At 72.0% G+C, this 56,093-nt stretch carries 55 protein-coding genes and 1 tRNA gene (1 of these 56 running past the window's edge); 39 read left to right on the forward strand and 17 right to left on the reverse strand.

What is annotated here, in order from left to right:
• Positions 1–32: 32 nt before the first annotated feature.
• Both ACWC2T_RS24100 and ACWC2T_RS24105 read left to right on the forward strand, forming a co-directional pair.
• On the forward strand, positions 33–632 hold the full coding sequence (locus ACWC2T_RS24100; RefSeq protein ID WP_450672412.1) for an HdeD family acid-resistance protein: 600 nt from the start codon (positions 33–35) through the stop codon (positions 630–632).
• Between the two features lie 175 nt (positions 633–807).
• Positions 808–1,302, forward strand: coding sequence for an ATP-binding protein (locus tag ACWC2T_RS24105; RefSeq protein WP_450672481.1), 495 nt, complete (start codon positions 808–810; stop codon positions 1,300–1,302).
• Positions 1,303–1,600: 298 nt separating this feature from the next.
• Here the strand turns inward: ACWC2T_RS24105 and idi are convergent, their stop codons facing one another.
• From idi to galE, 3 genes are all read right to left on the reverse strand, one after another.
• Positions 1,601–2,194, reverse strand: a complete 594-nt coding sequence (idi, locus tag ACWC2T_RS24110; RefSeq protein ID WP_450672413.1) for an isopentenyl-diphosphate Delta-isomerase — start codon at positions 2,192–2,194, stop codon at positions 1,601–1,603.
• Between the two features lie 177 nt (positions 2,195–2,371).
• Positions 2,372–3,313 carry a cation diffusion facilitator family transporter gene (locus ACWC2T_RS24115; RefSeq protein ID WP_450672414.1) on the reverse strand — a complete coding sequence of 314 codons (942 nt, stop codon included), beginning with the start codon at positions 3,311–3,313 and terminating at the stop codon, positions 2,372–2,374.
• A gap of 179 nt (positions 3,314–3,492) precedes the next feature.
• Positions 3,493–4,464 carry a UDP-glucose 4-epimerase GalE gene (gene galE / locus ACWC2T_RS24120; protein WP_450672415.1) on the reverse strand — a complete coding sequence of 324 codons (972 nt, stop codon included), beginning with the start codon at positions 4,462–4,464 and terminating at the stop codon, positions 3,493–3,495.
• Positions 4,465–4,727: 263 nt separating this feature from the next.
• Here galE and ACWC2T_RS24125 point away from each other — a divergent pair, with 263 nt between their 5' ends.
• From ACWC2T_RS24125 to ACWC2T_RS24210, 18 genes are all read left to right on the forward strand, one after another.
• Positions 4,728–6,515 (forward strand): DUF5941 domain-containing protein, encoded by a 1,788-nt coding sequence (locus ACWC2T_RS24125; RefSeq protein ID WP_450672416.1) that lies wholly within the window; start codon positions 4,728–4,730, stop codon positions 6,513–6,515.
• Positions 6,512–7,264: a phosphocholine cytidylyltransferase family protein gene (locus ACWC2T_RS24130; protein ID WP_450672417.1), complete on the forward strand. Its 753-nt coding sequence runs from the start codon at positions 6,512–6,514 to the stop codon at positions 7,262–7,264. The genes ACWC2T_RS24125 and ACWC2T_RS24130 overlap by 4 nt, the downstream gene beginning before the upstream one ends.
• On the forward strand, positions 7,252–8,313 hold the full coding sequence (locus ACWC2T_RS24135) for an iron-containing alcohol dehydrogenase family protein (protein ID WP_450672418.1): 1,062 nt from the start codon (positions 7,252–7,254) through the stop codon (positions 8,311–8,313). The genes ACWC2T_RS24130 and ACWC2T_RS24135 overlap by 13 nt, the downstream gene beginning before the upstream one ends.
• Positions 8,291–9,070, forward strand: coding sequence for a CDP-alcohol phosphatidyltransferase family protein (locus tag ACWC2T_RS24140; protein WP_450672419.1), 780 nt, complete (start codon positions 8,291–8,293; stop codon positions 9,068–9,070). The genes ACWC2T_RS24135 and ACWC2T_RS24140 overlap by 23 nt, the downstream gene beginning before the upstream one ends.
• An 8-nt stretch (positions 9,071–9,078) precedes the next feature.
• On the forward strand, positions 9,079–9,951 hold the full coding sequence (locus ACWC2T_RS24145) for a glycosyltransferase family 2 protein (protein ID WP_450672482.1): 873 nt from the start codon (positions 9,079–9,081) through the stop codon (positions 9,949–9,951).
• 61 nt (positions 9,952–10,012) lie between these two features.
• The gene (locus ACWC2T_RS24150) at positions 10,013–10,942 is read left to right on the forward strand and encodes an ABC transporter permease (protein ID WP_450672420.1); all 930 of its coding nucleotides are present in this window, start codon (positions 10,013–10,015) and stop codon (positions 10,940–10,942) included.
• Positions 10,935–11,723: an ABC transporter ATP-binding protein gene (locus ACWC2T_RS24155; protein ID WP_450672421.1), complete on the forward strand. Its 789-nt coding sequence runs from the start codon at positions 10,935–10,937 to the stop codon at positions 11,721–11,723. Before ACWC2T_RS24150 ends, ACWC2T_RS24155 begins: the two co-directional genes overlap by 8 nt.
• 359 nt (positions 11,724–12,082) lie before the next feature.
• Positions 12,083–12,979 (forward strand): squalene synthase HpnC, encoded by an 897-nt coding sequence (gene hpnC / locus ACWC2T_RS24160; RefSeq protein ID WP_450672422.1) that lies wholly within the window; start codon positions 12,083–12,085, stop codon positions 12,977–12,979.
• On the forward strand, positions 12,976–13,938 hold the full coding sequence (hpnD, locus tag ACWC2T_RS24165; protein WP_450672423.1) for a presqualene diphosphate synthase HpnD: 963 nt from the start codon (positions 12,976–12,978) through the stop codon (positions 13,936–13,938). Before hpnC ends, hpnD begins: the two co-directional genes overlap by 4 nt.
• The gene (locus ACWC2T_RS24170) at positions 13,938–14,066 is read left to right on the forward strand and encodes a DUF6380 family protein (protein WP_450672424.1); all 129 of its coding nucleotides are present in this window, start codon (positions 13,938–13,940) and stop codon (positions 14,064–14,066) included. Before hpnD ends, ACWC2T_RS24170 begins: the two co-directional genes overlap by 1 nt.
• Positions 14,063–15,496, forward strand: coding sequence for a hydroxysqualene dehydroxylase HpnE (gene hpnE, locus ACWC2T_RS24175; RefSeq protein WP_450672425.1), 1,434 nt, complete (start codon positions 14,063–14,065; stop codon positions 15,494–15,496). The genes ACWC2T_RS24170 and hpnE overlap by 4 nt, the downstream gene beginning before the upstream one ends.
• Positions 15,496–16,632, forward strand: coding sequence for a polyprenyl synthetase family protein (locus tag ACWC2T_RS24180; protein ID WP_450672426.1), 1,137 nt, complete (start codon positions 15,496–15,498; stop codon positions 16,630–16,632). Before hpnE ends, ACWC2T_RS24180 begins: the two co-directional genes overlap by 1 nt.
• A gap of 121 nt (positions 16,633–16,753) precedes the next feature.
• The gene (gene shc / locus ACWC2T_RS24185) at positions 16,754–18,781 is read left to right on the forward strand and encodes a squalene--hopene cyclase (protein WP_450672427.1); all 2,028 of its coding nucleotides are present in this window, start codon (positions 16,754–16,756) and stop codon (positions 18,779–18,781) included.
• 1 nt (position 18,782) lies between these two features.
• Positions 18,783–19,424, forward strand: coding sequence for a phosphorylase family protein (locus tag ACWC2T_RS24190; RefSeq protein ID WP_450672428.1), 642 nt, complete (start codon positions 18,783–18,785; stop codon positions 19,422–19,424).
• 5 nt (positions 19,425–19,429) lie between these two features.
• Entirely contained in the window at positions 19,430–20,455 is a 1,026-nt protein-coding gene (gene hpnH, locus ACWC2T_RS24195) for an adenosyl-hopene transferase HpnH (RefSeq protein ID WP_450672429.1), read from the forward strand.
• Between the two features lie 4 nt (positions 20,456–20,459).
• Positions 20,460–21,587: a flavodoxin-dependent (E)-4-hydroxy-3-methylbut-2-enyl-diphosphate synthase gene (gene ispG, locus ACWC2T_RS24200; protein WP_450672430.1), complete on the forward strand. Its 1,128-nt coding sequence runs from the start codon at positions 20,460–20,462 to the stop codon at positions 21,585–21,587.
• A 39-nt stretch (positions 21,588–21,626) separates the two neighbouring features.
• Entirely contained in the window at positions 21,627–23,525 is a 1,899-nt protein-coding gene (dxs, locus tag ACWC2T_RS24205) for a 1-deoxy-D-xylulose-5-phosphate synthase (protein WP_450672431.1), read from the forward strand.
• Positions 23,522–24,907, forward strand: coding sequence for an aspartate aminotransferase family protein (locus ACWC2T_RS24210; RefSeq protein ID WP_450672432.1), 1,386 nt, complete (start codon positions 23,522–23,524; stop codon positions 24,905–24,907). Before dxs ends, ACWC2T_RS24210 begins: the two co-directional genes overlap by 4 nt.
• A gap of 7 nt (positions 24,908–24,914) precedes the next feature.
• Here ACWC2T_RS24210 and ACWC2T_RS24215 read toward each other — a convergent pair whose 3' ends face one another.
• Positions 24,915–25,202 carry a hypothetical protein gene (locus ACWC2T_RS24215; RefSeq protein WP_450672433.1) on the reverse strand — a complete coding sequence of 96 codons (288 nt, stop codon included), beginning with the start codon at positions 25,200–25,202 and terminating at the stop codon, positions 24,915–24,917.
• 139 nt (positions 25,203–25,341) lie between these two features.
• Here ACWC2T_RS24215 and ACWC2T_RS24220 point away from each other — a divergent pair, with 139 nt between their 5' ends.
• Positions 25,342–25,965: a helix-turn-helix domain-containing protein gene (locus ACWC2T_RS24220; RefSeq protein WP_450672434.1), complete on the forward strand. Its 624-nt coding sequence runs from the start codon at positions 25,342–25,344 to the stop codon at positions 25,963–25,965.
• Positions 25,962–26,084: a DUF6126 family protein gene (locus ACWC2T_RS24225; protein ID WP_356311148.1), complete on the forward strand. Its 123-nt coding sequence runs from the start codon at positions 25,962–25,964 to the stop codon at positions 26,082–26,084. The genes ACWC2T_RS24220 and ACWC2T_RS24225 overlap by 4 nt, the downstream gene beginning before the upstream one ends.
• 40 nt (positions 26,085–26,124) lie before the next feature.
• Here ACWC2T_RS24225 and ACWC2T_RS24230 read toward each other — a convergent pair whose 3' ends face one another.
• Entirely contained in the window at positions 26,125–26,922 is a 798-nt protein-coding gene (locus ACWC2T_RS24230) for a tyrosine-protein phosphatase (protein WP_450672435.1), read from the reverse strand.
• 172 nt (positions 26,923–27,094) lie between these two features.
• On the opposite strand from ACWC2T_RS24230, the gene ACWC2T_RS24235 reads away from it, so the two are divergent.
• Entirely contained in the window at positions 27,095–29,167 is a 2,073-nt protein-coding gene (locus tag ACWC2T_RS24235; protein WP_450672436.1) for an alpha-galactosidase, read from the forward strand.
• A 177-nt stretch (positions 29,168–29,344) separates the two neighbouring features.
• On the forward strand, positions 29,345–30,130 hold the full coding sequence (locus ACWC2T_RS24240) for an SGNH/GDSL hydrolase family protein (RefSeq protein WP_450672483.1): 786 nt from the start codon (positions 29,345–29,347) through the stop codon (positions 30,128–30,130).
• 160 nt (positions 30,131–30,290) lie between these two features.
• Here ACWC2T_RS24240 and ACWC2T_RS24245 read toward each other — a convergent pair whose 3' ends face one another.
• Together ACWC2T_RS24245 and ACWC2T_RS24250 are read right to left on the reverse strand one after the other, a co-directional pair.
• Positions 30,291–30,905: a TetR/AcrR family transcriptional regulator gene (locus tag ACWC2T_RS24245; protein WP_450672437.1), complete on the reverse strand. Its 615-nt coding sequence runs from the start codon at positions 30,903–30,905 to the stop codon at positions 30,291–30,293.
• Between the two features lie 131 nt (positions 30,906–31,036).
• The gene (locus ACWC2T_RS24250; protein WP_450672438.1) at positions 31,037–32,221 is read right to left on the reverse strand and encodes a Glu/Leu/Phe/Val dehydrogenase dimerization domain-containing protein; all 1,185 of its coding nucleotides are present in this window, start codon (positions 32,219–32,221) and stop codon (positions 31,037–31,039) included.
• A 317-nt stretch (positions 32,222–32,538) separates the two neighbouring features.
• Here ACWC2T_RS24250 and ACWC2T_RS24255 point away from each other — a divergent pair, with 317 nt between their 5' ends.
• The 13 genes from ACWC2T_RS24255 (at position 32,539) to ACWC2T_RS24315 (ending at position 45,045) form a co-directional block, all read left to right on the forward strand.
• A complete protein-coding gene (locus ACWC2T_RS24255) occupies positions 32,539–33,705 on the forward strand; it encodes an MBL fold metallo-hydrolase (RefSeq protein ID WP_450672439.1) in 1,167 nt (388 codons plus the stop codon).
• A gap of 575 nt (positions 33,706–34,280) precedes the next feature.
• A complete protein-coding gene (locus ACWC2T_RS24260) occupies positions 34,281–36,566 on the forward strand; it encodes a sensor histidine kinase (protein WP_450672440.1) in 2,286 nt (761 codons plus the stop codon).
• Positions 36,567–36,669: 103 nt separating this feature from the next.
• A complete protein-coding gene (locus ACWC2T_RS24265) occupies positions 36,670–37,104 on the forward strand; it encodes a roadblock/LC7 domain-containing protein (protein WP_228619279.1) in 435 nt (144 codons plus the stop codon).
• Positions 37,105–37,106: 2 nt separating this feature from the next.
• Positions 37,107–37,478 carry a DUF742 domain-containing protein gene (locus ACWC2T_RS24270; RefSeq protein ID WP_450672441.1) on the forward strand — a complete coding sequence of 124 codons (372 nt, stop codon included), beginning with the start codon at positions 37,107–37,109 and terminating at the stop codon, positions 37,476–37,478.
• Positions 37,456–38,055, forward strand: a complete 600-nt coding sequence (locus ACWC2T_RS24275) for a GTP-binding protein (RefSeq protein ID WP_450672442.1) — start codon at positions 37,456–37,458, stop codon at positions 38,053–38,055. Before ACWC2T_RS24270 ends, ACWC2T_RS24275 begins: the two co-directional genes overlap by 23 nt.
• 73 nt (positions 38,056–38,128) lie before the next feature.
• The gene (locus ACWC2T_RS24280; protein WP_450672443.1) at positions 38,129–38,704 is read left to right on the forward strand and encodes a GAF domain-containing protein; all 576 of its coding nucleotides are present in this window, start codon (positions 38,129–38,131) and stop codon (positions 38,702–38,704) included.
• Between the two features lie 189 nt (positions 38,705–38,893).
• Positions 38,894–39,922, forward strand: a complete 1,029-nt coding sequence (gene tdh / locus ACWC2T_RS24285) for an L-threonine 3-dehydrogenase (protein WP_450672444.1) — start codon at positions 38,894–38,896, stop codon at positions 39,920–39,922.
• A gap of 53 nt (positions 39,923–39,975) precedes the next feature.
• Positions 39,976–41,169 (forward strand): glycine C-acetyltransferase, encoded by a 1,194-nt coding sequence (locus ACWC2T_RS24290; protein ID WP_450672445.1) that lies wholly within the window; start codon positions 39,976–39,978, stop codon positions 41,167–41,169.
• Between the two features lie 31 nt (positions 41,170–41,200).
• Positions 41,201–42,103 carry a LysR family transcriptional regulator gene (locus ACWC2T_RS24295; protein ID WP_450672446.1) on the forward strand — a complete coding sequence of 301 codons (903 nt, stop codon included), beginning with the start codon at positions 41,201–41,203 and terminating at the stop codon, positions 42,101–42,103.
• Between the two features lie 39 nt (positions 42,104–42,142).
• Complete coding sequence (locus ACWC2T_RS24300) at positions 42,143–42,745, forward strand: helix-turn-helix domain-containing protein (protein ID WP_450672447.1); 603 nt, start codon at positions 42,143–42,145, stop codon at positions 42,743–42,745.
• Positions 42,742–43,272, forward strand: coding sequence for an N-acetyltransferase family protein (locus tag ACWC2T_RS24305; RefSeq protein ID WP_450672448.1), 531 nt, complete (start codon positions 42,742–42,744; stop codon positions 43,270–43,272). Before ACWC2T_RS24300 ends, ACWC2T_RS24305 begins: the two co-directional genes overlap by 4 nt.
• Before the next feature lie 30 nt (positions 43,273–43,302).
• On the forward strand, positions 43,303–43,662 hold the full coding sequence (locus ACWC2T_RS24310) for an MmcQ/YjbR family DNA-binding protein (protein WP_450672449.1): 360 nt from the start codon (positions 43,303–43,305) through the stop codon (positions 43,660–43,662).
• Between the two features lie 93 nt (positions 43,663–43,755).
• The gene (locus ACWC2T_RS24315) at positions 43,756–45,045 is read left to right on the forward strand and encodes an MFS transporter (RefSeq protein ID WP_450672450.1); all 1,290 of its coding nucleotides are present in this window, start codon (positions 43,756–43,758) and stop codon (positions 45,043–45,045) included.
• Positions 45,046–45,235: 190 nt separating this feature from the next.
• Here ACWC2T_RS24315 and ACWC2T_RS24320 read toward each other — a convergent pair whose 3' ends face one another.
• Together ACWC2T_RS24320 and ACWC2T_RS24325 are read right to left on the reverse strand one after the other, a co-directional pair.
• Positions 45,236–46,150, reverse strand: a complete 915-nt coding sequence (locus ACWC2T_RS24320; protein WP_450672451.1) for a transketolase family protein — start codon at positions 46,148–46,150, stop codon at positions 45,236–45,238.
• Entirely contained in the window at positions 46,134–46,886 is a 753-nt protein-coding gene (locus tag ACWC2T_RS24325) for a transketolase (RefSeq protein ID WP_450672452.1), read from the reverse strand. Before ACWC2T_RS24325 ends, ACWC2T_RS24320 begins: the two co-directional genes overlap by 17 nt.
• 124 nt (positions 46,887–47,010) lie before the next feature.
• On the opposite strand from ACWC2T_RS24325, the gene ACWC2T_RS24330 reads away from it, so the two are divergent.
• Positions 47,011–47,087, forward strand: a tRNA-Pro gene (locus ACWC2T_RS24330).
• Positions 47,088–47,116: 29 nt separating this feature from the next.
• On the opposite strand, the gene ACWC2T_RS24335 is transcribed toward ACWC2T_RS24330, so the two are convergent.
• The 7 genes from ACWC2T_RS24335 to ACWC2T_RS24365 form a co-directional block, all read right to left on the reverse strand.
• A complete protein-coding gene (locus ACWC2T_RS24335; RefSeq protein WP_450672453.1) occupies positions 47,117–48,160 on the reverse strand; it encodes an MASE1 domain-containing protein in 1,044 nt (347 codons plus the stop codon).
• 115 nt (positions 48,161–48,275) lie between these two features.
• Positions 48,276–49,610, reverse strand: coding sequence for a PP2C family protein-serine/threonine phosphatase (locus ACWC2T_RS24340; RefSeq protein ID WP_450672454.1), 1,335 nt, complete (start codon positions 49,608–49,610; stop codon positions 48,276–48,278).
• 161 nt (positions 49,611–49,771) lie between these two features.
• Positions 49,772–50,560: a COG4705 family protein gene (locus ACWC2T_RS24345; RefSeq protein ID WP_450672455.1), complete on the reverse strand. Its 789-nt coding sequence runs from the start codon at positions 50,558–50,560 to the stop codon at positions 49,772–49,774.
• Between the two features lie 183 nt (positions 50,561–50,743).
• Complete coding sequence (locus ACWC2T_RS24350) at positions 50,744–51,280, reverse strand: NUDIX hydrolase family protein (RefSeq protein ID WP_450672456.1); 537 nt, start codon at positions 51,278–51,280, stop codon at positions 50,744–50,746.
• Positions 51,281–51,287: 7 nt separating this feature from the next.
• Positions 51,288–52,463, reverse strand: coding sequence for an amidohydrolase family protein (locus ACWC2T_RS24355; RefSeq protein WP_450672457.1), 1,176 nt, complete (start codon positions 52,461–52,463; stop codon positions 51,288–51,290).
• Between the two features lie 2 nt (positions 52,464–52,465).
• Positions 52,466–53,869 carry a glutamine synthetase gene (locus ACWC2T_RS24360; protein WP_450672458.1) on the reverse strand — a complete coding sequence of 468 codons (1,404 nt, stop codon included), beginning with the start codon at positions 53,867–53,869 and terminating at the stop codon, positions 52,466–52,468.
• Between the two features lie 90 nt (positions 53,870–53,959).
• Positions 53,960–54,769 carry an SAM-dependent methyltransferase gene (locus tag ACWC2T_RS24365; RefSeq protein WP_450672459.1) on the reverse strand — a complete coding sequence of 270 codons (810 nt, stop codon included), beginning with the start codon at positions 54,767–54,769 and terminating at the stop codon, positions 53,960–53,962.
• 197 nt (positions 54,770–54,966) lie between these two features.
• On the opposite strand from ACWC2T_RS24365, the gene ACWC2T_RS24370 reads away from it, so the two are divergent.
• Positions 54,967–55,821 (forward strand): Cof-type HAD-IIB family hydrolase, encoded by an 855-nt coding sequence (locus ACWC2T_RS24370; protein ID WP_450672460.1) that lies wholly within the window; start codon positions 54,967–54,969, stop codon positions 55,819–55,821.
• A 15-nt stretch (positions 55,822–55,836) separates the two neighbouring features.
• On the opposite strand, the gene ACWC2T_RS24375 is transcribed toward ACWC2T_RS24370, so the two are convergent.
• Positions 55,837–56,093: the final stretch of an SAM-dependent methyltransferase gene (locus tag ACWC2T_RS24375; RefSeq protein WP_450672461.1), read on the reverse strand. 553 nt of this gene lie beyond the right edge of the window; only the last 257 of its 810 coding nucleotides appear in the window; its start codon lies off the right edge, out of view; the stop codon is at positions 55,837–55,839.

Raw genomic sequence — 56,093 nt, forward strand, 5'->3', positions numbered from 1 at the left:
GGTGGCGAACGGCGTGGACCGAGGAGGTGGCCATGGCCAGGGCCGGCACACGCAGGGACAGCGCGACGAGACTCCACCGCGGCTTCAGCTGGCTCACCGCGCTCGGTGTGCTCCTCGTGCTCGCCGGGATCGTCGGACTCGTCTACACCGCGGCCGCCACGCTCACCTCGATGCTGCTGTTCGGCTGGCTGCTGCTGATCGGCGGCATCGTGGGGCTGCTGCACGCCGTCCAGGCCCGCGGCACCAGCTTCTTCTGGCTCGGTGTCATCGTCGCCGCCCTGAACATCGCGGCCGGCGTCGTCGTCATCCGCCTGCCGCACGCCGCGGCCGCCGCGCTCACCATGTTCGCCGCGCTGCTGTTCCTCTCCGCGGGCTTGTTCCGGCTGGTCGGCGGCCTGGTCGTGCGCGGACCGCAGCTGGGCTGGACCCTGCTGCTCGGCGCCTTCGACCTGCTGCTCGGGATCCTGGTCCTCGGCTCCTGGCCGAGCAGCAGTCAGTACGTCATCGGGGCGTTCTTCTCGCTCGCCCTCCTCTTCGACGGCCTCGGCCTCGTGGCCACCGGCTACGGCGGGCGCCGTATCGTCGGTCTCGTCTCCGAAGAGGGGCAGCCCAAACCCGTACCACCCGACTAGTTCGCGAACCGGCGTCCGGGCGACAGGAACAGTCCCCACACGTGACCGTGTCATACGCACTCGGTCAGAAACCGTTCGATACCCGCTGACTTGTGTTCAGGCCTTCGGGCCGGAGCGGTTCGTTACCAACACTCGACGTGTGGTGACAATCGAGCGCGAGGGTGGCGACCGGACGATGGACAACCACGGGCGCGGTGACGGGCCGCGCCCAGCGGGGGGCGCCGAACGGCCGCCCGATCCACTGCCGTACGAAGGCGTCTGGCGGTTCACCGCCGCCGCGGTGGACGCCTCGGTCCCGCAGGCCCGGCACGCCGTACGGGACCTGCTGCTGCGCCAGGGCGTGCCGGTCTCCGACGAGCTGGTGTACGGCCTGCTGCTGATCGTCTCCGAGCTGGTCACCAACGCGGTACGGCACGCGGCGCTGCTGTCGCCGATGCTGGCCGTGGAGGTCGCGGTCGGAGCCGAGTGGGTGCGGGTGTCCGTGGAGGACAACCACCCCTACCGTCCGACCGCCCTGGAGGCCGACCACGGTCAGACCGGCGGCCGGGGCTTGCTCCTGGTCCGCGAGGTGGCGCGGGAGGCGGGTGGGACGGTCGACGTCGAGCACACCGCGAGCGGCGGCAAGGTGATCTGGGCCGCCCTCCCGCTCAAGCCCGCGACGCTGCCGTAGAGCCGGCTCAGAAGGCCGCGATGTTGCCGTAGAGCCGGCTCAGAAGCCTGCGATGTTGCCACAGAGGCGCCGCTGAAGCCCGTGGCGTTGTCGCGAGCCGCCTCGGAGTCGCAGGCCCGCGAGACTGTCGAACCGCGCGGGCACGCGAGACTGCCCAACCGCCCAGGCCGGCCGGCGCTGTCGTAGCACGGCAGGCCCGCGGAGCTGCTGCGGGCGCGCAGCCCGATGCGACCGCTGAACCGCGCAGGCCCGCCGACGCCGTGGCGGCGCCCCGGACCCGCATGCTGTCGTGGACGGCTCACCAGCCCGCGGCCGGGCCCGTCAGCTCTCTGATCGCCGGACGGGCCGCGTCCAGGACGGTCATGAACCAGGCCGAGAAGGGGTCGCGGGCGTGCCGCTCGGCGAGCTCGGCGGCCGTCACGAACGCGGTTTGGCCGACCTCCTCCGGGTCCGGCGCGAGCCGCGCCTGCACCAGACCGACGAACAGGTGGTTGTACTCCTGCTCGACCAGGCCCGAGGCCGGGTCCGGGTGGTTGTAGCGGACCGTGCCCGCCTCCGCCAGCAGCGAGGGCGACACGCCGAGCTCCTCGAACGTGCGCCGGGCCGCGGCGGCGAACGGCGCCTCGCCCGGGTACGGGTGGCCGCAGCAGGTGTTGGACCACACGCCGGGGGAGTGGTACTTGCCGAGCGCCCGCTGCTGGAGCAGCAGCCGGCCCTGCTCGTCGAAGAGGAACACCGAGAACGCGCGGTGCAGCTGCCCGGGCGGCTGGTGGGCGGCGAGCTTCTCCGCCGTGCCGATCGTCACACCCTTCTCGTCGACCAGTTCCAGCAAAATCGCCTCTGCGGTGCCATTCGACGGGCTGTGCGTCGCGGTGGCAGGTGTGATCGGCATACCCATCCTTCGCCTCGGTCTTCGCACCCCAAGTCTGCCGTACGAATCCGGCACTCCCGGCACTTCCCCGCACGTCGCGCGCGGCGCGGCGCCGGAAGGCGGACCCGGTAGATCATCGTGCCCGATCCGGAGATCACGGAACCGTCCACGACGGGTGTCGAACACCAGTGCGCATTGTCAGTGGCACAGCCGGGCCTCGTGCTCGGCGTGCCCGCTCGGCTCCAGCTGGAAGGTGCAGTGCTCCACGTCGAAGTGGTCGCCGAGGCAGCCCTGCAGTTCGTGCAGCAGCTTCTCGTGGCCGACGGCGCTGAGCACGTCCGAGCTGACCACCACATGCGCCGAGAGCACCGGCATCCCGGAGGTGATCGTCCACGCGTGCAGGTCGTGTACGTCCTCCACGCCGTCCAGCGCCAGGATGTGTGCCCGCACCTCGTCCATGTCGACGTTCTTCGGGGCCGCCTCCAGCAGCACGTCCAGCGTCTCGCGCAGCAGCTTCAGCGTCCTCGGCACGATCATCACGCCGATGACCAGCGAGGCGACCGGGTCGGCGCGCTGCCAGCCGGTGGTCAGGATGACCGCCGCCGAGACCAGCACCGCGAACGAGCCCAGCGCGTCGGCGGCGACCTCCAGGAAGGCGCCGCGCACGTTCAGGCTCTCCTTCTGCCCGCGCATCAGCAGGGTCAGCGAGATCGAGTTCGCGACCAGGCCGATCAGGCCGAACACGATCATCAGGCCGCCGCGGGTCTCCGCGGGCGTCACGAACCGCTGGAGGGCCTCGTACAGGACGTATCCGCCGACCCCGAGCAGCAGCACACAGTTGGCCAGGGCGGCGAGGATCTCGGCGCGGGCGTAGCCGAAGGTGCGGTTCGTGCTCGGCGGGCGGTTGGCGAAGTGGATCGCCAGCAGGGCCATGCCGAGGCCCACCCCGTCGGTCGCCATGTGCGCCGCGTCCGCGATCAGCGCCAGCGAGTCCGCGGCCAGGCCGCCGACGATCTCCACCACCATGATCGTGAGCGTGATGCCCAGGGCGATCCGCAGCCTGCCCCGGAACGCTGCCGCGGCCGTACCCGTCGGCGGCGCATGGTTGTGCGCGTGCCCGTGGTCGTGCCCTGCCCCCATGACATCCGCCCTTTCCGTTTCCGTTCGGCAGGGCCCAGTGAACTACGGGTGGGGGGTATGGGGCAACGCGGCACTGAACACCGTTGTCATGTGCCCTGACCTGCGGAAACGTTCCGCAGGTCAGGGGCGGGTACGGCTCGTCCGTATGAGCTCTCGGGCAACGGCCCTTCGGGCGCGGCTCACCCGCCGTGGTGCAGCTGCCAGCCCTGCCAGGCCGACTCCACCATCTCGCGCACCCCGCGCCCGGCCCGCCAGCCCAGCTGCTCGGCGGCCCGCTCGGCGGAGGCGACCGCGCGCGGCGCGTCCCCCGGCCGGCGCGGCTCCACCAGCGGCTCCCGGCGGTCGCCGCTGACCTCCCCGATGACCGTGATCAGTTCGCGCACCGAGACGCCCTCGCCCCGCCCGATGTTCAGCGTCAGATCGCCGGACGCAGCACCGCCGGCGAGCCGGTGCGCCGCGGCGAGGTGGGCCTCGGCGAGGTCGGCCACATGGATGTAGTCGCGGATGCAGGTGCCGTCCGGCGTCGGATAGTCGTCACCGAAGATCCGCGGGGCCTCGTCGCGGGTGAGCCGGTCGAAGACCATCGGCACGATGTTGAACACACCGGTGTCCGCGAGTTCCGGCGCCGCCGCGCCCGCCACGTTGAAATAGCGCAGGCACACCGTGGAGATTCCGTGCGCCTTTCCGGCCGCCCGCACCAGCCACTCACCGGCCAGCTTGGTCTCGCCGTAGGGGCTCACCGGCGCGCACGGGGTGTCCTCGGTGATCAGGTCCACGTCCGGGTTGCCGTACACCGCTGCCGACGAGGAGAACACCAGCCGCCGGATCCCGGCCCCGGCGACCGCGTCCAGCAGGGTGGCGAGGCCGCCCACGTTCTCCCGGTAGTAGCGGGTGGGCTCGGCCACCGACTCGGCCACCTGCTTGCGCGCCGCGAGATGGACGACTCCCGTGACGTCGTACTCCGCGAAGACCCGCTTCAACAGCTCACCGTCCAGCGTCGAGCCCTGAACGAGCGGGACGTCCGCGGGAAGCCGGGCGGGCACCGCCGCCGACAGGTCGTCCAGCGCCACGACTCTCTCCCCGGCGCCGGCCATGGCCCGTGCCACATGCGCCCCGATGTATCCGGCACCGCCGGTGATCAGCCACGTCATGGTCGTCCACCCTACGCGCAGGCGAGGTGTCCCGGTTGCCCGGTTCTGCGCCGACGGGTTTGTGGGCCGGGCCCCGGATCACCGATGATGATCGCGGCAAAGGCCGGGGCAGTCCCCGGGGACCGGGCCATGAACGGCCGGTGAACAAGGGTTTCCGTGCATCCGATAGCCTCTGCCGACATGCCGCCCGGGTGCCGCTGGCAGGGCGCCCCACCATGCAAGAGACCGGCTCCATCGCGCCGGCACCCAGGGAGTGAGTTCGGTTGTCGACGGCCATCGTCACCGGTCAGCCGGTACCCGGATCGTCCCTGGAGAACGATCTGCGGTCGCTCGGCTTCGACGTCCGGGTGGCAGCGGACCCCGCCGAGGCCGAGACCCTGCTCGCCGCCGCGCCCACCGGCGACCGCGTGGCCCTGGTCGACGCCCGCTTCGTCGGCCACCGGCACGCCCTGCGCCTCGGCCTGACCGACCCGCGCTTCCCGCTCTCCGCGATCCCCGGCGCCGTCACCGCCCAGCCGGACGCCCGGCAGGCGATGACCCGGGCCGTGGCCCGGGAGACCTCCGCCGGCGGCGGCACCGCGCTCGCCGTGGACAGCCTCGCCGACCGCATCATCACCTCCCTCGACGCCGACGGCTGCGAGGTGCACCGGCCGGAGCTGGGCAGCCTCGTCGCCGCGGTCCCCGCCGACCCGCAGGCCCGCAACGAGGCACGGCAGGCCGTCGCCGCCGTCGACGAGGAGGCCGTACGCCTGAAGTCGGCCGTGAAGTCCCGCGACGGGTTCTTCACCACGTTCTTCATCAGCCCCTACTCGCGCTACATCGCCCGCTGGTGCGCCCGCCGCGGCCTGACCCCCAACCAGGTCACCACCGCCTCGCTGCTCACCGCCCTGATCGCGGCGGGCTGCGCGGCCACCGGCACCAGGGGCGGTTTCGTCGCGGCCGGTGTGCTGCTGATCGCCTCCTTCGTCCTGGACTGCACCGACGGCCAGCTCGCCCGTTACGCCCTGAAGTACTCCACGCTCGGCGCCTGGCTCGACGCCACCTTCGACCGGGCCAAGGAGTACGCCTACTACGCCGGCCTCGCCCTCGGCGCGGCCCGGGGCGGCGACGACGTGTGGGCCCTCGCCCTCGGCGCGATGGTCCTGCAGACCTGCCGGCACGTGGTCGACTTCTCCTTCAACGAGGCCAACCACGACGCCACCGCCAACACCAGCCCCACCGCCGCCCTCTCCGACAAGCTGGACAGCGTCGGCTGGACGGTCTGGGCACGGCGGATGATCGTGCTGCCGATCGGCGAGCGCTGGGCGCTGATAGCGGTCCTGACGGCGGCCACGACCCCCCGCATCACCTTCTACGTGCTGCTCGCCGGCTGTGCCCTCGCCGCGACGTACACCACGGCCGGGCGTGTGCTGCGCTCGGTGACGCGGAGGGCGACGCGCACGGACCGGGCGGCGCAGGCGCTGGCGGACCTCGCCGACAACGGCCCGCTCGCCGCGCTCGTGGCCCGCATCACCCAGGCCCCCCTCGGCGCCCCGCCGGCGCTGGCCCTGGCCGGCCCGGCCGTCCTCGCGGTGTCCCTCTTCTCCGGGGTGACCTGGGCGCCCGTCGCCGGTGCCGTCGTGTACGCGGTCACCTCGGGACAGGCGCTGCAGCGCCCCCTCAAGGGCGCCCTGGACTGGCTGGTCCCTCCGCTCTTCCGCGCAGGCGAATACGGCACCGTCCTCATCCTCGCGGGCAAAGCAGGGGTGAACGGCGCCCTCCCTGCGGCTTTCGGTCTGGTGGCCGCCGTCGCCTACCATCACTACGACACGGTGTACCGCATCCGCGGCAACGCCGGAGCGCCCCCAGCCTGGCTGGTGCGCGTCATCGGGGGGCACGAGGGGCGGACGCTGCTCGTCACCGTCCTGGCCGCGGTGCTCACCGCCTCGCAGTTCACGGTCGCGCTCACGGTCCTCGCCGTGGCCGTCGCCCTCGTGGTGCTCGTCGAGAGCATCCGTTTCTGGGTCTCCGCAGGGGCCCCAGCCGTACACGACGAAGGAGAACCCGCATGATCGGCCTCGTGCTGGCGGCCGGCGCCGGACGGCGTCTGCGCCCCTACACCGACACCCTGCCCAAGGCTTTGGTGCCGGTGGGGCCCGCGGGCATAGAGGGCGAACCAACCGTGCTGGACCTCACCCTCGCCAACTTCGCCGAGGTCGGCCTGACCGAGGTCGCGATCATCGTCGGCTACCGCAAGGAGGCCGTCTACGAGCGCAAGGCGGCCCTGGAGCAGAAGTACGGCCTCAAGCTCACCCTCATCGACAACGACAAGGCCGAGGAGTGGAACAACGCCTACTCCCTGTGGTGCGGCCGTGACGCCCTCAAGGACGGCGTGATCCTCGCCAACGGCGACACCGTCCACCCGGTCTCCGTCGAGAAGACGCTGCTCGCCGCGCGCGGTGAGGGCAAGCGGATCATCCTCGCGCTGGACACCGTGAAGTCGCTCGCCGACGAGGAGATGAAGGTCGTCGTCGACCCCGAGAAGGGCATGACGAAGATCACCAAGCTGATGGACCCCACCGAGGCCACCGGCGAGTACATCGGCGTCACGCTCATCGAGGGCGACGCCGCCCCGGAGCTGGCCGACGCGCTGAAGACGGTCTGGGAGACCGACCCGCAGCAGTTCTACGAGCACGGCTACCAGGAGCTCGTCAACCGCGGCTTCCGGATCGACGTGGCGCCGATCGGCGACGTCCAGTGGGTCGAGATCGACAACCACGACGACCTTGCCAAGGGACGGGAGATCGCGTGCCGCTACTGACCCGGCTCATTCCCTCGCCGGTCGTCGTCGACATCCGCCCGGGTGCCCTGGACGACCTGGCCGCCGTCCTCGCCGACGAGCGCATCGCGCAGTCCGGCCGGCTCGCCGTCGCCGTCAGCGGCGGCTCCGGTGCCAAGCTGCGCGAGCGCATCGCCCCCTCGCTGCCCGGCGCCAGCTGGTACGAGGTCGGCGGCGGCACCCTCGACGACGCGATCCGGCTGGCCGGCGAGATGAAGTCCGGCCACTACGACGCGGTGGTCGGGCTCGGCGGCGGCAAGATCATCGACTGCGCCAAGTTCGCCGCGGCGCGCATCGGCCTGCCCCTGGTCGCCGTACCGACGAACCTCGCGCACGACGGACTGTGCTCGCCGGTCGCGACCCTCGACAACGACGCGGGACGCGGCTCCTACGGCGTGCCGAACCCCATCGCGGTCGTCATCGACCTGGACGTGATCCGCGAGGCCCCGGCCCGTTTCGTCCGGGCCGGCATCGGCGATGCGATCTCCAACATCAACGCGGTCGCGGACTGGGAGCTGTCCAACCGGGTCAACGGCGAGAAGATCGACGGCCTGGCCGCCGCGATGGCCCGCCAGGCCGGCGAGGCGGTGCTGCGCCACCCCGGCGGCATCGGCGACAACGACTTCCTCCAGGTGCTCGCCGAGGCGCTGGTCCTCAGCGGTATCTCGATGTCGATCTCCGGTGACTCCCGCCCGTCCTCCGGCTCCTGCCACGAGATCAACCACGCCTTCGACCTGCTGTTCCCCAAGCGGGCCGCCGCCCACGGCGAACAGTGCGGACTCGGCGCCGCCTTCGCGATGTACCTGCGCGGGGCGCACGAGGAGGCGGTCCACACGGCCGGGGTGCTGCGCGGGCACGGGCTTCCGGTGCTGCCGGAGGAGATCGGCTTCACCCTGGACGAGTTCGTCCGCGCCGTGGAGTTCGCCCCGGAGACCCGCCCCGGCCGCTACACGATCCTCGAACACCTCGACCTCAAGACGAACCAGATCAAGGACATCTACGCCGACTATGTCAAGGCCATCGGTAGCTGAACTCCGTCCGGTCGTCCACCCCGCTGGGGTCAAGGACCGGCGCAGCGGTGAGCACTGGATGGGACGCCTCTACATGCGCGAGGTGTCCCTGCGGGTCGACCGCTACCTGGTGAACACCAGGGTCACGCCCAACCAGCTCACGTACCTGATGACCGTCTTCGGCGTGCTCGCGGCCCCGGCACTGCTCGTGCCGGGGATCTGGGGCGCCGTGCTCGGCGTGGTGTGCGTCCAGATGTATCTGCTGCTGGACTGCGTCGACGGCGAGATCGCGCGCTGGAAGAAGCAGTACTCGCTGAACGGCGTCTATCTCGACCGCGTCGGCGCCTACCTCACCGACGCCGCGGTGCTCACCGGCTTCGGCCTGCGCGCCGCCGACCTGTGGGGCGGCGGCCGTATCGACTGGCTGTGGGCCTTCCTCGGCACGCTGGCCGCGCTCGGCGCCATCCTCATCAAGGCCGAGACCGACCTGGTCGGCGTGGCCCGGCACCAGGGCGGGCTGCCCCCGGTCAAGGAGGCCGCCGCCGAGATGCGCTCCTCCGGCATGGCGCTGGCCCGCCGGGCCGCCGCCGCGCTGAAGTTCCACCGGCTGATCCTCGGCATCGAGGCGTCCCTGCTCATCCTGGTCCTGGCGATCGCCGACCAGGTGCGTGGCGACCTGTTCTTCTCCCGGCTGGGTGTCGCGGTGCTGGCCGGCATCGCCCTGCTGCAGACCCTGCTGCACCTGGTGTCCATCCTCGCCTCCAGCAGGCTGAAGTGAGTACGGCCATGCGGGTCGGCGCCGTCGTCATCACCATGGGCAACCGGCCCGAGGAGCTGCGGGCCCTGCTCGACTCGGTCGCCAAGCAGGACGGTGACCGGGTCGAGGTGGTCGTTGTCGGCAACGGCTCGCCGGTCCCGGACGTGCCCGAGGGCGTACGGACGATCGAGCTGCCCGAGAACCTGGGCATCCCCGGCGGCCGGAACGTCGGCATCGAGGCCTTCGGGCCCGGTGGCCGGGATGTCGACATATTGCTCTTCCTCGACGACGACGGACTGCTCGCCCGCCATGACACGGCCGAGCTGTGCCGCGAGGCCTTCGCCGCAGACCCCGAGCTCGGCATCATCAGCTTCCGCATCGCCGACCCGGAGACCGGCGAGACCCAGCGCCGCCACGTGCCCCGGCTGCGCGCCTCCGACCCGATGCGCTCTTCCCGGGTCACCACCTTCCTCGGCGGCGCCAATGCCGTCCGTACCCGGGTGTTCGCCGAGGTCGGCGGGCTGCCGGACGAGTTCTTCTACGCCCATGAGGAGACCGACCTGGCCTGGCGGGCCCTCGACGCCGGCTGGCTGATCGACTACCGGTCGGACATGGTGCTGTACCACCCGACCACCGCGCCCTCGCGGCACGCCGTCTACCACCGCATGGTCGCCCGCAACCGCGTGTGGCTGGCCCGCCGCAACCTCCCCGTCCCGCTGGTCCCCGTCTACCTCGGCGTCTGGCTGCTGCTCACCCTGCTGCGCCGCCCGTCCGGGCCGGCCCTGAAGGCGTGGTTCGGCGGGTTCAAGGAGGGCTGGACCACCTCCTGCGGCCCCCGCCGCCCGATGCGCTGGCGCACGGTGTGGCGGCTGACCCGACTGGGCCGGCCTCCGGTGATCTGAGAAGCTTTCTCTTACCCGAAGAGAGCAAGCTTCTTACCCGAGAGAGTGCGGATTTCCACTCGTGAGTCACACAACGCATGACGGCGGTGTCGCGGTGAGCGCGATACCGTCGCCCGACGAGGGGCTGACGGCGGCGCAGCTCGCCGCCAAGTACGGGCTCGCCGTGAGCGGCGCCCGTCCCTCACTGCCCGAGTACGTCCGCCAGCTGTGGGGTCGGCGCCACTTCATCCTCGCCTTCTCCCACGCGAAGCTGACGGCGCAGTACAGCGAGGCCAGACTCGGCCAGTTGTGGCAGGTGGCGACGCCGCTGCTGAACGCGGGCGTGTACTACTTCATCTTCGGCGTGATCCTGCACGCGAGCCGCGGCCTGTCCCAGGACGTGTACATTCCGTTCCTGGTGACGGGCGTGTTCGTGTTCACCTTCACGCAGAGCTCGGTCATGTCGGGCGTCCGGGCGATCTCCGGCAACCTGGGCCTGGTGCGTGCCCTGCACTTCCCGCGTGCCTCGCTGCCGATCTCCTTCTCGCTGCAGCAGCTCCAGCAGCTGCTGTTCTCGATGATCGTGATGTTCGTCGTGGCGATCGGCTTCGGCAGCTACCCGAGCCCGGCCTGGCTGCTGATCGTGCCGGTCCTGCTGCTGCAGTTCCTGTTCAACACCGGGCTCGCGCTGATCGTGGCCCGCATGGGAGCCAAGACGCCGGACCTCGCCCAGCTGATGCCGTTCGTCCTGCGCACCTGGATGTACACCTCCGGCGTGATGTTCTCCATCCACAAGATGATGGAGGGACGCTCCGAGATCGCGGTCCGGCTGCTCCAGGTCAATCCGGCCGCGATCTACATGGACCTCATGCGCTACGCGCTGATCGACGGCTACGGCGCCTCGAACCTGCCGCCGCACGTGTGGGCGATCGCGCTGTTCTGGGCCGTGGCCGTCTTCCTCGGCGGCTTCGTGTACTTCTGGCAGGCGGAGGAGAGGTACGGCCGTGGCTGAGACCGGCACCCAGGACCGCCGCCCGACCGTCATCGCGGACGACCTGCACATCGTCTACCGCGTCAACGGCGCCGGGACCGGCAAGGGCAGCGCGACGGCCGCCCTCAGCCGCATCCTGAAGCGCGGCTCGGACGACGCGGCACGAGGGGTGCGCAGGGTGCACGCGGTGCGCGGCGTGTCCTTCGTGGCCCGTCGCGGCGAGGCCATCGGCCTGATCGGCTCCAACGGCTCCGGCAAGTCCACGCTGCTGCGTGCCATCGCGGGCCTGCTGCCCGCCGAGAGGGGCAGGGTCTACACCGACGGCCAGCCCTCGCTGCTCGGTGTCAACGCGGCACTGATGAACGACCTGACCGGCGAGCGGAACGTGAACCTGGGCGGTCTCGCGATGGGGATGTCCCGGGAGCAGATCAAGGAGCGCTACGAGGAGATCGTCGACTTCTCGGGCATCAACGACAAGGGCGACTTCATCACCCTGCCGATGCGCACGTACTCCTCGGGCATGGCGGCCCGGCTGCGGTTCTCCATCGCCGCCGCCAAGGACCACGACGTCCTCATGATCGACGAGGCGCTCGCCACCGGTGACCGGGGGTTCCAGAAGCGCTCGGAGGAACGCATCCGGGAACTGCGGGGGGAGGCCGGGACGGTCTTTCTGGTCAGTCACAACAACAAGTCCATCCGCGACACCTGTGACCGCGTCCTGTGGCTGGAGCGCGGGGAGCTGCGCATGGACGGACCGACCGAAGAGGTCCTGAAGGAATACGAGAAGTTCACGGGCAAGTAGCACGTTTTCGGCCAGGGCCCCGCCGGAGACCGTCCGGCGGGGCCCTGCCTCTGCAAAGGAACCGTCAACTCCGGTACTCGTGGGGAATCTTGGAGCCAATCGGTGTGTTGTTGTGATGCGCGGGACACCCGGACGGACCACGCCGCGTTGTACAACGTAAGCTGTACCGGTGCCTGAAAGCGGCAAGTGGGGCGATAATGCGCGACATCCTCGCGGGGCCGCCCCGCCGATCGCCGGGCGGCGTGTCCGAAATAGTGTGTATTGGGTCGGCAGTGTAGAACGGGAGATGTGACGGCAATGGCTACGGAAACTCCCCAGCTCAACGCAGCATGTGCCGTCCCCGCGCCGGGCAGCGCCCGATGACGGCAACCGAGACGGCGGCGGACCCGGAGCGCGCCACGCTCGACAAGGCCACGAGCGAGAACTTTCCCGTGGCCCCCTTCTTCCTGCCCAGGGCCTGGCGCACCGACCTCATGGCCGTCTACGGCTTCGCCCGCCTCGTCGACGACATCGGCGACGGCGACCTCGCCCCCGGCGGCGCCGACGCCCGGCTGCTCGGCGTGTCGGCCGCCGAGGCCGAGGACCGGCTCGTCCTCCTCGACGCCTTCGAGACCGACCTGCGCCTCGTCTTCGACGGCACCCCGCACCATCCGCTGCTGCGCCGGCTGCAGCCCACCGTCCGCCGCCGCTCCCTCACCCCCGAACCCTTCCTCGGCCTGATCGCCGCCAACCGCCAGGACCAGCTCGTCACCCGCTACGAGACGTACGACGACCTTCTCGCCTACTGCGAACTGTCGGCCAACCCCGTCGGCCGCCTCGTCCTCGCCGTCACCGGCACCTCGACCCCCGAGCGGATCCGTCTCTCCGACGCGATCTGCACCGGGCTGCAGATCGTGGAACACCTCCAGGACGTCGCCGAGGACCTCGGCCGTGACCGGATCTACCTCCCGGTCGAGGACATGAAGCGCTTTCACGTGCAGGAAACGGATCTTGGCGCAAAAACCGCGAGCGCATCGGTGCGCGCCCTGGTTGCATACGAGGCACAACGCGCCCGCGATCTGCTGAATGAAGGCGCCCCCCTGGTGGGTAGCGTCCACGGCAGGTTGAAGCTGCTGCTCGCGGGGTTCGTGGCGGGGGGAAGGGCGGCGGTCCATGCGATCACCGCCGCCGAATACGACGTCCTTCCCGGCCCGCCCAGACCCCGCAGGCTCCAGTTGCTGCGTGAGGCGGGCGCGATCCTGCGAGGAGAGGGGTGATCCGGACCGTGGATTCTCCGTCGCACGTGTCCGCACCGGTACTCGCCGCCTACAGCTACTGCGAGACCGTCACGGGGCAGCAGGCACGCAACTTCGCCTACGGCATCCGCTTGCTGCCCACGCCCAAGCGCCGGGCCATGTCGGCGCTGTACGCGTTCTCCCGGCGCGTGGACGACATCGGCGACGGCGACCTGGCCGACGAGGTGAAGCTGAAGCGGCTCGAGGACACCAGGGCGCTGCTCGCCCGGGTCCGCCGGGACGAGGTGGAGGAGGACGACACCGATCCGGTGGCCGTCGCCCTCGCCCATGCCGCGCGCGCCTTCCCGATCCCGCTCGGCGGCCTCGACGAGCTGATCGACGGCGTCCAGATGGACGTACGCGGCGAGACCTACGAGACCTGGGACGACCTGAAGGTCTACTGCCGGTGTGTCGCCGGTGCCATCGGCCGCCTCTCGCTCGGCGTGTTCGGCACCGAACCGGGCGCGCGCGGCGCCGAGCGCGCACCCGAGTACGCGGACACCCTCGGCCTCGCCCTGCAGCTGACCAACATCCTCAGAGACGTGCGCGAGGACGCGGCCGACGGACGTACCTATCTGCCCGCCGACGACCTCGCCAAGTTCGGCTGCTCGGCCGGCTTCGACGGACCGACGCCACCGGACGGCTCCGACTTCGCGGGCCTCGTGCACTTCGAAGTGCGACGGGCCCGCGCTCTTTTCGCCGAGGGCTACCGGCTGCTGCCCATGCTCGACCGGCGCAGCGGCGCCTGCGTGGCCGCCATGGCCGGCATCTACCGCCGGCTGCTGGACCGCATCGAGCGCGACCCCGAGGCCGTGCTGCGCGGCCGGGTCTCGCTGCCCGGACGCGAGAAGGCCTATGTCGCCGTACGCGGTCTGTCCGGTCTGGACACCCGGCATGTGACCCGCCATGTCTCCCCGCGGTCCGTCAGGAGGCGCCCCTGATGCACCGCACCGAACCAGGAGACCTGCGGCAGGCAACCCTCCGCTGCGGCGTGGCGTCCCTGACTGCGACGGCCGACCGTGCACCGTTCACCCTGCACGCTCGGTACGCATGGAAGGACGCACGATGAGCGAAGGCTCACGCCCCGCACGGGCGCAGGGCACCGCGGGCGAAGAGGGCGCGGCCGGCCGCAGTGCCGTCGTGGTCGGCGGCGGGCTCGCCGGGATCACCGCGGCGCTCGCGCTCGCCGACGCCGGCGTCCGCGTCACCCTGCTCGAAGGCAGGCCCAGGCTGGGCGGCCTCGCCTTCTCCTTCCAGCGCGGCGAACTGACCGTCGACAACGGCCAGCACGTGTACCTGCGCTGCTGCACCGCCTACCGCTGGTTCCTCGACAGGATCCAGGGCGCGGCGCTGGCACCGCTGCAGGACCGCCTGGACGTGCCCGTCGTCGACGTCGCCAAGCCCGAGGGCAGGCGGCTCGGCCGGCTGCGGCGCGACCCGCTGCCCGTCCCCCTCCACCTGGGGCGCAGCCTGGCCGCCTATCCGCACCTCTCGCTCGCCGAGCGCGCCGCGGTCGGGCGGGCCGCGCTCGCGCTGAAGGGGCTCGACCTCGCCGATCCGGCCCTGGACACCCAGGACTTCGGCAGCTGGCTGGCCGCGCACGGCCAGTCGGCGCGCGCCGTCGAGGCCCTGTGGGACCTGGTCGGGGTCGCCACCCTCAACGCGGTCGCGGGCGACGCCTCGCTGGGGCTCGCCGCGATGGTGTTCAAGACCGGTCTGCTGTCCGACCCGGGCGCGGCCGACATCGGCTGGGCCCGCGTCCCACTGGGCGAACTGCACGACCGGCTGGCCCGCAAGGAGCTCGACTCCGCGGGCGTCCGTACCGAGGTCCGTACACGCGTCACCTCCGTCTCTATCAACGAGAACGGCACCTGGAGCGTTCAGGTTCCCGGCGAGAGCCTGGAAACCGACGCCGTCGTCCTCGCTGTACCCCAGGGCGAGGCCCACGACCTGCTGCCGCCCGGCGCCCTCGACGCGCCCGAGCAGCTGCTGGACATCGGCACCGCGCCGATCCTCAACATCCATGTGGTCTACGACCGCAAGGTGCTCGCGCGCCCCTTCTTCGCGGCCCTCGGCACGCCCGTGCAGTGGGTCTTCGACCGGACCGACGCCTCCGGGCTGACCGAGGGTCAGTACCTGGCGCTCTCCCAGTCGGCCGCCCATGGAGAGATCGATCTGCCGGTCGCCGAACTCCGCGAGCGTTATCTGCCGGAGCTGGAGCGGCTGATTCCGGGTACCCGGGGCGCCGTGGTGAAGGACTTCTTCGTGACCAGGGAGCGCACGGCCACGTTCGCTCCCACCCCCGGCGTCGGGCGGCTGCGGCCCGGCGCCCGCACCAAGGCCCCCGGCCTGTACCTGGCCGGAGCGTGGACCGCCACCGGGTGGCCCGCGACCATGGAGAGTGCGGTCCGCAGTGGAGTGAGCGCGGCCGACGCCGCCCTCAGCGCCCTGGGCCGGCCCCGCCCCCGCCATCTCTTCGAGTTCGAGGAGGCGGCCTGATGCTCGATCAGGAGCCCGCGGCAGGCCCCCGCACCCCCGGTACCGCAACAAGAGGAGAGACTGTGCCCACTGTGCCCCCGGCCTCGACGCCCGCCCCACGGGCCGCGGTGGACGTGACCGCGCTGCTGGAGCGCGGCCGCACCCTGGCCACTCCGGTCCTGCGTGCGGCCGTCGACCGGCTGGCGTCTCCCATGGACACCGTCGCCGCCTACCACTTCGGCTGGATCGACGCCCAGGGCAATCCGGCCGACGGCGACGGCGGCAAGGCCGTGCGTCCCGCGCTCGCCGTGCTCTCCGCCGAGGTCACCGGCGCCACGCCGGAGGTGGGCATCCCCGGCGCCGTCGCCGTCGAACTCGTCCACAACTTCTCACTGCTGCACGACGACCTGATGGACGGCGACGAGCAGCGCCGGCACCGCGACACCGTCTGGAAGGTGCACGGTCCCGCCCAGGCGATCCTGGTCGGTGACGCCCTGTTCGCCCTCGCCAACGAGATCCTGCTGGAGCTCGGCACCGTGGAGGCCGGCCGCGCCACCCGCCGGCTCACGACCGCCACCCGCGCCCTGATCGACGGTCAGGCGCAGGACATCTCCTACGAGCACCGCGACCGGGTCACCGTCGAGGAGTGCCTGGAGATGGAGGGCAACAAGACCGGCGCGCTGCTCGCCGCCTCCAGCTCCATCGGGGCGGTCCTCGGCGGCGCGGACGACGCGACCGCCGACGCGCTGGAGCGGTACGGCTACCACCTCGGCCTCGCCTTCCAGGCCGTCGACGACCTGCTCGGCATCTGGGGCGACCCGGAGGCCACCGGCAAGCAGACCTGGAGCGACCTGCGCCAGCGCAAGAAGTCCCTGCCGGTCGTCGCCGCGCTCGCGGCCGGCGGCCCGGCCTCCGAGCAGCTCGGCGAGATCCTCGCCGCGGATGCCAAGAGCAGCGACTTCGAGAACTTCTCCGAGGAGGAGTTCGCGGCCCGCGCAGCCCTCATCGAGCAGGCCGGCGGCCGCGCCTGGACCGCCGAGGAAGCGCGCCGTCAGCACACCATCGCCATCGAAGCCCTCGACGCCGTCGACATGCCCGAACGGGTGCGCGAGGCCTTCACGGCGCTCGCCGACTTCGTCGTCGTACGAAAGAGATGATCACTATCGGCCCAACACGCCTCGCGTAGTCGCCGGCCGGTGTCCGAGGATCGACATCAGGACACCGGCCGACGGCGGACCCACAGCAGCACGACTCGCACGACTGCACGAAGGGGAAGCCATGACAGCGACGACCGACGGAAGCACCGGGGCGACTGTGCCGTCCCGCGCTGCCGCGGCCAGCGACACCACCACCGTCACGACCCCCGGGGCGGCCGGGGCACAGGAAGCCGCCGCACGCGCCGCACGGCGCGCCACCGACTTCCTGCTCGCGCGGCAGGACGCCCAGGGCTGGTGGAAGGGCGACCTGGAGACCAACGTCACCATGGACGCCGAGGACCTGCTGCTCCGCCAGTTCCTGGGGATCCGCGACGAGCAGACCACCCAGGCCGCCGCGAAGTTCATCCGCGGCGAGCAGCGCGAGGACGGCACCTGGGCCACCTTCTACGGCGGGCCCGGTGAACTGTCCACCACCGTCGAGGCCTACGTCGCCCTGCGCCTGGCCGGCGACGCGCCCGACGAGCCGCACATGGCGAGGGCGTCGGCCTGGATCCGCGAGCGCGGCGGAATCGCCGCCTCCCGCGTCTTCACCCGGATCTGGCTCGCCCTGTTCGGCTGGTGGAAGTGGGAGGACCTGCCGGAACTCCCGCCGGAGCTGGTTTACTTCCCCACCTGGTTCCCGCTGAACATCTACGACTTCGGGTGCTGGGCGCGGCAGACGATCGTCCCGCTCACCATCGTCTCCGCCAAGCGCCCGGTGCGCCCGGCGCCGTTCCCGCTGGACGAGCTGCACACCGACCCGGCGAACCCCAACCCGCCGCAGCCGCTCGCCCCGGTGATGAGCTGGGACGGCCTGTTCCAGCGGCTCGACAAGGTGGTCCGCGGCTATCGCAAGGTCGCCGTGCGCAGACTCCGCAGGGCCGCGATGAACTCGGCGGCCCGGTGGATCATCGAGCGGCAGGAGAACGACGGCTGCTGGGGCGGCATCCAGCCCCCGGCCGTGTACTCGGTCATCGCCCTGCACCTGCTCGGCTACGACCTGAAGCATCCCGTGATGCGCGAGGGACTCGCCTCGCTGGACCGTTTCGCCGTCTGGCGCGAGGACGGCGCCCGGATGATCGAGGCCTGCCAGTCCCCGGTGTGGGACACCTGCCTCGCCACCATCGCGCTCATCGACGCGGGACTGCCCGTCGACCATCCGCAACTGGTGAAGGCCGCCGACTGGATGCTCGGCGAGGAGATCGTCCGGCCCGGCGACTGGGCCGTACGCCGCCCCCAACTGCCGCCGGGCGGCTGGGCGTTCGAGTTCCACAACGACAACTACCCCGACATCGACGACACCGCCGAGGTCGCCCTCGCACTGCGCCGGGTCCGGCACCACGACCCGGAGCGGGTGGACCACGCGATCGGCCGTGCCGTGCGCTGGAACCTCGGGATGCAGTCGAGGAACGGCGCGTGGGGCGCCTTCGACGTCGACAACACCAGCCCGTTCCCGAACCGGCTGCCGTTCTGCGACTTCGGCGAGGTCATCGACCCGCCGTCGGCCGACGTCACCGCGCACGTCGTGGAGATGCTCGCCGCCGAAGGGCTGGCCCACGACCCGCGCACCCGGCGCGGCATCGACTGGCTGCTCGCCGAACAGGAGCCGGACGGCTCGTGGTTCGGCCGCTGGGGCGTCAACTACGTCTACGGCACGGGCTCGGTGGTGCCCGCGCTGACCGCGGCCGGGCTGCCCGGCTCGCACCCGGCGATCCGGCGGGCGGTGGCCTGGCTGGAGAGCGTGCAGAACGACGACGGCGGCTGGGGCGAGGACCTGCGCTCCTACAAGTACGTCAAGGAGTGGAGCGGCCGGGGCGCCTCCACCGCCTCGCAGACCGCGTGGGCCCTGATGGCGCTGCTCGCGGCGGGGGAGCAGCACTCCAAGGCCGTCGAGCGCGGCATCCAGTGGCTGGCGGACACCCAGCGGGAGGACGGCACCTGGGACGAGCCGTACTTCACCGGCACCGGCTTCCCCTGGGACTTCTCCATCAACTACCACCTGTACCGGCAGGTCTTCCCGCTCACCGCGCTCGGCCGGTACCTGCACGGCGACCCCTTCGAGCGCGGCCTCCTCGCCAGGAAGCCGTCGGCCGAGGCCGAGGGGAGCTGACTTGAGCACCCAGCCCGTACCGCCCCCGCTGCTGATCGCCTGCGCGCTCGGCATCGAGCACCTCGCCCTGCGCACCGGGGACAGGAGCGGGGCGGACGGGCCGGTCAGCTTCGTCCGTACGGGCATGGGGCCCCGTGCGGCGAAACGCTCCATCTCGGGCCGGCTGGCCATCCCGGCGCTCGCCGAGGCCGCCGTACTGGCCACCGGCTTCTGCGCCGGGCTCGCCCCCGGCATGCACCCCGGTGACCTGGTGGTCGCCGAGGAAACCCGGGACCCGGGCGGCGCCGTCCCCTGCGTGGGCACCGAACTGCTCGTCAAGGAACTCGTGCGCATCCTGCCCGGACGCACGGTCCACACCGGCCCGCTCACCGGCTCCGACCACGTCGTGCGGGGCCATGAGCGGTCCGACCTGCTCGCGACCGGCGCGATCGCGGTCGACATGGAGTCGGCGGCCACGCTCCTCACGGCCGTCCGCGGTGGTGAGCGTCCGGTTGCGGCCGTACGGGTGGTCGTGGACGCCCCCGAACATGAGCTCGTCCGGATCGGCACCGTACGCGGTGGAATATCGGCTTTCCGCGTTCTTCGTTCTGTTCTTCCCGCATTTTTCGAATGGCACCGTTCTTTGCTGCTCCCCCGGAGGTGAGCCAGATGGCCATGCCGTTGCGTCAGACCGTCAAGGTCGCTACCTACCTGCTCGAACAGAAGCTCAGGAAGAGGGACAAGTTCGCTCTTCTGGTCGAGTTGGAGCCGTTGTTCGCGTGCAACCTCAAGTGCGAGGGCTGCGGCAAGATCCAGCATCCGGCAGGCGTCCTCAAGCAGCGCATGCCCGTCGCCCAGGCCGTGGGCGCGGTGCTGGAGTCCGGTGCGCCGATGGTGTCCATCGCCGGTGGCGAGCCGCTGATGCACCCTCAGATCGATGAGATCGTCCGTCAGCTGGTCGCCAGGAAGAAGTTCGTCTTCCTGTGCACGAACGCCCTTCTCATGCGCAAGAAGATGGACAAGTTCAAGCCCTCGCCGTACTTCGCGTGGGCCGTGCACATCGACGGGCTGCGCGAGCGGCACGACGCCTCGGTGGCGAAGGAGGGCACCTTCGACGAGGCGGTCGAGGCCATCAAGGAGGCCAAGCGGCGCGGCTTCCGGGTGACCACCAACTCCACCTTCTTCAACACCGACACCCCGCAGACCGTCGTCGAGGTGCTGAACTACCTCAACGACGACCTGAAGGTGGACGAGATGATGCTCTCGCCCGCCTACGCCTACGAGAAGGCCCCCGACCAGGAGCACTTCCTCGGTGTGCAGCAGACCCGCGAGCTGTTCAAGAAGGCCTTCGCGGGCGGCAACCGCAAGAAGTGGCGGCTCAACCAGAGCCCGCTCTTCCTGGACTTCCTGGAGGGCAAGGTCGACTTCCCCTGCACGGCCTGGGCGATCCCGAGCTACTCGCTCTTCGGCTGGCAGAGGCCCTGCTACCTGATGAGCGACGGATACGTGTCGACGTACCGCGAACTCGTCGAGGACACCGACTGGGACAAGTACGGCCGCGGCAAGGACCCGCGCTGCGCCAACTGCATGGCGCACTGCGGCTACGAGCCGACCGCCGTACTCGCCACGATGGGCTCCCTGAAGGAGTCCCTGCGGGCCGCGCGCGAGACGATGACGAGCGGAAAGCAGGGCTGACGCCATGACCGCCGTCCCCTTGGGCGTTCCCGAGGTACCGGCCCGGCCGGTCGCGCCGCGGCGGCAGTCGCGGCAGATCCACGTCGGGCCGGTGGCGGTCGGGGGCGGAGCCCCGGTGTCGGTGCAGTCGATGACCACGACCCGTACGTCGGACATCGGCGCCACCCTGCAGCAGATCGCGGAACTCACCGCCTCCGGCTGCCAGATCGTCCGCGTCGCCTGCCCCACGCAGGACGACGCGGACGCCCTCGCCACCATCGCCCGCAAGTCGCAGATCCCGGTGATCGCGGACATCCACTTCCAGCCGAAGTACGTCTTCGCGGCCATCGAGGCCGGCTGCGCGGCGGTCCGGGTGAACCCGGGCAACATCAAGAAGTTCGACGACCAGGTCAAGGAGATCGCGCGCGCGGCCAAGGACCACGGCACGCCGATCCGGATCGGCGTCAACGCGGGCTCGCTCGACAGGCGGCTGCTGGAGAAGTACGGCAGGGCGACGCCGGAGGCGCTGGTCGAGAGCGCTCTCTGGGAGGCGTCCCTCTTCGAGGAGCACGGCTTCAGGGACATCAAGATCTCGGTCAAGCACAACGACCCGGTCGTGATGATCGAGGCCTACCGGCAGCTCGCCGAACAGTGCGACTACCCCCTGCACCTGGGGGTCACCGAGGCCGGTCCGGCGTTCCAGGGCACGATCAAGTCGGCCGTGGCCTTCGGGGCGCTGCTCAGCCGGGGCATCGGCGACACCATCCGGGTGTCGCTCAGTGCTCCGCCCGCCGAGGAGGTCAAGGTCGGCATCCAGATCCTTCAGTCGCTCGGGCTGAGGCAGCGGCGGCTGGAGATCGTCTCCTGTCCGTCCTGCGGGCGGGCCCAGGTCGACGTCTACAAGCTCGCCGAGGAGGTCACGGCGGGCCTGGACGGTATGGAAGTGCCGCTCAGGGTCGCGGTGATGGGGTGTGTGGTGAACGGTCCGGGCGAGGCCCGTGAGGCCGACCTCGGAGTTGCCTCGGGCAACGGAAAGGGGCAGATCTTCGTGAAGGGCGAGGTCATCAAGACCGTCCCCGAGTCGAAGATCGTGGAGACCCTCATCGACGAGGCCATGAAGCTCGCCGAGCGGACGAGCCCCGCAGACGAATGAGTTGAGCACAGCACGGCACGGACCGAGAGGGGGCCCAGCGTGACCATTCTGGAGACGATCCGGACACCACGCGACCTGAAGGCGCTGTCCGAGGCGGAACTCGGCGAACTGTCCCGCGAAATACGCGAGTTCCTGGTGCAGGCGGTATCGAGGACCGGCGGTCACCTCGGGCCCAATCTGGGGGTGGTGGAACTGACCGTCGCCCTCCACCGGGTCTTCGAGTCGCCGGTCGACCGCATCCTGTGGGACACCGGCCACCAGTCCTACGTCCACAAGCTGCTGACGGGACGTCAGGATTTTTCCAAGCTGCGCGGCAAGGGCGGACTGTCCGGCTACCCCTCACGCGAGGAGTCCGAGCACGACGTCATCGAGAACAGCCACGCCTCCACCGCGCTCGGCTGGGCCGACGGCCTCGCCAAGGCCAACCAGGTGCAGGGCGAGAAAGGCCACGTGGTCGCGGTCATCGGCGACGGCGCGCTGACCGGCGGCATGGCCTGGGAGGCGCTGAACAACATCGCGGCCGCCAAGGACCGCCCGCTGATCATCGTCGTCAACGACAACGAACGCTCCTACGCCCCGACCATCGGTGGCCTCGCCAACCACCTGGCCACCCTGCGCACCACGGACAGCTACGAGAAGGTCCTCGCCTGGGGCAAGGACGTACTGCTGCGCACCCCGATCGTCGGCACCACGATCTACGAGTCCCTGCACGGCGCGAAGAAGGGCTTCAAGGACGCCTTCGCCCCGCAGGGCATGTTCGAGGACCTGGGCCTGAAGTACGTCGGCCCGATCGACGGCCACGACATCAAGGCCGTCGAGTCGGCGCTGCGCCGGGCGAAACGGTTCCACGGCCCGGTGCTGGTCCACTGCCTCACCGAGAAGGGCCGCGGCTACGAGCCCGCCCTCGCCCACGAGGAGGACCACTTCCACACCGTCGGCGTGATGGACCCGCTGACCTGCGAGCCGCTCGCGCCGTCCAACGGACCCTCCTGGACCTCGGTGTTCGGCGACGAGATCGTGAAGATCGGCGAGGAACGGGACGACGTCGTCGCCATCACCGCCGCCATGCTGCACCCGGTCGGGCTCGGCGGGTTCGCCGAGCGCTTTCCCGACCGCGTGTGGGACGTGGGCATCGCCGAGCAGCACGCGGCCGTCTCCGCGGCCGGTCTCGCGACCGGCGGGCTGCACCCGGTCGTCGCCGTCTACGCCACCTTCCTCAACCGCGCCTTCGACCAGCTGCTGATGGACGTCGCCCTGCACCGCTGCGGGGTCACCTTCGTGCTCGACCGGGCCGGCGTCACCGGCGTCGACGGGGCCTCCCACAACGGCATGTGGGACATGTCGGTCCTCCAGGTCGTGCCCGGCCTCAGGATCGCCGCCCCGCGCGACGCCGGCCAGCTGCGCGCCCAGCTGCGCGAGGCCGTCGCCGTGGACGACGCGCCCACCCTGGTCCGCTTCCCGAAGGAGTCGGTCGGTCCGGACATCCCGGCCGTCGACCGGGTCGGCGGCATGGACGTCCTGCACCGCGCCGAACGCCCCGAGGTGCTGCTGGTGGCCGTCGGCGTGATGGCCCCGGTGTGCCTGCAGACCGCCGACCTGCTGCAGGCGCGCGGCATCAACTGCACGGTGGTGGACCCGCGGTGGGTCAAGCCCGTCGACCCCTCGCTGCCGGGCCTCGCCGCCGAACACCGGCTGGTGGCCGTGGTGGAGGACAACAGCCGCTCGGCGGGCGTCGGTTCGGCCGTGGCGCTCGCCCTCGGCGACGCCGACGTGGACGTGCCGGTACGGCGCTTCGGCATCCCGGAGCAGTTCCTCGCGCACGCCAAGCGCGGCGAGGTGCTGGCCGACATCGGTCTCACGCCCGTCGAGATCGCCGGGCGGATCAGTGGGAGCCTGGCCGTCAAGGACGCGGGCGGCACAGCCAAGGAGAGTGAATGAGCACGGAGTTCGACCTCGGCGCCCTGCTCGCCGAGCGCGGAGCCGAACGCTACGAGCTGCACAGCAAGTACCTCAACCCGCAGCTCCCGCGCATGCTGCACACCATCGGCTTCGACAAGGTCTACGAGCGGGCCGAGGGCGCCCACTTCTTCGACGCGGACGGCAACGACTACCTGGACATGCTCGCGGGCTTCGGGGTGATGGGCCTCGGCCGCCACCACCCGGTCGTCCGCAAGGCGCTGCACGACGTGCTCGACCTGGACCTCGCCGACCTCACCCGGTTCGACTGCCAGCCGCTGCCCGGCCTGCTCGCCGAACGGCTGCTCGCCCACAGCCCGCACCTGGACCGGGTGTTCTTCGGCAACAGCGGCACGGAGGCTGTCGAGACGGCGCTGAAGTTCGCCCGGTACGCCACCGGCAAGCCCCGCGTCCTCTACTGCGACCACGCCTTCCACGGCCTGACCACCGGCTCCCTGTCGGTCAACGGCGAGAGCGGCTTCCGGGACGGCTTCGCCCCGCTGCTGCCCGACACCGCCGTACCGCTCGGCGATCTCGGCGCCCTGGCACGGGAGTTGATGAAGGGCGACGTGGCCGCCCTGATCGTGGAGCCGATCCAGGGCAAGGGGGTGCACGAGGCCCCGCCCGGCTATCTGCGCGCCGCCCAGGAACTGCTGCACAAGCACAGGGCGCTGCTCATCGCCGACGAGGTGCAGACCGGCCTCGGCCGCACCGGCGACTTCTACGCCTACCAGCACGAGGACGGCGTCGAACCCGACCTGGTGTGTGTGGCGAAGGCCCTGTCCGGCGGGTATGTCCCCGTCGGCGCCACCCTCGGCAAGGACTGGATCTTCAAGAAGGTCTACTCGTCCATGGACCGGGTCCTGGTCCACTCGGCGAGCTTCGGCTCAGGCGCCCAGGCGATGGCGTGCGGGCTCGCCGTGCTGTCGGTCATGGAGAACGAGCAGGTCGTCGCAGGCGTGCGCAGGACGGGCGAACTGCTGAAGTCCCGGCTGGCCGCGCTGATCGACAAGTACGAGCTGCTCGCCGACGTACGCGGCCGGGGCCTGATGATCGGCATCGAGTTCGGCAGGCCCACCTCGCTGAAGCTGCGCAGCCGCTGGACCATGCTCCAGGCCGCCCGCAAGGGCCTGTTCGCCCAGATGGTCGTCGTGCCGCTGCTGCAACGGCACCGGATCCTCACCCAGGTCTCCGGCGACCACCTGGAGGTGATCAAGCTGATCCCGCCGCTGATCATCGACGAGACGGACGTCGAACGGTTCGTGGACGCCTTCAGCGCGGTGATGGACGACGCCCACAGCGGCGGCGGCCTGATGTGGGACTTCGGCAAGACACTCATCAAGCAGGCGGTGGCGGGCCGCTGACCTGTGCCTAGCCCGGCAGCACGACGAAGAGGAGGAAGAGGTCCGCGAGTCCGACGGCGCCCAGGACCGTCGCCGTGACGGCGGTCCAGAGCCGGCCGATGCCATACGCGGCGTAGTGAATGGCCATGGCACCGAAGGTCACGGCGAAGCCGCCTGCGAGGAGCGACCAGGGGAACAGGACGAACGTGAGGGTGGGCCATGCGCTCGCGGCGGCGATGATCCCGCAGAAGAGGGCGAGAGGAGCGAGCGCGCCGGCGGGCGAGTCGGCCGGGTGGGACGAGCTGGATGCGGCCATGATGCGACCCCCCATTTTTGAACGCGTTCAAGCCCTAAGGGGAGCGTAGCAGGGGCAAGCCGTGTGCGGGTGAGGCCTCGGGTTTTGCCTCATAGGCAAGAATTTTGCCCACTTGGCAAGGCTGGGGCTGAATGGAAGCATGAACGCCTCAGACACCGGCCCACCGGCGGGCCCGGGCGACGAGCTGAGCGCCGTCGCGCCGCAGTTGCGGGCACTGCGCCGGCGCGCCGCCCTCACGCTGGAGGCCGCGGCCCGCGCCGCCGGGCTCTCACCGGCCCATCTGTCCCGGCTGGAGACCGGACAGCGGCAACCGTCGCTGCCGATGCTGCTCGCCCTCGCCCGCATCTACGGTACGACCGTCTCCGAACTGCTCGGCGAGACGGTCGCCGACCGGGACGCCATCGTGCGCGCCGGGGACATGGAACCGACCCGGGCGGGTGGCTGGACGTACTTCCAGGCCGGGGCGCCGGGCCGCGGCATGCAGGCCCTGCGCGTGCGCGTGCCGTACGGCTCGCAGGGCGACATCGTGCGCGTCCACCCTGGCGAGGAGTGGCTCTACGTCCTCCGGGGCCGGCTGCGGCTGCGCCTCGGTGACGCCGCGCACCTGCTCGCGCCCGGCGACAGCGCGCACTTCGACTCGCTCACCCCGCACCGCCTCGCCGCCGAGGACCACGACGGCGTCGAGCTGCTGTTCGTCCACACCCTGCTGCAGAGTCCCACGGCCACGCTGTGCCTGGGACACCTGACCGGAGAGCTGCCATGAGCGACCTCGAGACGAAGTTCCCCCGCTCGCTGTGGATCCGCCTGATCATTTACATCGCCGCGGGCCACCTCCTGGCGGCCTTCCTCTTCCTGTTGTTCGCGTTGGGGGCGAAGAACTGATGGCGCGGCTGCGCCGCCCGCCTGTTCGCTCGCGACCGGGTCAGTCCAGCAGGCGCTCGCGCAGCGCGTCGCGGGACGCCGGGGTGAGTCCGAGGCCCCGTTCCAGGTAGGGGTCCACGCCGCCCCAGGTGGCCTCGATGGTCTCGAACGCCGCCTGGAGGTACTCGGGGCGGGCGTCGAAGAGCGGGCTGAGCAGCTCCATGATCTCCGGGGTGTACGCGGTGTCCGCGCTGCCGCTGCGGCGGACCTTGTAGCGCCGGTGCGTGGCGTTGGACTCCAGGTAGTCGGCGACGATCGCCTCGCGCTCCACACCGAGGGCGAGGAGCGTCACGGCTATGGAGATGCCCGCGCGGTCCTTGCCCGCCGCGCAGTGCATCAGGGCGGGCACGCTGTCCTCGGCGAGCGCGCGCAGCACCCGGGAGTGCTCGGCGGTGCGCTCCTTGACGATCGTCCGGTACGAGGCGACCATCCGGGCCGCGCCCTTGCCGTCGTCGAGGATCGCGCGCAGCTGGTCGAGGTCGCCGTCGCGGACCATCTTCCAGAACTCGGCGCCGTCCGCCGGGTCGCTCAGCGGCAGGTTCATGTTCCGCACGCCGGGCAGCTCGACGTCCGGTCCCTCCAGCTTCTGGTCGGCCGCGTTGCGGAAGTCGAAGATCGTGTGCAGCCCCAGGGAGGCCAGGAAGGCCGCGTCCTCCTCCGTGGCGTGCGCCAGGTGCCCGCTGCGGAACAGCACGCCGTGCCGCACCCGCCGTCCGTCCGTGGTCGGCAGCCCGCCCACGTCACGGAAATTGCGCACGCCGGCCAGCTCCGGCTCGGTCGACGGGACCTGCTGCGTCACGGGGGCTCCTCCCGGTCGGGCCCCGCCGTCGCGGCTCGTCGGCGGGCGCTCCGTCGACCATACGACATCGGTTTCCTGGGGCAAGGAGTTGTCCACAGGCATTGTCACCAGGGCCCATGCGACTGATGATGTTGGCACTTGAGCGGATCTGTTGGCACCTGTGAGGTAATTCGTGGTGGACATCGCCGAAGACGGTCGTACCTGGCTCCTCTCGGGGCCCACCAGCAGCTACGCCCTGCATCTCACCGATGCGGACGAGCTGCTCCACCTGCACTGGGGCCCACGCATCGCCCTCGCGGACGCCGAGGCCCTGGCCAAGGACCCGCTGCCCGGCTACTGGCCCTTCGAGTCCCCGCTCGACGGCCGCGAGGAGTACCCGGTCGAGGGCGGCCCCCGCTTCGTGCGTCCCGCGCTGTCCGTGCGCACCGACGAGCGCCGCGGCACCGAGTGGCGTTTCGTGTCGTACGAGACCGAGGGCGAGGAGCTGCGGCTGCGCTTCGACGACGACGGCCTCGCCGTCACCCTGCACTACCGGATGCGCGATGACGTCGTCGAGCGCTGGGTCACCGTGGCGAACGGCACACACGCGCGCGTGGAGCTGCTGCGCGCCGACGCGGCCACCTGGACCCTGCCCGACCGCGACGGCTGGCGGCTGTCCCAGCTGCACGGCCGCTGGGCCGCCGAGTCCCTGCTCACCACCGCCCCGCTCACCTACGGCGAGAAGGTCATCGGCAGCCGCCGCGGCCACACCGGCCACCAGCACCTGCCCTGGGTGGCGCTCGACACCGACGCCACCGAGGAGCACGGCGAGGTCTACGGCTGCGCGCTCGGCTGGTCCGGCTCCTGGCGCATCGCGGTCGCCCAACTCCCGGACGCGCGCGTGCAGATCACCGGCGGCGCCGGCCACGACGACTCGGGGCTGCTGCGACTGGAGCCGGGGGAGTCGTACACCACGCCCGTCTTCGCCGGACTGTGGAGCGACGGCGGTTTCGGCGGCGCGAGCCGCACCTGGCACGCCTACCAGCGCGCCTGTGTCATCCCGGACGCCGAGCGGGACCGGCCGGTGCTCTTCAACTCCTGGGAGGCGACGAACTTCGACATCTCCGAGGACCAGCAGCTCGCGCTCGCCCGCCGGGCCGCCGGGATCGGCGTGGAGCTCTTCGTCGTGGACGACGGCTGGTTCGGCGCCCGCACCAGCGACCGCGCCGGGCTCGGCGACTGGACGCCCAACCCCGACCGCTTCCCGCACGGACTGAAGCCCCTCGCCGACCAGGTGCACGCCCTCGGGATGCAGTTCGGCATCTGGGTCGAGCCCGAGATGGTCAACCCCGACAGCGACCTGTACCGCGCCCACCCCGACTGGGTGCAGTACCACACGGGACGCAAGCGGACGGAACTGCGCAACCAGCTCGTCCTCAACCTCGCCCGCGAGGACGTGCAGGAGTACCTCTGGGAGCAGCTGGACACCCTGCTCTCCAGCGCACCCATCGACTATGTGAAGTGGGACTTCAACCGCTGCTTCACCGACGCCGGCTGGCCCGGTGAGCCGTACCCGCAGCGCCTGTGGGTGGACCATGTCCGCGCCTTCTACGCCCTGCTGGACCGGCTGCGCGCGGCCCACCCGCAGGTCGCCTTCGAGTCCTGCTCGGGCGGCGGCGGCCGGATCGACCTCGGGGTCATGAGCCGCACCGACCAGGTGTGGACCTCCGACAACACCGACCCGCTCGACCGGCTCGCCATCCAGCACGGCTTCACTCAGATCCACCCCGCCCGGGTCATGGCCGCCTGGGTCACCGACAGCCCGAACACCCAGCTCAACGGCCGGGTCAGCTCACTGAGGTTCCGCTTCGTCAGCGCCATGGCGGGGGTGCTCGGCGTCGGCGGCGACCTCACCGAGTGGACCGACCAGGAACTGGCCGAGGCCCGGCGGTGGGTGGAGCTCTACAAGGAGATCCGCCCGGTCGTCCAGCACGGCGAGCTGTACCGGCTGCGGCCCCCGGCCGGCGGTCTGAGCGCCGTCCAGTACGTCCGGGGGGAGGAGGCGGTGGTCCTCGCCTGGCTCCAGGCGCAGAGCTACGGCGAGCCGGTGCCGGCGCTGCGCCTGCGCGGACTCGACCCGACAGCGTTGTACGAATGCCGTGAAACGGGTGAAGTGCACCGGGGTGCCGTCCTGCTGCACCACGGTCTGCGCACCGGACTCAAGGGCGACCTGGATGCGACGGTTCTCCGGCTGCGCCGCATCTGATCTCGTCATATCCACACACTCAACCCGTCCCGGACCAGCCCTATTCCGGGATTGGCAAATTATTTAAGAGTGTCACATCTCACCGTTCGTCAACCCCTCCCTACGGTCGCGTAGGTCACATCCAAAGGTGAATCATGGTCCGACGTGGCAGACGATTCGAAGAGTGACAACACATCAGTGATCGGGTCGTACGTGGCGGTGGGGGACAGCTTCACCGAGGGCGTCGGCGACCCGGGGCCCGACGGGGCGTTCGTCGGCTGGGCCGACCGGTTCGCGGTACTGCTCGCCGACCGGCGCCCCGAGGGCGACTTCAAGTACACCAACCTCGCGGTCCGCGGGAAACTGCTCGACCAGATCGTGCAGGACCAGCTCCCGCAGGCCGTCGAACTGGCCCCGGACCTGGTCTCCTTCTGTGCGGGCGGCAACGACATCATCCGGCCCGGCACCGACCCGGATGAGGTGGCCGAGCGCTTCGAGCGGGCCGTTGCCCAGCTGGCCGAGGCGGCCGGCACGGTCATGGTGACGACCGGCTTCGACACCCGTGGCGTCCCCGTGCTCAAGCATCTGCGCGGCAAGATCGCCACGTACAACGGACACGTCCGTGCCATCGCCGACCGGTACGGCTGCCCCGTCCTCGACCTGTGGTCCCTGAAGTCCGTGCAGGACCGACGGGCCTGGGACAGCGACCGGCTGCACCTCTCGCCCGAGGGGCACACGCGCGTGGCGCTGCGCGCCGGTCAGGCCCTCGGCCTTCAGGTCCCGGCCGACCCGGAGCAGCCGTGGCCGCCCCAGCCGCCCCGGGGCACCCTGGAGGTCCGCCGCGACGACGTCCACTGGGCCCGCGAGTACCTCGTCCCGTGGATCGGCCGCCGGCTGCGCGGCGAGTCATCCGGCGACCATGTGACGGCGAAGGGCGCCCTGTCGCCCGACGACATCAAGATGCGCATCGCCTCGGTGGCCTGACCCGCACCGACACGCCCCGTACCGACATGCCCCGCACCGGGTTGGCCCGCGGTGCGGGGCACGGTCGTGTGCGGGTGTGCTCGGGCGGCGTGCCGTGCGGAGGCGCCCGGGAAGCGCCCGTGACCACGCCGGACCCCGACGCCCTGCCCGAAGGCGTGATCTAGCGCTCCGTCAACGCCTGCCGGTCCAGGCCCAGTTCCCGTGCGAGCGCCTCGTCGACCCACTCCTGCGCACGCGTGCGGGGCATCGCTCCCGGGTACGACGTCAGCTGGACGGCGAGCCCGTCCAGCAGGGCGGTCAGCCGCAGCGCGGCGCCGGCCGGGTCGGCGCAGGCGAACTCGCCCCCCGCCACGCCCTCGGCGATGACGTCGGCGATCGCCGCCTTCCACTGCTTGTCCAGGTCACGGGTGACCTCCCGCAGGGCCGGCTCACGCAGGGCCACGGCCCAGCCCTCGATCCACAGCCGCCAGCCCTTGGCCTGCCCGGTCGGCGCGTACCAGCGCACCGCGGCCCGCAGCCGGCGCAGCGCGGAGGTCCGCCGGCCCAGCAGCTTGCGCAGATGCGCGAGATCCTCCTCGGCCGCGTAGGTGAACGCGTCGGCGACCAGCTTCTCCTTCGTCGAGAAGTGGTACAGCACCAGCGCGTTGCTGACCCCGAGCGCCGCCGCCACGTCGGCGATCCTGACCGCCGCCACGCCCCGCGCCTCGATCTGCCCGATGGCGGCCCGCAGCAGCTCCTCCCGCCGCTCGGCCACGCTCAACCGCACTCTCGCCACGCCGTCACCCTACACAGCTGCCCCGACAGGCGCCGACGGCCTGTGGACACCCCTGTGCGGCAGGGCCCGAGGCGCCCCACTACTGACTCGTCATTCAGTTCAGGAAGCGGAGGAAGCCGGCGGGAGGTCCGTCAGCGGTACCACCCGAAGCGGTCCGCGATCAGCGGCAGGCGGTCGGCGACCAGGGCGTGGGCGGCCGCGCGCGGGGTCGTACCGTCGGCGTCCGCGCGGTCGAGCACCAGACCGACCAGGGTGCGCATGGAGCGCCGGATCTGCGCGAAGGCCTCGTCGGCGTCGGCGCCGATGTCGCCGAACAGGGTCCACCACCACCAGGCGTTCGTACCGGAGTTGACCACCACGTCCGGCAGGACGGTGACCCCGCGTGCGGCCAGCAGCTCCTCCGCCTCCGGCAGCACGGGCATGTTGGCGGCCTCCACGATCCAGCGGGCGCGGATCCGGCCCTGGTCGGCGGCGCCGATCGCGTACGACACGGCCGCCGGCACGAGCACCTCCGCCTCGGCGGAGAGCCAGTCGTCGCCGGGCAGTTCGCGGTCGCCGGGGCGCAGCACACCGCGGTCGACGGTGCCGTAACCGTCCCGCGCGGCCAGCAGGGTCTCGATGTCCAGCCCCGCCGGATTGGCGATCGTGCCCTTGATGTCGGCGACCGCCACCACCGTCAGCCCCGCGCGTGCGAGGAACCGCGCGGTGGCCCCGCCCATCGTGCCGAGGCCCTGCACCGCCACCCGGGTGCCCGGGTAGGGCACGGCCGCCCGGTCCAGCGCCGTGAGCACCGACTCGGCGACCCCGCAGCCGCCTGCCAGTTCGTCCAGGCCGATGCCGTCCACCTCGACCGCGAAGGCGTCCGCGAGCCGTCTTCGGGCCGCCGCCTCGTCGTCCAGCAGCGGGTACACCGCCTGGACGGAGGAGACCAGACCCGCCTCGGCCGCCGCGCGGTCCACCAGGTCCTGGGTGAGGCCGAGGTCCTCGCCGGTGGTCCAGAAACTCTCGATGTACGGCCGCATGGCGCGCAGATAGCGCACCAGCAGCCCGTAGGCCCGCGGATCCCGGGGATCGCAGTCGATGCCGCCCTTGGCGCCGCCGAGGGGGACGTAGCGGGCCTCGGGGTCGTAGTGCAGGGCCTCCTTCATCGTCATGCCGCGGGCGAGCCCCGTCACCTCCTCCAGCGTGCAGCCGGGGCGCATCCGCAGCCCGCCGCTGGCCACGCCGCGCACCAGACGGTCCACCACCAGGAACCCCTGGCGGCCGGTGACATGGTCGGTCCAGACGAGAGACATCAGGGGAGCGGGGGCGGTCATGGGTCTCCTCGGGGGCGGTGATCGGAGGGAGCCGGGCCGGTCGAGGGCCTCGGCCAGGGCGCTCGCCGGCGCGGCCGGGTCGCACGCGCTGCGCCGGAGCGCGGCGGAGGGTGGCCGCGGACGAGGATTCGGCGAAGGGCGCCGGACGGAGTCCTACTGAATTGCGGGTCAGTATCCTGAGCCGGTCGGTGACCTGTCAACGTGCTGAATCGGCGTTCAGTAGCGTGACCCGGCCCCGCAGGAGTGCCCCGGCGGGGCCGGGCTGTCGGAGGGGCCGACCATAATGGGGAGCCTCACCCACTTCACCGGGAGGTACCGTGACCGGACTGCGTTCCTCGAGCTCCGGGCTCCGCGCGCTGCGGCCCGCAGCCTTCGGCGCGGAACCGGGCGGTGAGCGCCTGGCACGCATCCGCCGCTCCCCCCACTTCAAGGACGGCGTCTTCCAGAACCCGGGCGGGACCGCGCGCACCCGGCCCTCCGGCTCCGGGCTGGATTTCGCGAAGGTGTTCTTCGACAAGGAGACCCGGCCCCTGCGTGCGCCGAAGGGCACCGTCCCGGTGCATCCCACCACCTTCGCCGACCTGGCCAAGCCGCCCGCCACGGGACTGCGGCTGACCTGGATGGGCCACTCCAGCGTGCTCGCCGAGATCGACGGCCACCGGGTCCTGTTCGACCCCGTGTGGGGCGAGCGCTGCTCCCCGTTCCCCGTCGCAGGCCCCAGGCGGCTGCATCCCGTGCCGCTGCCGCTGGCCGCGCTCGGCGAGGTCGACGTGGTCGTCATCTCGCACGACCACTACGACCACCTGGACCTGCCCAGCATCAAGGCGCTGGCCGGCACGGACACCCTGTTCGCCGTGCCGCTCGGCGTCGGCGCCCACCTCGAGCACTGGGGCGTCTCCCCGGACCGGCTGCGCGAGCTGGACTGGCACGAGTCGACCCGGGTCGGCGGCCTCACCCTCACCGCGACGCCCGCCCGCCACTTCTGCGGCCGTGCCCTGCGCAACACCCAGCACACCCTCTGGGCGTCCTGGGCCGTCGCCGGCGAGGAGCACCGGATCTACCACAGCGGTGACACGGGCTATTTCGAGGGCTTCCAGGACATCGGTGCGGCCCACGGCCCCTTCGACGCCACGATGATCCAGATCGGCGCGTACAGCGAGTTCTGGCCCGACATCCACATGACGCCCGAGGAGGGTCTGCGCGCCCATCTCGACCTGCAGGGCGGAGCACCGCACGGCGCGCTGCTGCCCATCCACTGGGGCACCTTCAATCTCGCCCCGCACCCCTGGGCCGAGCCGGGCGAGTGGACGAAGGAGGCGGCCGAGGAGGCCGGTCAGGCGGTGGCCCTGCCTCGCCCGGGCGAGCCCTTCGAACCGGCGGGCAAGCTCCCGGCGGAGGCGTGGTGGCGCGGCGTGTCGGGGGAGTTGCGGCGCACCTGGCGCTCGGTCGGCGCGTTCGTGGCGGAACCGCCGACGCGGGCCTGAGACCGAGCGGCAGTCAAGGCCAGGGCTTCGCGCTCCGTGACTTTCCGTGAGGAGTGGCAGCGTCGCCAGGGCCGGTTTCCCGGTGGCGGGCGTGTGCTGCCGCTCATGCAGAAAATGCCGGACGCGCGTGGGGCGGGCGGTGGACCGATGGGATGCGGTCTGCCGCCCGTCGCTTTTTTCTGACCGCTTTTGACCAGCAAGGTCCGTTCCTTTTCGACCGATCGAAGGGCGAGCGGCCGGGTTATCGGTCTGTCGTACGAGGCTTCATACCAGAGCGGGACGCTCCCCGGGGGACTTTGTCAACTGCCCACCGCACATGATGCTCAGGCAACTACTGTGAGTGTCCGTTGCGTCGCGAGGCCGGATTCGCCGGTCCCGCGGGCCGACAACGCGATGACGCACGCCCGCCTCGCCCACCGCGTGGGGAACGGGCCCGACGGACCAGTACGAGGACGCAGATGTCTGACCTGCGAGCACCGGCCACCCGTGCCGACCGCCGAGAGGGCGGCCGGCACGGGAGACCGGTCGCCCGACCCGCTCCCGCACTGCCCGAAACGCATATACGGCCCCAGCTCATGCGGCTCGCCGTGCTGCCGCCCCTCGCGGTCGCCCTGAGCGCCACCGCGGCGGTCCTCTTCAGCATCCGCTCCACCGGCGCCCGCACCGGCCCCACGCTCTGGGCCGTACTCGCCGGAGCGGTCGGCGTGGCCGTCGCCGGCATCCTCATCGCCGCCGTGGCCGCCGACCGGGCCGCCCGCTCGGTCTCCGACCGCGTCGAGGCACTGCGCAGCACCGCCGCACGCGGCGAGGCCGACCTGCACGCCCTGGTCGACGCGCTGCGCCAGGGGGACACCCCGCCGCAGCGCGCACCACGCCGCCGGCCGCCCGAGGACGCCGACGACTTCGAACTGCTCGCCGCCGACCTGGCCCGCGCGCACGACGGCGCCGTCACCGCCGTCGTGCGCGCCGCCCAGCTCTCCAGCCAGGCGGGCAGCGAGCAGAAGCTCGAGGTCTTCGTCAACCTCGCGCGCCGGCTCCAGTCCCTCGTGCACCGGGAGATCTCGATCCTCGACGAGCTGGAGAACGAGATCGAGGACCCCGACCTGCTCAAGGGCCTGTTCCACGTGGACCACCTGGCCACCCGCATCCGGCGGCACGCCGAGAACCTCGCCGTGCTCGGCGGCGCCGTCTCCCGGCGCCAGTGGAGCAACCCGGTCAGCATGACCGAGGTACTCCGCTCCGCCATCGCCGAGGTCGAGCAGTACTCCCGGGTCAAGCTGGTGCCGCCGATCGACGGCGAACTGCGCGGCCACGCCGTCGCCGACGTCATCCACCTGCTCGCCGAACTCATCGAGAACGCCTCGGTGTTCTCCGCCCCGCACACCCAGGTGCTGCTCCGGGCGGGCCTCGTCACCTCCGGACTCGCCGTGGAGGTCGAGGACCGCGGGCTCGGCATGCCCGTCGGCGAGCAGAACCGGATGAACGCCCTCCTCTCCGACCCCGACCAGGTCAACGTCGCCAGCCTGCTGGCCGACGGCCGCATCGGGCTCTACGTCGTCTCCCAGCTCGCCCGGCGGCACGGCATCCACGTTCGGCTGCAGACCAACATCTACGGCGGTGTGCAGGCCGTACTCGTCGTCCCGCAGGCGCTGTTGGGTACGGCGCCCGGAGCGGCCGGCGCGGTCGCGGGTGTGGTCGCCGGGGCGGGCGTACACCGGCCGCAGGATCCCACGGACACCGGTGCGTCGCCGCAGGTGCGGCCGCAGGGACACGGGCAGGGACCGACCCCTGCGCAGACACTGGGCGGCCGGGCCGGGGGCGGTGCCTCCGCACATGCCGGGATCGGGCCGGCCGGCCGCTCCGCAGCGGCCGCCGGGCGCGGGCCGACCGCCTTGGGGAGCGGGCCCGCGCCCGCACCCGGAGGCGGGCCCGCTTCCGGGGCCCGGAGCGGGGCGGAAACCGGGGCCTGGCGGGGGACCGGAGCAGAGCCGGGGGCCGGCGTCCCGCAGGGATCCGGAATCGGGGCCGGACCCGTGTCCGGCGTCACCTCCGATGCCGGGGCCGGGGGCACCTCCGGTGGCGAGGCCGGGTCCCGTTCCGGTCACGTTCCGGCGACCGGGCGGCGGCGGCACGCCCAGCGGGGCGACGGGCGGCGCGACGCCGAGAGCGGGGCTGTGCGGCCCGGTGCGGAGAGCGGGAGAGGGGGACCAGGCGCGGAGAGCGGGGACGGCGGGCGCGGCGAACGCGGCCTCGCGCCGCTTCCCGTGCGGGGCGCCCGGCAGGACCGGCCCAACCCCGCCGAGGCCCTTCCCGGCATCGCCGCCGGGGACCGGGCGACGGTCGAGGCGCACGCGGGCACCCTGCCCACGCCGCGCACCGGCACCGTGCGCGGCACCATGAACAAGCCCCAACTGCCCCGCCGCCGCGCCCAGGAGCACATCGTTCCCCAGCTGCGCGGGGGCCCCGCACCCCGTCAGGACCACGACACGGTCCCGGGCCACGACCCGGGCCTGATGGCGGCCTTCCAGCGCGGTATCGGACTCGCCGAGGCGCAGCAGCACATGGAGAGCCAGGAGCCCACCCGCCTGGATGCCGGCCACCTGGATGAGAGCCATCCTCTGGCGCACCGTCAACTCTCCTCTATGTCACCGGACTTCACCAACTCGCCGCGCGTGCAGCCCGCCCCCATGGCCTCAGGTCATACGAGCCCAGACCACATGAGCCCAGACCACATGAGCGCGGCCCACATGGGCTCCGACCACAGTGACCCAACCCCCATATCCCAGGGGCGCACCCACGCGCCCGCATCCGACGGTGCCCGTGGCGCCGGCCGGCCCGACGGGAGCGCCCCGGCCGGCTGACGCCCGCACCATATCCACCCCCCATCCACCCCCACCCCGACCAGCGACCCCCCCAACCCCCAGCGCTCCCACAGACCTTCGTACCCCAAGGAGTCGATCCACCATGGCGAGCGATGCGCCGACCGCCCATGCATCCGACCTCGACTGGCTGCTGAGCGGCCTCGTGCAGCGCGTACCGCACACCACCAGCGCCGTGCTCCTGTCCTGCGACGGGCTGGTGAAGTCCGTGCACGGCCTCGACATCGACAGCGCCGACCACATGGCGGCCCTGGCCTCCGGCCTGTACTCCCTCGGCCGCAGCGCGGGCGTCCGGTTCGGCGACGGCGGGGACGTCCGGCAGGTCGTCGTCGAGCTCGACTCGACCCTGCTGTTCGTCACCACCGCCGGCTCCGGCACCTGCCTCGCCGTGCTCGCGGGCCGCGAGGCCGACGCCGCCGTGCTCGGTTACGAGATGGCGATGCTCGTCAAGAGCGTCCGCCCCTACCTGGTGACCGCTCCTCGGCAGCACGCCGTCGAACCCACGGCGACGAGGCCTTGAGCGTGGCCGCAGCCGGCGACGGGCCCTGGCTGGACGACGCGGCCGGACGGCTGGTGCGCCCGTTCACGGTCAGCAACGGACGCACCAAGCCCAGCATCGCCCTGGACCTGATGTCGCAGGTGATGGCCACCGGCGTCACCCCGCTCGGCTATCTCGGCCCCGAGCACGCCCAGGCGCTCGACCTGTGCCGGGCCCCCGTCTCGGTCGCCGAGGTCGCCGCGCACCTGAAACTGCCCGCGGTGGTCACCAAGGTGCTCCTCTCGGACCTCGTCGACTGCGGGGTCCTGACCACCAAACCCCCCGCCTTCCACCACACACCCACTGACCGGTCTCTGCTGGAGGCAGTGCTCGATGGACTACGACGACAGCTCTGACCCGTTCCCGACCGCACTGAAGATCCTGGTGGCGGGCGGGTTCGGGGTCGGCAAGACGACCTTCGTGGGCGCGGTCAGCGAGATCGCGCCGCTCAGCACGGAGGAGCTGCTCACCACGGTCAGCGTCGGCACGGACAGTCTCGACGGCGTCGAGAACAAGATGGAGACGACGGTCGCCATGGACTTCGGCCGGATCACCCTCGATCCGGACCATGTCCTGTACCTGTTCGGCACGCCGGGACAGGAGCGGTTCTGGTTCATGTGGGACGAGCTGTCCGAGGGCGCGCTCGGCGCGGTGATCCTCGCCGACACCCGCCGGCTGCAGGACTGCTTCGCGGCCGTGGACTTCTTCGAGGAACGCGGACTCGGTTTCATCGTCGCGATCAACGAATTCGACGGCGGCTACCGCTACGACCCCGAGGAGGTGCGCGCCGCCATCGACCTGGACCCCGAGATCCCCGTCGTCCGCTGCGACGCCCGGATCTCCAGCTCCGGCGTGCAGACCCTGCTCACCCTCGTACGCCACCTCCTCGCCCACGCCCCGGCGACCGCGCCGAGCCATGGCGCCCACAGGTGATCCCGCCCTACCGCACACGGAGTTCCTCAATGAGGTATGCCCACAACGCCGATGCCCGGCCAGGAGTCCGGCCATGACCTACGAGCCGCCCCGGCCGGTCCGGGGTCTGCTGCTCACCCCGGAGGACAAGGAGGCCCCCGCCCGGGTCCACCGACTGCGCCTGCTCGGCCTGGTGGGCCGGCCCGACCCGGCACTGGACGCCTTCGCCGGCCATCTCGCCGGGCTCACCGGCGCGCCGTACGCCATGGTCAACTTCGTCGGCGAGGACCACCAGTTCTTCGCGGGTCTGTGTGTCCCCGCCGCCCCGCCGTTCCTGCGGGAGGACGGCAGCCGGCCGGAGTTCGGCCGGCTGCTGCCGCGCGAGCACGGGTTCTGCCCCCATGTGGTGGTCCGCCGCAGGGCGCTGGTGCTCGACGACGTCCGCGACTATCCGCGGTTCGCCGGAAACCCCGTGGTGGACGAGTACGGCATCCGCTCCTATCTCGGCGCTCCGCTTCTCGACAGCTCCGGCATGGCGCTCGGCACCGTGTGCGCGGCCGACACCGAGCCGCGGTCCTGGGGCCGGTCGGGCCTGGAGACCGTGAAGGCGCTGGCCGCCGATCTCGTCGTACGCCTCGAACGCAGCGCCGAGGACGGGCTGCCCCTGTGACGTGCCAGGGGATGCCCACGCCGCCGGTACCGGGGGCGTGAAGGAAAGCTGAGGCGGCGGTTAAGAAAAGCTCGATGGACCCGCGGCCCGCGCATACGGCAGATTGCAGGGTGATTCCACCCCTCTGACCCGGTGCGGGCTCCTTCGGCATGCCCGTGGGCCGGGACCTCACCCACAGGAGCCGCACGCGTGAAGGCGCTGGTCAAGCAGAAGGCGGAGCCGGGACTCTGGCTGACGGACGTCCCGGAGCCCGAGGTCGGGCCGGGTGACGTGCTGATCAAGGTCATGCGGACCGGTATCTGCGGCACCGACCTGCACATCCGGGCCTGGGACGGCTGGGCGCAGCAGGCGATCCGGACCCCGCTCGTGCTCGGGCACGAGTTCGTCGGCCAGGTCGTCGAGGTCGGCCGGGACGTGGCCGACATCCGCATCGGAGACCGGGTCAGCGGCGAGGGCCATCTGGTGTGCGGCAAGTGCCGCAACTGCCTGGCCGGCCGCCGCCATCTGTGCCGGGCCACGGTCGGCCTCGGCGTCGGCCGGGACGGCGCCTTCGCCGAGTACGTCGCCCTGCCCGCGGGTAATGTCTGGGTGCACCGCGTCCCCGTCGACCTCGACGTCGCCGCGATCTTCGACCCGTTCGGCAACGCCGTGCACACCGCGCTGTCGTTCCCGCTGGTCGGCGAGGACGTGCTGATCACCGGCGCCGGGCCGATCGGCCTGATGGCGGCCGCCGTCGCCCGGCACGCCGGTGCTCGCAACGTCGTCATCACCGACGTCAGCGAGGAGCGCCTGGAGCTGGCCCGCAAGATCGGCGTGAGCCTCGCCCTGAACGTCGCCGAGACCACGATCGCCGACGGCCAGCGGGAACTGGGGCTGCGCGAGGGCTTCGACATCGGCCTGGAGATGTCCGGCCGCCCCGAGGCCATGCGCGACATGATCGCCAACATGACGCACGGCGGCCGCATCGCCATGCTCGGCCTGCCGGCGCAGGAGTTCCCGGTCGACTGGGCCCGGATCGTCACCTCGATGATCACCATCAAGGGCATCTACGGCCGCGAGATGTTCGAGACCTGGTACGCCATGTCGGTGCTGCTGGAGGGCGGCCTGGACCTCGCCCCCGTGATCACCGGCCGGTACGGCTACCGCGACTTCGAGGCCGCGTTCGCGGACGCCGCGAGCGGCAAGGGCGGCAAGGTCATCCTGGACTGGACCGCCTGAGCCGTAGCACGCCCGACTCCCTCACTCCGTCAGCACTTTCAGGAGCCCTCCTCATGTTCGACACCGTCCGCGACGACCTGCGCGCCACCCTCGACGAGATCCGTGCCGCCGGACTGCACAAGCCCGAGCGGGTCATCGGCACCCCGCAGTCCGCGACCGTCGGCGTCACCGCCGGCGGCCGCCCCGGCGAGGTCCTCAACTTCTGCGCCAACAACTACCTCGGCCTCGCCGACCACCCCGAGGTGATCGCCGCCGCCCACGCCGCGCTGGACCGCTGGGGCTACGGCATGGCCTCCGTCCGCTTCATCTGCGGCACCCAGGAGGTCCACAAGGAGCTGGAGGCGCGCCTGTCGGCCTTCCTCGGCCAGGAGGACACGATCCTGTACTCCTCCTGCTTCGACGCCAACGGCGGCGTCTTCGAGACGCTGCTCGGCGAGGAGGACGCGGTGATCTCCGACGCCCTCAACCACGCCTCCATCATCGACGGCATCCGCCTGTCCAAGGCCCGCCGCTACCGCTACGCCAACCGTGACCTCGCCGACCTCGAGGCGAAGCTGAAGGAGGCGTCCGACGCGCGGCGCCGGCTGATCGTCACCGACGGCGTCTTCTCCATGGACGGCTACGTCGCCCCCCTGCGCGAGATCTGCGACCTCGCCGACCGCTACGACGCGATGGTCATGGTCGACGACTCGCACGCCGTCGGCTTCGTCGGCCCCACCGGCCGCGGCACCCCCGAACTGCACGGCGTCATGGACCGCGTCGACATCATCACCGGCACCCTCGGCAAGGCCCTCGGCGGCGCCTCCGGCGGCTATGTCGCCGCCCGCGCCGAGATCGTCGCCCTGCTGCGCCAGCGCTCGCGCCCGTACCTGTTCTCCAACACCCTCGCCCCGGTGATCGCCGCCGCCTCCCTGAAGGTCCTCGACCTGCTGGAGTCCGCCGACGACCTGAGGGTCCGGCTGAACGAGAACACCGCCCTGTTCCGCCGCCGCATGACCGAGGAGGGCTTCGACATCCTCCCCGGCGACCACGCCATCGCCCCCGTGATGATCGGCGACGCGGCGAAGGCGGGCCGCATGGCCGAGCTGCTGCTGGAGCGCGGTGTGTACGTGATCGGCTTCTCCTACCCGGTCGTCCCGCAGGGCCAGGCCCGCATCCGCGTCCAGCTGTCCGCCGCGCACTCCACCGAGGACGTCCACCGCGCGGTCGACGCCTTCGTCGCGGCCCGCGCCGAGCTGGAGGCCTGAGCAGGGCGGAACCCCGGGGATAATTGAGGACATGATCGAGGCACGGCGGCTCCACATCCTCCGTGCGGTGGCCGACCACCGCACGGTCACCGCGGCGGCCGCCGCGCTGTACCTCACCCCCTCGGCCGTCTCCCAGCAGCTCACGGCTCTGGAGCAGGAGACCGGCCACCGCCTGGTCGAGCGCAGCGCCAAGGGCGTACGGCTCACCCCGGCCGGCGAGATCCTGCTCAGCCACACCAACGCGGTCCTCGCCCAGCTGGAGCGGGCCGAGGCCGAGCTGGCCGCCTACGGCTCGGGCGAGGCGGGCACGGTCACCGTGGCCGCCTTCGCGACCGGTATCGCCCAGGTCGTGGCCCCGGCCGTGGCCCGGCTCGCGCACACCGCGCCCGGCATCCGCATCCGCGTCCAGGACGCCGAGGGCGACGCGAGCCTGCCCATGGTGCTGGACCGGCAGGTCGACGTGGCGGTGGCCGTGGAGTACCGGGGCGCGCCGCCCGCCGACGACCCCCGGCTCACCCACGTCTCGCTCTACGCCGAGCCGTTCGACGCGGTCGTACCCGTCGGCCACCGCCTCGCGGACACCGCCGAGGTGCCCCTCGCCGAGCTGGCCAAGGACCCCTGGATCGGCCCGTACCCCGGCAACCCCTGCCACGACGTGGTCGTCCTCGCCTGCGAGAGCGCCGGCTTCCAGCCCCGCCTGGAACACTCCTCCGACGACTTCCGCGCGGTCGTCGCGCTGGCCTCGGCCGACGCGGGCGTGGCCCTCGTCCCGCGCTCCGCGCTGAACGGCATGGACCTCACCGGCGTCGTCGTACGCCCCGTGGACGGCGTGGCCCCGACCCGCCGCGTCTTCGCCGCGGTACGCCGCGGAGCCGAGGGACACCCGCTGATCCGCCCGGTACTGGACGCCCTGAAGGCAGCGGCCCGGGCCTAGGGGGCCCGCAGTCCGGGAAACCACGCGTGGTCGTTTCATATGCGGGATAGAATCCCTGATGTGAAACAGAGTGTCGTACCGGCCCCGGACCCCGTCGATGCCCGGCTCGGTGCCCGCCTCGCCGAGCTGCGTGCCCAGCACGGCTGGTCCCTGGGGGAGCTGGCCGAGCGCAGCGGGGTGAGCCGGTCCACCCTGTCGCGTGCCGAACGCGCGGAGACCAGCCCCACCGCCGCCCTGCTGAACCGGTTGTGCCATGTCTACGGCCGCACCATGTCCCAGCTGCTCAGCGAGGTCGAGGCGGCACCCGCGCCGCTGGTCCGGGCCGCCGATCAGCAGATCTGGGAGGACCGCGGCTCCGGATTCGTCCGCCGCTCCGTGTCCCCGCCGCACGCCGGGCTCCGCGGCGAACTGGTCGAGGGCCGGCTCGCACCGGGCGCCGACATCGCCTATGACCGCCCGCCCGTGACCGGCCTGGAACAGCACCTGTGGCTGCTCGACGGAGCCCTGGAGGTGACCGACGGGGAGCAGGTCCACCGCCTGGACGCCGGAGACTGCCTGCGGATGCGGGTCTTCGGCCCGACCCGGTTCCGGTGCCCCGGCCCCGAGGAGGCGCGGTACGCCCTCGCGGTGGTGCGGCCATGAGGGTGGAGCGCTGGAGCGCCGCGCAAGTACGAGAGCGCGCAGGCGAGTTGGCGGAGCTGCTGACCGACACCGTGGCCGGCGGTGCCTCGGTCGGCTTCCTCGCGTCGCTCACACACGAGGAGGCCACCGCCTGGTGGCGGGAGCGGGCCGAGGCGACGGCGGCGGGCCGGCTCACCGTCTGGGCGGCGCTCGACGGTTCCGGCCGCCCGGCCGGGACCGTGAGCCTGGCCTACCCCGACAAACCGAACAGCCGCCACCGCGCGGAGCTGGTGAAGCTGATGGTGCACCGCTCCGCGCGCGGGCAGGGACTCGGCCGCAGCCTCCTCGCCACCGCCGAGAACGCCGCCGCTGCCGCCGGCATCACCCTGCTCCACCTCGACACCGAGACCGGCAGCCCCGCCGAGCACCTCTACCGCTCGGCCGGCTGGATCCGGGCCGGCGTCATCCCCGACTACGCGGAGAGCCCCGGCGGCGCGTTGCGCGCGACGACGTTGTACTACAAGCGGCTGGAGCCATCGGGCGGGTGACTGTCAGTGGCAGGGGCTACGGTGCGTTGCATGCCGGATGCCGAAGACGTACGCCGTATCGCCCTGTCCCTGCCGGACACCACGGAGAAGGTCGCCTGGAGCATGCCCACGTTCCGGGTGGCCGGGAAGATGTTCGCGACCCTGCCCGAGGACGAGACGTCCATCGCCGTGCGCTGCCCCAAGGAGGAGCGCGACGAACTGGTGCTCGCCGAGCCGGGGAAGTTCTGGATCGCCGACCACGAGGCCCAGTTCGCCTGGGTCAGAGCGAGACTCGCCGCGCTGGAGGACGAGGACGAGCTGCGCGACATCCTCGCCGACTCCTGGCGGCAGGCCGCACCGCCCCGACTCCTGGACGCCCACCCCGAGTTGGGGCTGCCGCCCGGGGAGTGAAAACCCCCCGTGCGCGCGAGCCGGGCGTGGCATGATCCGGCGCGGCGCAGCGGGCGCGGCACCACAGGGGGCGCCGGGGAAGGGGCAACCGCGATGACCGGAACGGACACACGGCGCGACACCACCACGCGCGGGACGCGCCGGGCCGGGGCCGGCCGGCGCGCCGTCTGGTCCCGGGACTTCGCGCTGTTCTTCGTGGCCCGGGCCGTCGCCCGCCTCGGCGACACCATGCTGCCCGTGGCCCTCGCCGCCGGCCTGCTTCAGCACGGGTACGGCGCGGGCGCGGTCGGCCTCGCCATGGCCTCGACGGCGGCGGCGTTCGCCGGTCTCGTCGTCTTCGGCGGGGTCATCGCCGACCGGTTCAGCACCCGCAGGCTGATGATCGGGGCCGACCTCGTCCGGCTCGTCACCCAGTCCCTCGCCGCGGGCCTGTTCTTCGCCGGGCATGTGGTGCTGTGGCAGATCTGCGCGATCGGTTTCGTGGGCGGCGTGGCGGGAGCGGTGTTCCAGCCGGGCGTGGCCAGTACGGTGCCCCGGCTGGCCGCCGACATCCAGGGCGCCAACGGCGCGATCCGCATAGCGGAGTCCGCCGCCCAGCTCGCCGGCCCCGCCGTCGCCGGTCTCCTGGTCGGCTTCGCCTCACCCGGCGCGGTGTTCGCCGCGCACGCCGCCACCTACGCCACGAGCGCCCTGTGCCTGCTGCTGCTCCGGCTGCCCCCGCTCGACGAGGGCACCCGTGCCGCCACCGGCCGGGGGATGCGCGCCTTCCGGGCCGATCTGGCCCAGGGCTGGCGGGAGTTCAGATCCCGGACCTGGCTGTGGGCCGTGATCGCCGTCTGGTGTCTGTACATGATCGCGGTCTGGGGTCCGACCGTCCCGCTCGTGGCCACGGAGGTCGTCCAGCAGCACGGGCCGCGCGCCTACGGCCTGGTCAACTCCGCCCTCGGCGCGGGCACGGTGGTCGGCGGCCTGCTCGCCCTCCGGCTCCGGCCCCGCCGGATGCTCCGCGCCGGCGCGCTCTCCCTGTTCGCCTTCTTCGGCTTCCCCGCGGCCGTCGGCGCCGGGCTCGGCGTGCCGGCGATGGCGACGGGGGCGGCGGTGGCCGGCGCCGGGATGTCGTTCTGGGGCGTGATGTGGGCGACCAGCGTGCAGAGCCAGGTCCCGCCGGACGTCCTCAACCGCATCCACGCCTACGACGTGGCCGGTTCCCTCGCCATGATGCCGGTGGGCCAGGCCCTCGCGGGCCCGGCGGCCGGTACGCTCGGCGCGGGCCATGTTCTGCTGGTCTCCGCCGCGACCAGCCTGGCGGTGGCGCTGGCGCTGCTCGCGGTACCGGCGGTACGGGATCTGGTCCGGGCCGACGCGGACGCGCCGGCGCGGTGAGCGCCGGGTGCGTGCAGGTGCCCTGCGCCGGCAGGGTGCCGCCTGCGCCCACCCGTGCCGCCCCAGCGGCACGACTGCCCGCAGGCTCCGACGGCGATGAGCGCCCCGAAGGGGCGCGGGGCTGTATCGATATGCGGCTCCGCCGCGTGGGCGCGACCAGCTCCCACGCACCCGCAGCCGCGCGCGGTGCTCAACTGGCCCAACGGGTGGGCGCCACGAACTCGCCGATCCGCTCCCTCAAGCTCACCGCGTCCAGCCCGTGCGCGGCCACGTGCTCCTCGATGCTCCCGTAGCGCCGCAGCTCGCGGCGGCCGACGCCGAGGCCCAGGACCCGGTGCGGCACGTCCGAGAGGGCCTCGCTCGCCGCGGTCGTCGAGGTGCCCGCGAGATAGGGCTCGACCAGCACGACATCGGTACCCGCCGCCTCCGTGGCCCGGCGCAGACCGGCCGCGTCGAAGGGCCGTACGGTCGTCGCGTACAGGACGGTCAGGTCCAGGCCCTCCGTGGCGGCGAGGACCGAGTCCAGCACCGGGCCCACGGCGAGGACCACACCCCGGCGGCCCTCGCGGACGGTGACGAAGTGCGTGCCGTCGATCAGCCGTCCCTGCCGGTTGGCCTGCACGGACAGCCGTACGTACACCTTGTCGTCGCCCGCGGCGATCGCGTGGTGCAGCAGTGTCTCGGCCTCGTCCGGGTGTCCGGGCACGTGTACGGCCCAGCCGTCCAGCGTGTCGAGCAGCGCCACGTCGCCGGGGGCCATGTGCGTGTAGCCGCCGGCCGGCCAGTCGAAGGAGGCGGCCGCGCTCACCAGCACCGCCCCGGTGTCCTGGTGGCCGAGGTCCAGCTTGACCTGCTCGAACGGCCGCTCCACCAGGAAGCTGGCGAAGGTGTGCACCACCGGGCGCAGTCCGGTCAGCGCCAGCCCCGCCGCCGCCCCGACCAGCAGCTGCTCGCGGATGCCGACGTTGACGACCCGGTCGGGATGCCGGGCCATGGCCTCGCGGAAGCCGTCCTTGCCGATCTCGGCGAGGACCACCGCGACCCGCGGGTCCTCGTCCAGCAGCCGGGAGACGACGGGGGCGAATCGGTCACGCATGGTGTCCATCGGGGTCTGCCTTTCCAGAAAGCGGGAGTCGGGCGTTCTTCGGCTCGACGCGGGCCACGATCACGTGCGGCCGCCCGGGATGCCGCGCGGTGAACGCGGCGTGCAGCGCCTCGTGATCGCGCCCGTCGACGGTCACCGCCGACCAGCCCGCCGCCTCGAACCGGGCGGCGATCCCGCCGGGGCGGGCGTGGCTGGCGGAGGAGTTGTCGACCACGATCGTGTGCAGCCGCTCCAGGCCGGCGGGCCCGGCGAAGGCGATCGCCTCGTGGTTGCTGCCCTCGTCCAGCTCGGCGTCCCCGATCAGCACCCAGACCGCCGGATCGTGCAGCCCCTGCGCCCGGAGCCCCAGTGCGCTGCCCACCGCGATCGGCAGCCCGTGCCCGAGCGAGCCGCTGCCGATCTCGGCGCCCGGAACGAGCACCCGGTCCGGGTGATGCCCGAGCGGGGAGTCGTACGAGCCGAACCCGGGCAGCCAGTCCACCGGCACGAACCCCTTCGCGGCCAGCACCGCGTAGTACGCCATGGGCCCGTGCCCCTTGCTCAGCAGGAACCGGTCCCGGGCCGGATCGTCCCGCCGCTCCGGCGTCACCCGAAGCACCCGGTCGTAGAGCACCCACAGCGCGTCGAGGGTGGAGGTGGCCGCCGGTCCGTGCTTCTCGTCGCCGGTCATCAGACTCATCAGACCGGGCAGGTCGTCGTACCCGTACGTGCGGTTTCCGTCCGCTGTGATCGTCATGAAGTCGATCGTGCAACCTCAACCGAACTTGAGGTCAACCGGAAAACCGGTGCGCGACCACCGAGCGGAGTGCGGTATTGTTTCCCTGCGCGTTCGACCGGGGAAACCCCAGGTCAAACGGCACCGGGACGTGGCGCAGCTTGGTAGCGCACTTGACTGGGGGTCAAGGGGTCGCAGGTTCAAATCCTGTCGTCCCGACCAGCTTTTCTGCCGGTCGGAGGGCCGTCTTCTCAGGGATGAGGAGACGGCCTTTGCCGTGTCCGCGGGTCTCCGGCGTCCGTCTCGCCCGCCGCTTTCCCGCCCTCCGCGGCGGGCAGGGTCGGGCGGTGGTCGCCGGCGGCGATCTTGGCCGCCATCCCGGCGAGCTGACCGCAGGCCCGCGCGATCTCCCGCTCGGTGTCGTTGCGCTCGCTGACGACCGCGGCGAGCAGCAGCGCGGTCAGCGCGGCAGAGCCGTTGAAGGCCTGCAGGGTGATCATCTTGGTGAGCAGGCTGTGACCGGCGAACGGCCCTGTTCGCTCGGCACCGGCGATGACAGCGAAGGTCGACACGGCCAGCGCGCAGGGCGCGGCCCCCGCCAGCTGGAAGCGGAAGGCAGCCCAGGTCAGCAGCGGGAACCCGAGGAACAGCAGGGGCGCGTGACCGGCCACGAGGAATCCGACGCCGGCCGTGGCCGCCATGAGCAGCAGTGCCTCCGCCCACCGGGACGGGCGCACGTTCTTCGGCAGGCACGCCGAGCGCAGGACGAGCAGGACCGGTGTGACCAGCAGGACGCCCATCGCGTCGCCGGTCCACCAGACCGACCACGTGGGCCAGAAGTCGCCGGGCCGCAGCACTCCGGCGAGGGCCAGGGTCCCGCTGCCCGTCGTCGCGCTCACCAGCATCCCCGTGAGACCACCGAGGAAGACGAGCGCGAGCGCGTCCCGCAGCCGGTCCAGCTCCACATGGAAGCCCGCACGGCCGAGCAGCAGGAAGGAGCAGACGGGCGCGAGGGTGTTCCCCGCCACGATGGCGAGCACGGCCGGGAGCGACGGCCCCAGCGCGATGTTCACCAGGAACGCGCCGAGTGCGATGCCCGGCCAGATGCGCGGGCCGCGCAGCAGCAGGCCCGCCACCGCGATACCGCTCGGCGGCCACAGGGGGGTGACCTGGCCGCGCACCAGCTGCTGGAGCAGTCCCAGCCTGGCCGAGCCGTAGTACAGCGCGGCGATGGCACAGATCTCCAGGGCGGCCGGACCACTGCGCCGGAGCCCTTGACGCCGCACGACCGCCATCGGGCGACCTCCGCTTCGACATCGCCCCGAACCCGTCATCCGACCCCATCATCCGCCGGATCCCCCGGATCCTCCACGGCAGGGCGGCCGGCCCGGAAGCGGCAACCGGGGGAGGTCAGGCGGGCGGGGTGCGCAGGGCGAGGATGGCCATGTCGTCGTGACCGTCGCTGGGGTGGTGATCGGCCAGCGCCTGGACGAACTCCGGCAGGGGCAGGGCGGCATGGACCGCGGCGAGAGAGGCCAGTTCCCGCAGACTCTCGTCGATGGAGTGCGCGGGATGCTCGATCAGCCCGTCGGTGAAGAAGACGACGGTGGCCTCCGGCGGCAGGAAGCGGGAGTGGTCCGGGCGGGGCTGCTCGGTGTCGACACCGAGAGGCAGCCCGGGCTCGGCGAGCAGACAGACCACGTGGCGATCACGGGTCATCAGCAGGGGCGGGACATGGCCCGCGGTGCTCCAGCGCAGTCGCCACCCCGGCCCGTCCCGCTCGATGCGGGCCAGGGCCGTGGTCGTGACGCGGTGGTTCGCGACCGACTTCAGGGTCCGGTCGAGCTGGGTGAGGACCGCGCCCGGCGGACTGCTCTGGTCGAACACAAGGGCGCGCAGCATGTTGCGGGTTGCGGCCATGGCGGCCGCGGCCTGCAGATCGTGGCCGGCGACGTCGCCGATGACGACCGCCACGACGCCGTCGGGCAGCGGGATCGCGTCGTACCAGTCCCCGCCGAGCTGACTGGGCTCGGCGGCCGGCCGGTAGATGGCGGCGGCGGTGAACGGCCGCAGGTCGGGCAGGGTGGGCAGCAGAAGCCGCTGGAACTGCTCTGCTCCGACGCGGATCCGTTCGAACAGGCGGACGTTCTCGATCGCGATGCCGGCGGCGCTGGCCAGGGCGACGACGATGTTCTCGTCGTTCTCGTCGAAGGGCTGTCCGTCGCTCCGCTCGGAGAGGTAGAGGTCGCCGTAGATCTCGCCGCGCACGGTGATGGCGACGCCGAGCAGGGTGTGCAGGCGCGGATGGCCGGGCGGGAATCCGGCGGAGGAGGGATGGCCCTGGATGTCGTCGATCCGCAGGGGGGCAGGGTTGCTGATCAGGTGGCCGAGGACGCCCCGGCCGCGCGGCAGCCCGGACGCGGCCAGCGCCTCGCGTTCCTGCTCGGACAGACCCGCCGAGATGAACTGCTCCAGGCGTTCCCCGGACTCGTCGAGCACGCCCAGGGCTCCGTAGCGGGCGCCGACCAGCTCCATGGCGGTCGTCACGATGCGGCGCAGCACCGCGGGCAGCTCCACCTCCCGGCTGATGGCCACCACCGCATCGAGCAGGCCCTGCAGCCGGTCCATGGTGGACAGCAGGGCGCGCAGCTGGTCGTCGATCCGGCCCAGCTCGGACCGCAGCCGCATGTGCAGCTCGGGGAGGCGCGGCCGGCTGGGCTGTCTCCCTGCCTTGGCTCCCGCCATTCCGGCCTCCTGACCCGACCCCTGTCCGTGCGGGACGCCGGCATCACTTCGATTGTGGCATCGGTGCCCTGGCCAGGGGGGCCGACGGCGGCCGCCACCGCATGGGAAAGGGCCTCGCCGGCGCTGCCGGGCGAGGCCCTCTCTCTGTGCTGGGGGCGGAATCAGGCGGCGACGTCCCGACGTGTGGTGGCGAGGTAGCCGACCAGCACGAGAATGGCCACCGTCCAGGCCAGCGTCACCGGACCCAGGCCCCAGCCCAGACCGTCCGCCTTGTTCATGGCCATCCAGTCGGCGATGGAGGCACCGAGCGGGCGGGTGATGACGTACGCCGTCCAGAACGCGGTCACCGCGCCCAGCAGGCGTGCTCGGTGGGCGACGGCCGGGACGCAGATCGCCACGGCGAACAGGACGGCCGAGCCCAGGTAGCCGAGGCCGATCGTCGCGGTGAGGTCGCCCGCGGCGGTGCCCAGGGCGAAGGTCGCGAGGACGGCCGCCCAGTAGAAGAACTCGCGGCGCCGGGTGCGGATGGAGTGGATCGACAGGGTGCGCTCGGACTTGTACCAGAGGACGAAGACGGCGGCCAGGGCGATCATGAACAGCGGGGTGGACAGGGTGTACGGGACGCCGACGACCACGTGGAGCGCGTCCGCGGCCATCGTGCCGAACACGCTGACCATGACGATCGCCGTCCAGTAGATCCAGGCCACGTACCGGCGGACGGCGAACTGGAGCACCAGCGACGCCACGAACGCGAGCCCGCCGAGCCCGACCGCCGGGATGTTGCCCACTGTGTGGGCCAGGAAGTCGCAGGCGGTCTCGCCCATGCCGGTGGTGAGGACCTTGATGATCCAGAAGTAGACGGTGACCTCGGGCACCTTGTTCGCGCTCTCGCGTATGCGCGCGCGTGCGTTACCGCGGGGCCGGTCCTCCAGGACGTACTCAGTGCTCATGGCCCGCACTTTCGCACGCCCAAGTGATCTTTCCCCAGCCCCCTTTGCCATTGTTTTGGGGCTTCTGGTGCAGCTGTTGCCATCGGGCGCCGCGAACCTGAACACAACCTGAAAGCGCCACCAGAACCTCTGGTCGGCGGCCTGACCGGCCTGATAGGCAGGCAGGTCGGGCCGCCGCCGTCGTCAGAGGGCCAGACCCACGTGCGCGAGCGCCTGCTTCAGCAGCACCCCGTGCCCGCCCGGCATCTCGCTCTGCACCGCCGGGGAGACGGCCTCCTGCGGGCTGAACCAGACCAGGTCCAGCGCGTCCTGCCGGGGGCGGCAGTCGCCGGTGACCGGGACGATGTAGGCGAGGGACACCGCGTGCTGGCGCGGGTCGTGGTACGGCGTGATGCCCACCGTCGGGAAGTACTCCGCGACCGTGAACGGCTGCAGGGACGGCGGGACGCGGGGCAGCGCGACCGGGCCGAGGTCCTTCTCCAGGTGGCGCAGCAGCGCGTCGCGGACCCGTTCGTGGTGCAGGACGCGGCCGGAAACCAGGGTCCGGCTGACCGTCCCGTCCGGTCCGATCCGCAGCAGCAGGCCGATGCTGGTGACTTCGCCGCTGTCGTCCACGCGCACGGGCACGGCCTCGACGTACAGGATCGGCATCCGGGCCCTGGCCATTTCCAGCTCGTCCGTGGTCAGCCAGCCGGGCGTCGTCTCGGTCATGTCAGACATTGCTTGATCATACTTTCCGGGTGGGGCGCCCGCTGGGAACGCGGGCCGGGTCGGATACGGGAGGTCCGTACAGGCGCAGGGCGTTGTCGCGGCCGGTCCAGGCCGCGATCCGCAGGGCGTCGGGCAGGCTCAACTCGTCGGCGTCGACGCGGGCCTGCAGCAGATCGGCCAGTCCCTGCCGGAAGCACAGGGCGCCGAGGTGGTGGAATTCGGCAAGGCCGTAGGCGTCGGAGCTGTAGAGCAGTTTGCGGAACGGGGTGATCTCCAGCGCCTCCTCCAGCACCGTCCGGCAGCGGACCGGGCCCGTGTGGTGCAGGGCGAGGCCCACGTCCAGGTACACCTGCTCGAACACCGCGGACAGATAGGCGGCCTGGCGGTGGTACGGCCAGCAGTGCAGCAGCAGCACCGGGACCGTGCCGGCCGTCAGCCGCAGCCAGTCGGTCAGCAGGGCCGGGTCGGCGTGGTGCAGCCTGAGGTCGGCGTCGCCGAAGCCGGTGTGCAGCTGCAACGGCAGGCCGAGGTCCACGGCGGTCCACAGCAGGTGCCGTACCAGCACCGGATCGGCGAGCCGGTCGCCGTCCGCGAGCCAGCGCCGGGCGGCCCCGGTCACCTCGGCATCCGCCGGGCGCGCCGGGTCCAGGGCGAAGCCGGTGCGGTACGCGGCCACCGACTTCACGGCCACCACGCCCGGCCGGCGTACGGCGTCCTCGGCCGCGGCACGGAAGCGGGCCGCGTACTCGCCCGCCTCCACGCCCCGCGCGGCCACCGCCTCCGCCACCTGCTCCAGGCGTACGACCTCGGAGGCGGGGGCACCGGAGGCCGCCGCCAGCTCGGCCGGGGAGGTGAGCGGGAGCGGGGCGTACCCGGTGTCCACGAGGAACGCCCCCGCTCCCGTGGCCCGCAGAAAGCGGCGGTTGACCTCCTGCCAGCCGCATTCCGAACGGCGGGCCAGGTAGTCGGCCGGCGGCGCGTGCCGGGGGAGGTCCAGCAGGGGTGCGCAGTGCCGGCGTACGGCCACGCCGGCGGGGGTGTCGAAGGGGGAGACACCGGGCCAGGACTCGCCCTCGGTCAGCAGCGGGGCGAACTCCTCGGGCGCGAGGTCGGCCGTCACCGCGCCGTGGCAGTGATGGTCCACCAACTCCAGCTCGGCGAGGGCCTCGTGGACCGGTCCGGGCGTGCCCATGGTCAGTACACCCAGCGGTAGGCCGCCGCCACCCGCGCGTCGTCCAGGCCCTCGACGGCCGCCGCCTCGCCGAGCCGTACGGCGGTCACCGCGTCCGCGAGCACCGGTCCCAGCGCGGACCGCAGCACCTGGTCCGCCCGGAACTCCTCGACGGCCTGCGGCAGCGACTGCGGCAGCCGCCGCACGCCGTGAGCCGCCGCCTCCTCCGGGCCGTACCGGGCCGGGTCGCCGGTGATCTCCTCCGGGAGGGCGAGGAAGGAGCCGATCCCGTCCAGGCCGGCGGCGATGACACAGCCGAGGGCGAGATAGGGGTTGGCGGCCAGGTCGACCGGTTTCACCTCCAGGTTGGCCTCCTGCTCCCGGCGGCCCGCCGAGCCGGTGATCACCCGCAGCGCGGCCTCCCGCGTCTCCCGGCCCCAGGCGGTGAACACCCCCGCCCACTGGGACGGTTTGAGCCGCAGATAGCTGGCGGGGCTCGGTGCGGTGACCGCCGTCAGCGCGGGCAGCCGGGCCAGGATCCCTGCCGCGAAGGACTCCGCCTCGGGTGTCATGCCGTAGCGGCGCTCCCCGCCCGCGTGCAGGTTCACGCCCTCGCGCCGGCAGGACACGTGGATGTGTCCGCCGTTGCCGACGCCCTCGGCGGACACCGCGGGTGAGAACGACACCCTCAGGCCGTGCCGCCCGGCGACCGCCCGGATCGTCTGCCGGACCAGCACGCTGCGGTCGGCCGCCGCCACCGGGTCCAGCGCGCCCACGGAGACCTCGAACTGCCCGGCCGCGTACTCTGGATGGAGCTGGTCGACGGGCACGTCCTGGGCGGCGAGCGCGGCCAGCAGGTCGGCGGTGTAGTCGCTCAGTTCGACCTGCCGGATCGCGCCGTACGCCGGGCCGGACACGGCCGGTACGAACGCGCCGGGCGGTGCCGAGCCGAGCCCGACCGCCCACTCGACCTCGATCGCTGCCCGGAAGGCCAGGCCGTGCCGCTCGGCGGCGTCGGCGACGATCCGGCGCAGAAAGGTTCGGGCACAGCCGGGGTGCCGGGTGCCCTCCTGCGTGATGCGGTCCACCGGTGCCCACGCCCAGCCGGGCTGCCCGGCCAGTTCCACCAGCCGGTCCAGGTCCGGATACAGGCGCAGGTCACCGTCCGGGGAGCCGAGGACGTCGGTGGTGACGATCGAGTCGTCGGCGAGGAAGGTGTCGAAGACCGGGGACATGCCGACGCCCCAGGACACGGCCGCCTCCAGCCGGGCCGTCGGGACCGTCTTCACCCGGCAGATGCCCGCGGTGTCCACATAGGCCAGCACGATCCCGCGCACGCCCCGCGCGGCGAGGTCGGCCGTGAGCCCCGCGACCCGGCGCAGGTCCTCCGGGCGCCCGCCGGGCACGGGGTCGGCAAGAGTGGTCATACGTCCTCCTCGGCCATACGTCCTCCTCGGTGAACCTCGCTGCCGCGGGCCGGCCCGTCCTCCCGGGCGTCGGTCCGCCCGGTGCCGGCGTCAGGGTTTCACGGCCACCGCGCCGAACTGCGGCACCGCGGCGGCCGCCGCTCCGGCGCGCCACTGCGAGCAGGGCACCAGACCCGGCTCGACCAGCTCCAGGCCGTCGAGGAAGCCGGCGATCTCCGCGCGGCTGCGGGCGGTGATCGGCGGGGTGGCGTTGGCGTTCCAGAACTCCATCGCCGCCCGGTTGCCCTCGCCGCCCACGTCACCGTCGTAGGTCGGGTGGGTGAGGACCAGGTGGCTGCCCGAGGGCAGCGCCGCCATGAGCCGCCGCACGATGTCCCGGGCCTCGCCGGTGTCCAGGACGAAGTTCAGGATGCCCAGCATCATCAGCGCGACCGGCCGGGTCAGGTCCAGAGTCTCGGCGGCGCGCCGCAGGATGCCTTCCGGGTCGTGCACATCGGCGTCGACGTAGTCGGTGACGCCCTCGGGGGAGCTGGTGAGCAGCGAGCGGGCGTGCACGAGCACGATCGGGTCGTTGTCGACGTACACGATTCGGGACTCCGGGGCGATCCGCTGCGCGATCTCGTGGGTGTTCTCGACAGTCGGCAGGCCGGTGCCGATGTCCAGGAACTGCCGCATCCCGCGTTCGGCGGCCAGGAACCGCACCGCCCGGGCCAGGAACTCCCGGTCCGCGCGAGCCACCGCTCGGATCACCGGGAACATCCCGGCGACGTGCTCACCGACCCGCTGGTCGACCTCGTAGTTGTCCTTGCCGCCGATCCAGTAGTTCCACACCCGGGCGTTGTGCGCCACCGAGGTGTTCAGCTTCTCCGGTCCGGCCGTCGGGGAGTGGCCCTCGGTCACGTCGCCGCCCTTCTCCGATTGCGGTTGTCCTCCGCCGTCATTGTGCCGCCCGGTGATCGCGCTGTCCCGGGAAACCCGCACCGTGGGCGGTTCGGTGCGACTCCGGGACGTTTCGGTCCACCAGGAACCGGCTCCGGGCCGTTTCGGCCCATGAGGAACACTGGACCGGCACGCCGTCCCCGACCGGAAAGCAGGACATGCCCGCCACGCCCACACCCCTCCGCGACACCCCCGGCCTGCCGGCCGGCCCCGCCGACATCCGCCTGATCGTCACGGACATGGACGGCACCCTGCTGGACGACGCCCAGCGGATCCCCGACGGGCTGTGGCCGATGCTCGCCGAACTGCGCCGGCGCGGCGTGCTGTTCAGCCCGGCGAGCGGCCGCCAGTACGCCACGCTGGCCCGGCAGTTCGCCGAGGTCGCCGAGGGCATGGTGTTCATCGCGGAGAACGGCACGTACGTGGTTCGCGACGGCGTGGAGCTGAGCTCCGACACGATGGACAAGGCCGTCGCCGCGGGAGTGGTCCGTACGGTACGGCGGCTGGTCACGGACGGCGTGGACGTCGGCGCCGTGGTGTGCGGCAAGCGGTCGGCGTACGTGGAGCGGACCGACGAGGCGTTCCTGGCGGAGGTGCGCAAGTACTACGTCGAGCACCGGATCGTGGAGGACGTCACCGCCGTCGAGGACGACGTGATCAAGGTCGCCCTGTTCGACTTCGGGTCCGCCGAGCACTCCACCGCCCCGGCCCTCGCGGAGTTCGCCGGCACCCACCAGGTCGTGGTCTCCGGCGAGCACTGGGTGGACGTCATGAACCGCACCGCCAACAAGGGGACCGCCCTGCGCAGCCTGCAGCGGGCGCTCGGCATCACGCCGGCGCAGACCATGGTATTCGGCGACTACCTCAACGACCTCGAGATGCTCGACGCCGCCGAGTGGTCCTTCGCGATGGCGGGCGCCCACCCCGAGGTCGTCCGCCGGGCCCGCCACCTCGCTCCGTCCAACAACGAGGGCGGCGTGCTGCGGACCATCTCCCGCGTGCTGGGCCTGTAGCGCCGTACTGACACGTCAGGGTGTGCGGGGTTTGCGGCCCACCGCGCCGTACAGCGAGACCGGCCCCGTGCCGTCGGCCGCCGGTCCGCCGCGCCAGGCGTCGACCGGTACGACGCCCGGTTCCAGCAGGTCGAGCCCCTCGAAGAAGGCGGCCACCTCGTCCCGGGAGCGCGCGACCAGGGTCACTCCGCCGGCCGCGTACGCGGCGATTCCCTTCTGCACGTTCTCCGGCTCGAAGTCGGCCGTCATCATCGACAGCACCAGCGCGCTGC

The organism is Streptomyces sp. NPDC001393, assembly GCF_053597455.1.

Coding starts and splice junctions, on each gene's coding strand:
- ACWC2T_RS24140 (WP_450672419.1), top strand. CDS start 8,291: ATGTCAAGGCCATCGGTAGCTGAACTCCGTCCGGTCGTCCACCCCGCT.
- shc (WP_450672427.1), top strand. CDS start 16,754: ATGACAGCGACGACCGACGGAAGCACCGGGGCGACTGTGCCGTCCCGC.
- ACWC2T_RS24210 (WP_450672432.1), top strand. CDS start 23,522: ATGAGCACGGAGTTCGACCTCGGCGCCCTGCTCGCCGAGCGCGGAGCC.
- ACWC2T_RS24310 (WP_450672449.1), top strand. CDS start 43,303: ATGCCGGATGCCGAAGACGTACGCCGTATCGCCCTGTCCCTGCCGGAC.
- ACWC2T_RS24260 (WP_450672440.1), top strand. CDS start 34,281: ATGCGGCTCGCCGTGCTGCCGCCCCTCGCGGTCGCCCTGAGCGCCACC.
- ACWC2T_RS24320 (WP_450672451.1), bottom strand. CDS start 46,150: ATGGACACCATGCGTGACCGATTCGCCCCCGTCGTCTCCCGGCTGCTG.
- ACWC2T_RS24360 (WP_450672458.1), bottom strand. CDS start 53,869: ATGACCACTCTTGCCGACCCCGTGCCCGGCGGGCGCCCGGAGGACCTG.
- ACWC2T_RS24215 (WP_450672433.1), bottom strand. CDS start 25,202: ATGGCCGCATCCAGCTCGTCCCACCCGGCCGACTCGCCCGCCGGCGCG.
- ACWC2T_RS24290 (WP_450672445.1), top strand. CDS start 39,976: ATGTTCGACACCGTCCGCGACGACCTGCGCGCCACCCTCGACGAGATC.
- ACWC2T_RS24295 (WP_450672446.1), top strand. CDS start 41,201: ATGATCGAGGCACGGCGGCTCCACATCCTCCGTGCGGTGGCCGACCAC.
- ACWC2T_RS24130 (WP_450672417.1), top strand. CDS start 6,512: ATGATCGGCCTCGTGCTGGCGGCCGGCGCCGGACGGCGTCTGCGCCCC.
- hpnE (WP_450672425.1), top strand. CDS start 14,063: ATGAGCGAAGGCTCACGCCCCGCACGGGCGCAGGGCACCGCGGGCGAA.
- ACWC2T_RS24145 (WP_450672482.1), top strand. CDS start 9,079: ATGCGGGTCGGCGCCGTCGTCATCACCATGGGCAACCGGCCCGAGGAG.
- galE (WP_450672415.1), bottom strand. CDS start 4,464: ATGACGTGGCTGATCACCGGCGGTGCCGGATACATCGGGGCGCATGTG.
- ACWC2T_RS24180 (WP_450672426.1), top strand. CDS start 15,496: ATGCTCGATCAGGAGCCCGCGGCAGGCCCCCGCACCCCCGGTACCGCA.
- ACWC2T_RS24225 (WP_356311148.1), top strand. CDS start 25,962: ATGAGCGACCTCGAGACGAAGTTCCCCCGCTCGCTGTGGATCCGCCTG.
- ACWC2T_RS24370 (WP_450672460.1), top strand. CDS start 54,967: ATGCCCGCCACGCCCACACCCCTCCGCGACACCCCCGGCCTGCCGGCC.
- ACWC2T_RS24100 (WP_450672412.1), top strand. CDS start 33: ATGGCCAGGGCCGGCACACGCAGGGACAGCGCGACGAGACTCCACCGC.
- ACWC2T_RS24105 (WP_450672481.1), top strand. CDS start 808: ATGGACAACCACGGGCGCGGTGACGGGCCGCGCCCAGCGGGGGGCGCC.
- hpnH (WP_450672429.1), top strand. CDS start 19,430: ATGGCCATGCCGTTGCGTCAGACCGTCAAGGTCGCTACCTACCTGCTC.
- ACWC2T_RS24315 (WP_450672450.1), top strand. CDS start 43,756: ATGACCGGAACGGACACACGGCGCGACACCACCACGCGCGGGACGCGC.
- ACWC2T_RS24325 (WP_450672452.1), bottom strand. CDS start 46,886: ATGACGATCACAGCGGACGGAAACCGCACGTACGGGTACGACGACCTG.
- ispG (WP_450672430.1), top strand. CDS start 20,460: ATGACCGCCGTCCCCTTGGGCGTTCCCGAGGTACCGGCCCGGCCGGTC.
- idi (WP_450672413.1), bottom strand. CDS start 2,194: ATGCCGATCACACCTGCCACCGCGACGCACAGCCCGTCGAATGGCACC.
- ACWC2T_RS24250 (WP_450672438.1), bottom strand. CDS start 32,221: ATGACCGCCCCCGCTCCCCTGATGTCTCTCGTCTGGACCGACCATGTC.
- ACWC2T_RS24280 (WP_450672443.1), top strand. CDS start 38,129: ATGACCTACGAGCCGCCCCGGCCGGTCCGGGGTCTGCTGCTCACCCCG.
- ACWC2T_RS24305 (WP_450672448.1), top strand. CDS start 42,742: ATGAGGGTGGAGCGCTGGAGCGCCGCGCAAGTACGAGAGCGCGCAGGC.
- ACWC2T_RS24170 (WP_450672424.1), top strand. CDS start 13,938: ATGCACCGCACCGAACCAGGAGACCTGCGGCAGGCAACCCTCCGCTGC.
- ACWC2T_RS24115 (WP_450672414.1), bottom strand. CDS start 3,313: ATGGGGGCAGGGCACGACCACGGGCACGCGCACAACCATGCGCCGCCG.
- ACWC2T_RS24355 (WP_450672457.1), bottom strand. CDS start 52,463: ATGGGCACGCCCGGACCGGTCCACGAGGCCCTCGCCGAGCTGGAGTTG.
- ACWC2T_RS24220 (WP_450672434.1), top strand. CDS start 25,342: ATGAACGCCTCAGACACCGGCCCACCGGCGGGCCCGGGCGACGAGCTG.
- ACWC2T_RS24345 (WP_450672455.1), bottom strand. CDS start 50,560: ATGAGCACTGAGTACGTCCTGGAGGACCGGCCCCGCGGTAACGCACGC.
- ACWC2T_RS24275 (WP_450672442.1), top strand. CDS start 37,456: ATGGACTACGACGACAGCTCTGACCCGTTCCCGACCGCACTGAAGATC.
- ACWC2T_RS24335 (WP_450672453.1), bottom strand. CDS start 48,160: ATGGCGGTCGTGCGGCGTCAAGGGCTCCGGCGCAGTGGTCCGGCCGCC.
- ACWC2T_RS24300 (WP_450672447.1), top strand. CDS start 42,143: ATGCGGGATAGAATCCCTGATGTGAAACAGAGTGTCGTACCGGCCCCG.
- ACWC2T_RS24265 (WP_228619279.1), top strand. CDS start 36,670: ATGGCGAGCGATGCGCCGACCGCCCATGCATCCGACCTCGACTGGCTG.
- ACWC2T_RS24340 (WP_450672454.1), bottom strand. CDS start 49,610: ATGGCGGGAGCCAAGGCAGGGAGACAGCCCAGCCGGCCGCGCCTCCCC.
- hpnC (WP_450672422.1), top strand. CDS start 12,083: ATGACGGCAACCGAGACGGCGGCGGACCCGGAGCGCGCCACGCTCGAC.
- ACWC2T_RS24350 (WP_450672456.1), bottom strand. CDS start 51,280: ATGTCTGACATGACCGAGACGACGCCCGGCTGGCTGACCACGGACGAG.